53 protein-coding genes and 2 tRNA genes (1 of these 55 running past the window's edge) are annotated in these 54,364 nt (G+C 57.4%); 33 read left to right on the top strand and 22 right to left on the bottom strand.

Annotated elements, in window-relative coordinates; genetic code table 11:
* Nucleotides 1-722: 722 nt before the first annotated feature.
* The 6 genes from IWX87_RS14590 to mltG are packed head-to-tail and all read right to left on the bottom strand — an operon-like array spanning nucleotide 723 to nucleotide 5,475.
* Complete coding sequence (locus IWX87_RS14590; RefSeq protein ID WP_196864252.1) at nucleotides 723-1,394, bottom strand: ankyrin repeat domain-containing protein; 672 nt, start codon at nucleotides 1,392-1,394, stop codon at nucleotides 723-725.
* A complete protein-coding gene (locus IWX87_RS14585) occupies nucleotides 1,391-2,191 on the bottom strand; it encodes a TatD family hydrolase (protein ID WP_196864251.1) in 801 nt (266 codons plus the stop codon). Before IWX87_RS14585 ends, IWX87_RS14590 begins: the two co-directional genes overlap by 4 nt.
* A gap of 19 nt (nucleotides 2,192-2,210) precedes the next feature.
* Nucleotides 2,211-2,588 (bottom strand): PilZ domain-containing protein, encoded by a 378-nt coding sequence (locus IWX87_RS14580; protein ID WP_231374812.1) that lies wholly within the window; start codon nucleotides 2,586-2,588, stop codon nucleotides 2,211-2,213.
* A gap of 47 nt (nucleotides 2,589-2,635) precedes the next feature.
* Nucleotides 2,636-3,766, bottom strand: coding sequence for a DNA polymerase III subunit delta' (locus IWX87_RS14575; RefSeq protein ID WP_196864250.1), 1,131 nt, complete (start codon nucleotides 3,764-3,766; stop codon nucleotides 2,636-2,638).
* A gap of 2 nt (nucleotides 3,767-3,768) precedes the next feature.
* Nucleotides 3,769-4,461 (bottom strand): dTMP kinase, encoded by a 693-nt coding sequence (tmk, locus tag IWX87_RS14570; RefSeq protein ID WP_196864249.1) that lies wholly within the window; start codon nucleotides 4,459-4,461, stop codon nucleotides 3,769-3,771.
* A gap of 6 nt (nucleotides 4,462-4,467) precedes the next feature.
* Entirely contained in the window at nucleotides 4,468-5,475 is a 1,008-nt protein-coding gene (mltG, locus tag IWX87_RS14565; protein WP_196864248.1) for an endolytic transglycosylase MltG, read from the bottom strand.
* Nucleotides 5,476-5,560: 85 nt separating this feature from the next.
* Here mltG and IWX87_RS14560 point away from each other — a divergent pair, with 85 nt between their 5' ends.
* Nucleotides 5,561-6,520, top strand: coding sequence for a folate-binding protein YgfZ (locus tag IWX87_RS14560; protein WP_196864258.1), 960 nt, complete (start codon nucleotides 5,561-5,563; stop codon nucleotides 6,518-6,520).
* 27 nt (nucleotides 6,521-6,547) lie between these two features.
* Nucleotides 6,548-7,393: an NRDE family protein gene (locus tag IWX87_RS14555; protein ID WP_196864247.1), complete on the top strand. Its 846-nt coding sequence runs from the start codon at nucleotides 6,548-6,550 to the stop codon at nucleotides 7,391-7,393.
* Between the two features lie 81 nt (nucleotides 7,394-7,474).
* On the opposite strand, the gene IWX87_RS14550 is transcribed toward IWX87_RS14555, so the two are convergent.
* Both IWX87_RS14550 and IWX87_RS14545 read right to left on the bottom strand, forming a co-directional pair.
* Nucleotides 7,475-8,326, bottom strand: coding sequence for a YbgC/FadM family acyl-CoA thioesterase (locus tag IWX87_RS14550; RefSeq protein ID WP_196864246.1), 852 nt, complete (start codon nucleotides 8,324-8,326; stop codon nucleotides 7,475-7,477).
* Nucleotides 8,316-9,248, bottom strand: coding sequence for an alpha/beta hydrolase (locus IWX87_RS14545; protein WP_231374810.1), 933 nt, complete (start codon nucleotides 9,246-9,248; stop codon nucleotides 8,316-8,318). The genes IWX87_RS14550 and IWX87_RS14545 overlap by 11 nt, the downstream gene beginning before the upstream one ends.
* Nucleotides 9,249-9,456: 208 nt before the next feature.
* Between IWX87_RS14545 and IWX87_RS14540 the strand changes: the two genes are divergently transcribed.
* Nucleotides 9,457-10,593 (top strand): iron-containing alcohol dehydrogenase, encoded by a 1,137-nt coding sequence (locus IWX87_RS14540; protein WP_196864244.1) that lies wholly within the window; start codon nucleotides 9,457-9,459, stop codon nucleotides 10,591-10,593.
* Nucleotides 10,594-10,758: 165 nt separating this feature from the next.
* On the opposite strand, the gene IWX87_RS14535 is transcribed toward IWX87_RS14540, so the two are convergent.
* Complete coding sequence (locus IWX87_RS14535; protein WP_196864243.1) at nucleotides 10,759-13,143, bottom strand: Tex family protein; 2,385 nt, start codon at nucleotides 13,141-13,143, stop codon at nucleotides 10,759-10,761.
* Between the two features lie 158 nt (nucleotides 13,144-13,301).
* On the opposite strand from IWX87_RS14535, the gene IWX87_RS14530 reads away from it, so the two are divergent.
* Complete coding sequence (locus tag IWX87_RS14530; protein ID WP_196864242.1) at nucleotides 13,302-13,817, top strand: hypothetical protein; 516 nt, start codon at nucleotides 13,302-13,304, stop codon at nucleotides 13,815-13,817.
* Nucleotides 13,818-13,849: 32 nt separating this feature from the next.
* Nucleotides 13,850-14,377 (top strand): hypothetical protein, encoded by a 528-nt coding sequence (locus tag IWX87_RS14525; RefSeq protein WP_231374809.1) that lies wholly within the window; start codon nucleotides 13,850-13,852, stop codon nucleotides 14,375-14,377.
* 104 nt (nucleotides 14,378-14,481) lie between these two features.
* Here IWX87_RS14525 and IWX87_RS14520 read toward each other — a convergent pair whose 3' ends face one another.
* Nucleotides 14,482-15,705 carry a PHB depolymerase family esterase gene (locus tag IWX87_RS14520; RefSeq protein WP_196864241.1) on the bottom strand — a complete coding sequence of 408 codons (1,224 nt, stop codon included), beginning with the start codon at nucleotides 15,703-15,705 and terminating at the stop codon, nucleotides 14,482-14,484.
* A 236-nt stretch (nucleotides 15,706-15,941) separates the two neighbouring features.
* Between IWX87_RS14520 and IWX87_RS14515 the strand changes: the two genes are divergently transcribed.
* The gene (locus IWX87_RS14515) at nucleotides 15,942-16,898 is read left to right on the top strand and encodes a rhodanese-related sulfurtransferase (protein WP_196864240.1); all 957 of its coding nucleotides are present in this window, start codon (nucleotides 15,942-15,944) and stop codon (nucleotides 16,896-16,898) included.
* A 1-nt stretch (nucleotide 16,899) separates the two neighbouring features.
* Complete coding sequence (locus IWX87_RS14510) at nucleotides 16,900-17,643, top strand: glutathione S-transferase (RefSeq protein ID WP_196864239.1); 744 nt, start codon at nucleotides 16,900-16,902, stop codon at nucleotides 17,641-17,643.
* Between the two features lie 70 nt (nucleotides 17,644-17,713).
* Here the strand turns inward: IWX87_RS14510 and sbcB are convergent, their stop codons facing one another.
* The 4 genes from sbcB to icd all read right to left on the bottom strand — a co-directional run bounded on the left by sbcB (nucleotide 17,714) and on the right by icd (nucleotide 23,528).
* Nucleotides 17,714-19,156 (bottom strand): exodeoxyribonuclease I, encoded by a 1,443-nt coding sequence (gene sbcB / locus IWX87_RS14505; protein ID WP_196864238.1) that lies wholly within the window; start codon nucleotides 19,154-19,156, stop codon nucleotides 17,714-17,716.
* Between the two features lie 157 nt (nucleotides 19,157-19,313).
* Complete coding sequence (gene clpA, locus IWX87_RS14500) at nucleotides 19,314-21,650, bottom strand: ATP-dependent Clp protease ATP-binding subunit ClpA (protein ID WP_196864237.1); 2,337 nt, start codon at nucleotides 21,648-21,650, stop codon at nucleotides 19,314-19,316.
* Nucleotides 21,651-21,729: 79 nt separating this feature from the next.
* Nucleotides 21,730-22,101, bottom strand: a complete 372-nt coding sequence (gene clpS / locus IWX87_RS14495) for an ATP-dependent Clp protease adapter ClpS (protein WP_196864236.1) — start codon at nucleotides 22,099-22,101, stop codon at nucleotides 21,730-21,732.
* A 173-nt stretch (nucleotides 22,102-22,274) separates the two neighbouring features.
* The gene (gene icd / locus IWX87_RS14490) at nucleotides 22,275-23,528 is read right to left on the bottom strand and encodes an NADP-dependent isocitrate dehydrogenase (RefSeq protein WP_196864235.1); all 1,254 of its coding nucleotides are present in this window, start codon (nucleotides 23,526-23,528) and stop codon (nucleotides 22,275-22,277) included.
* Nucleotides 23,529-23,701: 173 nt separating this feature from the next.
* Here icd and IWX87_RS14485 point away from each other — a divergent pair, with 173 nt between their 5' ends.
* Both IWX87_RS14485 and IWX87_RS14480 read left to right on the top strand, forming a co-directional pair.
* Nucleotides 23,702-24,049, top strand: a complete 348-nt coding sequence (locus IWX87_RS14485; protein WP_280757520.1) for a cell envelope biogenesis protein TolA — start codon at nucleotides 23,702-23,704, stop codon at nucleotides 24,047-24,049.
* A gap of 163 nt (nucleotides 24,050-24,212) precedes the next feature.
* Nucleotides 24,213-24,650, top strand: coding sequence for a DUF192 domain-containing protein (locus IWX87_RS14480; RefSeq protein WP_231374820.1), 438 nt, complete (start codon nucleotides 24,213-24,215; stop codon nucleotides 24,648-24,650).
* A 90-nt stretch (nucleotides 24,651-24,740) separates the two neighbouring features.
* On the opposite strand, the gene IWX87_RS14475 is transcribed toward IWX87_RS14480, so the two are convergent.
* Nucleotides 24,741-25,322 (bottom strand): superoxide dismutase, encoded by a 582-nt coding sequence (locus tag IWX87_RS14475; protein ID WP_196864254.1) that lies wholly within the window; start codon nucleotides 25,320-25,322, stop codon nucleotides 24,741-24,743.
* Between the two features lie 56 nt (nucleotides 25,323-25,378).
* Nucleotides 25,379-26,698 (bottom strand): exodeoxyribonuclease VII large subunit, encoded by a 1,320-nt coding sequence (gene xseA / locus IWX87_RS14470; RefSeq protein ID WP_280757519.1) that lies wholly within the window; start codon nucleotides 26,696-26,698, stop codon nucleotides 25,379-25,381.
* Between the two features lie 340 nt (nucleotides 26,699-27,038).
* Between xseA and IWX87_RS14465 the strand changes: the two genes are divergently transcribed.
* The 6 genes from IWX87_RS14465 (at nucleotide 27,039) to adk (ending at nucleotide 30,931) form a co-directional block, all read left to right on the top strand.
* Entirely contained in the window at nucleotides 27,039-27,671 is a 633-nt protein-coding gene (locus IWX87_RS14465; RefSeq protein WP_196864253.1) for a MotA/TolQ/ExbB proton channel family protein, read from the top strand.
* Nucleotides 27,668-28,096, top strand: coding sequence for a biopolymer transporter ExbD (locus tag IWX87_RS14460; protein WP_196864233.1), 429 nt, complete (start codon nucleotides 27,668-27,670; stop codon nucleotides 28,094-28,096). Before IWX87_RS14465 ends, IWX87_RS14460 begins: the two co-directional genes overlap by 4 nt.
* Before the next feature lie 40 nt (nucleotides 28,097-28,136).
* Entirely contained in the window at nucleotides 28,137-29,204 is a 1,068-nt protein-coding gene (gene lpxK, locus IWX87_RS14455; RefSeq protein WP_196864232.1) for a tetraacyldisaccharide 4'-kinase, read from the top strand.
* A complete protein-coding gene (locus tag IWX87_RS14450; protein WP_196864231.1) occupies nucleotides 29,149-29,331 on the top strand; it encodes a Trm112 family protein in 183 nt (60 codons plus the stop codon). The genes lpxK and IWX87_RS14450 overlap by 56 nt, the downstream gene beginning before the upstream one ends.
* Before the next feature lie 6 nt (nucleotides 29,332-29,337).
* Nucleotides 29,338-30,093: a 3-deoxy-manno-octulosonate cytidylyltransferase gene (gene kdsB / locus IWX87_RS14445; RefSeq protein WP_196864230.1), complete on the top strand. Its 756-nt coding sequence runs from the start codon at nucleotides 29,338-29,340 to the stop codon at nucleotides 30,091-30,093.
* A gap of 181 nt (nucleotides 30,094-30,274) precedes the next feature.
* Nucleotides 30,275-30,931, top strand: a complete 657-nt coding sequence (gene adk / locus IWX87_RS14440) for an adenylate kinase (protein ID WP_196864229.1) — start codon at nucleotides 30,275-30,277, stop codon at nucleotides 30,929-30,931.
* A 44-nt stretch (nucleotides 30,932-30,975) separates the two neighbouring features.
* Here the strand turns inward: adk and IWX87_RS14435 are convergent, their stop codons facing one another.
* The gene (locus IWX87_RS14435) at nucleotides 30,976-31,941 is read right to left on the bottom strand and encodes an asparaginase (protein WP_196864228.1); all 966 of its coding nucleotides are present in this window, start codon (nucleotides 31,939-31,941) and stop codon (nucleotides 30,976-30,978) included.
* Between the two features lie 126 nt (nucleotides 31,942-32,067).
* Here IWX87_RS14435 and lexA point away from each other — a divergent pair, with 126 nt between their 5' ends.
* Nucleotides 32,068-32,772, top strand: coding sequence for a transcriptional repressor LexA (gene lexA / locus IWX87_RS14430; RefSeq protein ID WP_196864227.1), 705 nt, complete (start codon nucleotides 32,068-32,070; stop codon nucleotides 32,770-32,772).
* A gap of 205 nt (nucleotides 32,773-32,977) precedes the next feature.
* Here the strand turns inward: lexA and IWX87_RS14425 are convergent, their stop codons facing one another.
* Nucleotides 32,978-33,358 carry a hypothetical protein gene (locus IWX87_RS14425; RefSeq protein WP_196864226.1) on the bottom strand — a complete coding sequence of 127 codons (381 nt, stop codon included), beginning with the start codon at nucleotides 33,356-33,358 and terminating at the stop codon, nucleotides 32,978-32,980.
* 136 nt (nucleotides 33,359-33,494) lie between these two features.
* Here IWX87_RS14425 and IWX87_RS14420 point away from each other — a divergent pair, with 136 nt between their 5' ends.
* The 9 genes from IWX87_RS14420 to IWX87_RS14380 all read left to right on the top strand — a co-directional run bounded on the left by IWX87_RS14420 (nucleotide 33,495) and on the right by IWX87_RS14380 (nucleotide 42,935).
* Entirely contained in the window at nucleotides 33,495-34,502 is a 1,008-nt protein-coding gene (locus IWX87_RS14420; RefSeq protein ID WP_196864225.1) for a D-2-hydroxyacid dehydrogenase family protein, read from the top strand.
* Between the two features lie 45 nt (nucleotides 34,503-34,547).
* Nucleotides 34,548-36,071 carry a 3-hydroxyacyl-CoA dehydrogenase gene (locus IWX87_RS14415; RefSeq protein WP_196864224.1) on the top strand — a complete coding sequence of 508 codons (1,524 nt, stop codon included), beginning with the start codon at nucleotides 34,548-34,550 and terminating at the stop codon, nucleotides 36,069-36,071.
* A gap of 1 nt (nucleotide 36,072) precedes the next feature.
* Nucleotides 36,073-36,852, top strand: coding sequence for an oxepin-CoA hydrolase, alternative type (locus IWX87_RS14410; RefSeq protein WP_196864223.1), 780 nt, complete (start codon nucleotides 36,073-36,075; stop codon nucleotides 36,850-36,852).
* A gap of 326 nt (nucleotides 36,853-37,178) precedes the next feature.
* Nucleotides 37,179-37,904, top strand: a complete 726-nt coding sequence (locus IWX87_RS14405; RefSeq protein ID WP_196864222.1) for a Crp/Fnr family transcriptional regulator — start codon at nucleotides 37,179-37,181, stop codon at nucleotides 37,902-37,904.
* A gap of 28 nt (nucleotides 37,905-37,932) precedes the next feature.
* Complete coding sequence (locus tag IWX87_RS14400) at nucleotides 37,933-39,024, top strand: phosphotransferase family protein (RefSeq protein ID WP_196864221.1); 1,092 nt, start codon at nucleotides 37,933-37,935, stop codon at nucleotides 39,022-39,024.
* A gap of 93 nt (nucleotides 39,025-39,117) precedes the next feature.
* On the top strand, nucleotides 39,118-40,377 hold the full coding sequence (locus IWX87_RS14395) for an acyl-CoA dehydrogenase family protein (protein WP_196864220.1): 1,260 nt from the start codon (nucleotides 39,118-39,120) through the stop codon (nucleotides 40,375-40,377).
* A 191-nt stretch (nucleotides 40,378-40,568) separates the two neighbouring features.
* Nucleotides 40,569-41,273: a glutathione binding-like protein gene (locus IWX87_RS14390; protein WP_196864219.1), complete on the top strand. Its 705-nt coding sequence runs from the start codon at nucleotides 40,569-40,571 to the stop codon at nucleotides 41,271-41,273.
* A gap of 152 nt (nucleotides 41,274-41,425) precedes the next feature.
* A complete protein-coding gene (locus IWX87_RS14385) occupies nucleotides 41,426-42,043 on the top strand; it encodes a fused MFS/spermidine synthase (protein ID WP_196864218.1) in 618 nt (205 codons plus the stop codon).
* On the top strand, nucleotides 42,027-42,935 hold the full coding sequence (locus IWX87_RS14380) for a spermidine synthase (RefSeq protein WP_196864217.1): 909 nt from the start codon (nucleotides 42,027-42,029) through the stop codon (nucleotides 42,933-42,935). Before IWX87_RS14385 ends, IWX87_RS14380 begins: the two co-directional genes overlap by 17 nt.
* Nucleotides 42,936-43,003: 68 nt before the next feature.
* Here the strand turns inward: IWX87_RS14380 and IWX87_RS14375 are convergent.
* Nucleotides 43,004-43,080: transfer RNA gene (locus IWX87_RS14375), tRNA-Arg, on the bottom strand.
* 41 nt (nucleotides 43,081-43,121) lie between these two features.
* Nucleotides 43,122-43,198: transfer RNA gene (locus IWX87_RS14370), tRNA-Pro, on the bottom strand.
* 166 nt (nucleotides 43,199-43,364) lie between these two features.
* On the opposite strand from IWX87_RS14370, the gene IWX87_RS14365 reads away from it, so the two are divergent.
* From IWX87_RS14365 to IWX87_RS14340, 6 genes are all read left to right on the top strand, one after another.
* Nucleotides 43,365-43,868, top strand: coding sequence for a flavodoxin domain-containing protein (locus tag IWX87_RS14365; protein WP_196864216.1), 504 nt, complete (start codon nucleotides 43,365-43,367; stop codon nucleotides 43,866-43,868).
* A gap of 258 nt (nucleotides 43,869-44,126) precedes the next feature.
* Nucleotides 44,127-45,314, top strand: coding sequence for an ABC transporter substrate-binding protein (locus IWX87_RS14360; RefSeq protein ID WP_196864215.1), 1,188 nt, complete (start codon nucleotides 44,127-44,129; stop codon nucleotides 45,312-45,314).
* Between the two features lie 167 nt (nucleotides 45,315-45,481).
* Nucleotides 45,482-46,345 carry a branched-chain amino acid ABC transporter permease gene (locus IWX87_RS14355; RefSeq protein ID WP_196864214.1) on the top strand — a complete coding sequence of 288 codons (864 nt, stop codon included), beginning with the start codon at nucleotides 45,482-45,484 and terminating at the stop codon, nucleotides 46,343-46,345.
* The gene (locus IWX87_RS14350; RefSeq protein WP_196864213.1) at nucleotides 46,342-47,376 is read left to right on the top strand and encodes a branched-chain amino acid ABC transporter permease; all 1,035 of its coding nucleotides are present in this window, start codon (nucleotides 46,342-46,344) and stop codon (nucleotides 47,374-47,376) included. The genes IWX87_RS14355 and IWX87_RS14350 overlap by 4 nt, the downstream gene beginning before the upstream one ends.
* The gene (locus IWX87_RS14345; RefSeq protein ID WP_196864212.1) at nucleotides 47,373-48,137 is read left to right on the top strand and encodes an ABC transporter ATP-binding protein; all 765 of its coding nucleotides are present in this window, start codon (nucleotides 47,373-47,375) and stop codon (nucleotides 48,135-48,137) included. Before IWX87_RS14350 ends, IWX87_RS14345 begins: the two co-directional genes overlap by 4 nt.
* On the top strand, nucleotides 48,134-48,868 hold the full coding sequence (locus tag IWX87_RS14340) for an ABC transporter ATP-binding protein (RefSeq protein ID WP_196864211.1): 735 nt from the start codon (nucleotides 48,134-48,136) through the stop codon (nucleotides 48,866-48,868). The genes IWX87_RS14345 and IWX87_RS14340 overlap by 4 nt, the downstream gene beginning before the upstream one ends.
* 156 nt (nucleotides 48,869-49,024) lie before the next feature.
* Here the strand turns inward: IWX87_RS14340 and dinG are convergent, their stop codons facing one another.
* A complete protein-coding gene (dinG, locus tag IWX87_RS14335; protein ID WP_196864210.1) occupies nucleotides 49,025-51,211 on the bottom strand; it encodes an ATP-dependent DNA helicase DinG in 2,187 nt (728 codons plus the stop codon).
* On the opposite strand from dinG, the gene IWX87_RS14330 reads away from it, so the two are divergent.
* Together IWX87_RS14330 and IWX87_RS14325 are read left to right on the top strand one after the other, a co-directional pair.
* Nucleotides 51,210-51,551, top strand: coding sequence for a hypothetical protein (locus tag IWX87_RS14330; protein WP_196864209.1), 342 nt, complete (start codon nucleotides 51,210-51,212; stop codon nucleotides 51,549-51,551). The two genes, dinG and IWX87_RS14330, sit on opposite strands and share 2 nt — an antisense overlap.
* Nucleotides 51,548-52,426, top strand: a complete 879-nt coding sequence (locus IWX87_RS14325) for a CoA transferase (protein WP_196864208.1) — start codon at nucleotides 51,548-51,550, stop codon at nucleotides 52,424-52,426. Before IWX87_RS14330 ends, IWX87_RS14325 begins: the two co-directional genes overlap by 4 nt.
* An 80-nt stretch (nucleotides 52,427-52,506) precedes the next feature.
* Here IWX87_RS14325 and IWX87_RS14320 read toward each other — a convergent pair whose 3' ends face one another.
* On the bottom strand, nucleotides 52,507-54,364 hold the 3' portion of the coding sequence (locus IWX87_RS14320) for an ATP-binding protein (RefSeq protein ID WP_196864207.1). It continues 383 nt past the right edge of the window; 1,858 of the gene's 2,241 nt are visible here — the last part of the coding sequence; the start codon falls outside the window, past its right edge; its stop codon occupies nucleotides 52,507-52,509.

Genomic DNA, 54,364 nt, shown 5'->3' with positions numbered 1-54,364 from the left:
GCGAGCAAAAATTTCATAATGCGAGTGCGCTGAGTGAAAAATCAACCCACCCGGGCAGGGTGTTGCGTTTACCCGCAGAGTATTTCAGCAGCCTGTTAACCCCACCGTCGCGGTCGTCAAAACGCATATCGGCACAGCGGAGGACTGCGCATTAGCTGATGCGCGCTACTGCAGTCAAGCGGTAATTACTGAATTTTTTGCAACTCAGCCGGAAACCGAGCTGGTGATCGCGCCGAGTGACGTAGGCAACGTATTGGCAGAGCGAGAGAATGCCATGGGTTACCAGCACGCGGTAGCCATGGTCGCTAAGTTTCAACCGGAACACCGGAAACTAGATTACCGCAAACGCAAGTGGACTGCCGATCCGCCCAAAGGCTGGATTAAAAACATTCTAAGTTTTGACAGTTCAGCGTGCAGGTCCTGGAATAGGCAAAAGCCGAGTTAGGGCTCAATCTCTTGGCGGTCTGTCTTCACCGAATGGGGCCGATGCAGACGCTGTGAGTGGCAAAAGGTGCCGAGATGGAACAGGTCTTGGCAGGCAGCGCTCAGGATCCTGTCGAACATGTTCTCCATGCGCCTGAGCGGTCCGTGAACCTCGTCGCGCCGCTTTATATCATTCTGCTACTAGATTCATGAAGCAAACATGGTCTCTAAAGTATCAACCTAACATTCAAAAACTTTAAAAGTTAACATAATATACATCGTGGAATATCAAAAATATTTCACCATTTACCTTTTGGACGTTCATTTCTGATTGATGCAGCGATCGCTTCTATAGAGTCAGGCCTTTTTCCACGCTGGGCAAAATCCAGTGCCGTAAGACCTTGCTGATTTTTGAGTCTTGGATCTGCGCCCTCTTTAAGTAATAGTTTCACTGAGGCTTCCGAGCCATACATCGCAGCCATCATCAACGGGGTTGAACTGTTTGGCGACTCTGCATCGATGTAGGCATTATTTTCAAGAAGTAGACCGATCAGTGCAGTATGTCCGCCGCTAGCTGCGTAATGCAGCGGTGTCCAGTCGGTTTTATTTACATCGGCTCCTTTTTTTATGAGCTTGCTGGCCAATTGCAGCTCTCCTTTGATGGAAGCTAGCATCAAAATGCTTTCACCTTGTGCATTGAGTATGTTGAGATTGGTTTTTGGCCAATCAATCAACACCTGGGTAACTTTTGGCGACGGCTCGCGCAGGGCAAGATACAGGCCGGTTTGGCCCTTTGGATCAATCGTATTTGCATCAAACCCTCTGACAAGAAGCTCATTGACCTTACTTGAATTGTCTTGCCGGATGGCATTGAAAAAATCTTCAAACGAACCTGCACAAGCTACCCCGGTCCCTGCAAAAACAAACGCAACACATAATTTTTTTGCAAACGCAGCAAAAATTTTTGTCATGTGCTGACCTCCGTAAAAAGTTGTTCAAAATTACGACTGGTTGCAAGGGCAATAGTGTCGAGAGATTCGAGTCTTATTTCGGCAAGCTGTTTTGCTACAAAGGGAACATATGAAGGATTGTTTGTTTTCCCTCGATAAGGCATCGGTGATAAATAAGGACTGTCAGTCTCAATTAAAAGTCGGTCAAGTGGAATAAAACGGGCGACTTCTCGAATATCTGCTGCATTTTTAAACGTAATTACGCCTGAAAAAGAAATGTAAAAACCAAGATCTAAAGCGGCTCTTGCTACTTCTTGAGTTTCTGTAAAACAATGAAATACACCACGTACATTTTTTCCCTTTGTCGCGGCAACTGCAATTTCTTCCTTCAAGATAGAAATCGTGTCATTCGAAGCATTTCTGGTATGAATAACAAGAGGCTTTCCAGTCAAGCCAGCCGCTCTGATGTGTACCCGAAAACGCTCGCGCTGCCATTCCATTTCCTTAAGTGTTCTCTCACCTAGTCGGTAGTAATCAAGGCCTGTTTCTCCTATTCCCACCACCCTTTCAAGTTTGGCCCGTCTAACAAGATCGTCAATATCCGGTTCCTGTACTTTTTCATTGTCAGGGTGTACTCCAACCGTGCACCAGAAATTGTCATAGGTTAATGCCAGTTGGTGAACGTCCTGAAATTCTTCAAGGGTGGTACAAATGCATAAAGCTCTTTCCACTTTCGCATCTTTCATAGCCTTACGGATTTCTGATATATTTTCTTTTAAGCTTGGATAACTTAAATGGCAGTGTGAATCTGTAAACATAAATTTATGTAGATGATATTCAAATCGTATCAGTAGCTCGACTGGCGCCCACATTAGGGCCTAAAAGCTCTTCAATTTTTGCTTTAAGTGTGCGTGATTTCTCTTCTACCGGAAACCGAACGCCAATTCCTTGCGTCTGGTTGCCAGCAGCATGGGGAGGTGTAATCCATGCCACTTTTCCGGTGATTGGATGACGTTGCGTTTCATCGGGAAGAGTTAACAAAACATAGACGTCATCGCCAAGTTTGTAATCGCGGGTGGTGGCAATGAATATTCCCCCTTCTTTAAACAACGGAATATAGGCAGTATATAGATCACTCTTTTCTTTGATTGACAACTGAATAATGCTGGGTCGGGATGCTGTGGTGGCAGGGCCTGAGATGGATTTTGTGCTCATGATGCTGATTTGGAAGTTGAATCTATTTTGATTAGCTGAATGCCAAGCTATACGGCAGTGAGTGCTGTCTTGGCACGACTTACCAAGGATTCAATCAGCAATCCCGGGTTATAAGGATGATCTACAGTGCGCGCAATAGCGTTGAGGTCCCTTGACCAATTTGCAAGGGCATACAACCCTGTTTCATCCAACTCTTGAGAAAAACGAACTGTTTTGCCGGCTGCTCTTACGGGAACTGCAGACAAGTCTTGAACACTGAAAAATCTGGGAACACCTCCCACCCGGATTGACCACAAATCATGGCAAAGCTTTTGCAGGGCAACAACCGCTAGGGCTGGTGGAAAATCCGCCAAGGCACTGACATCGCCATTAAGCATCGCTTTTGGGAAATCCTGCCATCGCTGTGCAGTCTCTTTAGCCGGGGTGGCTTGCGTCCAGTTCAGCACATCAGACGGTCTTCCGCCTGCTCTGAGCAAAAGTGTCTTCATGTCAGCCGAGTCTGATGGCTGGACTGCTTTTTGTGGTTTTTTATCTGTGCTACCCAGTCGAGCCGTTTCAGTTCCAAGCCAGCGTAAAGCCAGTTCAAAATCAGGCCACAGCATGGTGTGGCCAATGCATCGACTGCGAATGGTTGGCAGCAGTTGGTGCGCCGCTTCTGTTGCCAGAATGAACTTAACTGCCCCGGGTGGCTCTTCAAGAGTCTTCAGCAATGTGTTTGCTGTCACATGATTCATACGCTCGGCAGGAAATACCACAACCACCTTGGTCGTTCCACGTGAACGGGTGAACTGGGTAAATGAAACGGCTTCGCGCGCCGCATCCACCTTGATTTCCTTGCTGGGCTTGCGCTTTTTTCCGTCCAGCTCATCCTGCGTTTTTTCGTCTAGCGGCCAGCCCAGCGAAAGTGACAGTGTTTCAGGCATCAGCATGCACAGGTCTGCATGGGTATGAACCTCTACTGCGTGGCAACTTCCGCAGTGGCCGCAGGCACCGCGTGAAGTAGGCTGCTCGCACAACCAGGCAGTGGCCAACGCCAGCGCCAGTTCAAACTGCCCAAGACCTGACGGCCCCCCCAGCAGCCACGCGTGACCGCGTTGCGTCAGCAAACTTTCCAGTTGTGTCTGCAGCCATGGGGCCAGGTGTCGGCCTTGAAGAGTGAGTGTATTTGGGGTATTCATGGTCAGGCCACGGACTTTAGCCATCCCTTTTCAATAACCACCTGCATGACGCACTGCCAGACCGCATCCCGCGCCTGGGAAGCATCAATTCGCGCGAAGCGTTCGAAATGATCGCGCTGACGTTCCGCGTAGCCTTGCGCAACACGGCGAAAAAATTCTACCGGCTGCGATTCGAACCTGTCGGGAACACGGGCGTCAGCTAGGCGCAAGGCAGCATCTTCTGGAAGCAGGTCAAACCAGATCGTAAGGTCTGGCTCGATCACCGTTTCAACTTCAGGTTTCATCGGTTGATTGCCTGCCGGGTCGCCCAAAAGACCCTCATCAGTCTGCACCCAGCTTTCAAGTGTGGCCAGCACGCGTAGATTAAAACCGCGCCCCGCTCCTTGGTAGGCGAATGTGGCGTCGGTGAAGCGATCGCACAAGACCACCTCGCCACGCAGCAGCGCCGGTGCAATCACGCGCACCACGTGGTCACGGCGAGCTGCAAAAATCAGCAGCGACTCGGTCAGTGGATCCATGGCTTCTTCGAGGACCAGATTACGCAACTTTTCGGCGAGCAAAGTCCCGCCTGGTTCGCGCGTGAGCGTCACTGTGCGTCCTTCTGACGTGAAGGCGTTGGCCAGGGCTTCGATGTGCGTTGATTTTCCTGCGCCGTCGATGCCTTCAAAACTGATAAATAGGCCGTGATGGGTCATGATGATTTATCGGCCTCGAATGTATTTGTTGACAGCGCGGTTGTGGCCATCAAGGTTTTCGCTGAACTCGCTGGTGCCATCACCCCGAGAGACAAAATAAAGCGCTTTGGTCGATGCCGGCTGCACTGCCGCGAGCAATGCGGCTTTGCCCGGCATGGCAATCGGCGTTGGCGGCAAACCTGTCCGGGTGTAGGTGTTGTAAGGCGTATCCATCTGAAGATCGCGTTTGCGCAAGTTGCCGTCAAACCGGGCGCCCATTCCGTAGATCACAGTCGGGTCTGTTTGCAACGGCATGCCAATGCGAAGCCGGTTGGTAAAAACACCGCTGACCTGTTCGCGATCCGACGGCTTGCCGGTTTCTTTTTCCACAATGCTGGCCAGGATGAGCGCTTCGTCAGCTGACTTGAGTGGTGTTTCAAGGCTGCGCAAACTCCAGGCGGCGTCAAGTCGCCGGTCCATGGCCCGAGCCGCGCGCTTGAGAACGGCCAGATCGCTGGAGCCTTTGGCATAGGTATAGGTATCCGGGAAAAACCGGCCTTCCGGGTACACGCCTGGCTTTCCCATCTTTTCCATGATCATTTCAGGGCTTAGCGCAAGCGTGTCGGGCGTGAGCTGCTCTGCTTTTTGTAGTGCCTGCAAAACCTGGCTAAAGGTCCAGCCTTCCACCAGCGTGACGTTTTTAAGCGTTTCCTCACCGCGAACCAGCATGCTCAGCAATTTTCGGGGCGAGGTGCCGGGAACGATTTCATAACTTCCCGCCTTGATTAGACGGGCCTGTCGCGAGAAACGAAACCACGCCTGCAACAGTTGCACCGGTACTTCCGCACCGCTAGCCACCACAATATCTGCCACGCCATTGGCCGTGGTGCCCCGCTCGATTTCAAGGTCCACGACCTGAATTCCCGGTGGCAGCCGAAGCGGCATGGGAGCGTTGAGCCACCACATTGCCGCACCTAGCAGCAGCAGTGGTGCGGTAAACAGAAAAATCAATAAACTTTTAAAAACACGACGCACGACCCTACTACCTTTTCAACATCAATGCCAACGAACACCGGGCAATGATAATTCAGGCCAACTTCACTTCTATAGCGAATTTCTCATGACCATGACCAGCTCAATTCCTCAAATTTCGGGCGTCGTCAAGCTGACGCATCTCGGAATCATCCGCGCCGTTGGCGAAGACGCCGTCAAGTTCCTGCAGGGACAGCTCACACAGGACGTGGCGCAGTTGGGAACGACGCAAGCGCGCCTCGCGGCTTTTTGCAATGCCAAGGGGCGAATGCAGGCTAGTTTCATCGTTTTCAAGCGCAGTCCGGAAGAAGTTCTGCTGGTGTGCAGCCGCGATATTCTGGCCGCCACACTTAAGCGGCTTTCGATGTTTGTAATGCGTGCAAAGGCAAAACTCACCGACGCCACCGACAATTTTCTGCTGTATGGCTTGACGGGGTCTGCGATTGACCCCGTGGCAGTCAGTGCTCAGCCTGCGTGGACCAAGGTCGATGTTGATGAGGCAAACCTGATTGTTCTGTACCCAGGCGCCAGCCAACCAAGGACCCTGTGGTGCGCACCTGTCCATTGCGCAGTTCCTGATGGCAATCCCATTGACCTGGAAATGTGGAACTGGCTCGAAGTGCAATCGGGAATTGCCATGATCTGCCAGCCGGTATTTGAGTCTTTTGTGCCGCAAATGCTCAACTATGAATCGGTGGGTGGCGTGAATTTCAAGAAAGGTTGCTATCCCGGGCAGGAAATCGTTGCACGCAGCCAGTTTCGCGGCACGCTCAAGCGCCGTGCGTATGTTGTTCATACCGACAGCGATACGTCGCCTGTGCCAGGGCAAGAAGTTTTTCATGGTCAAGACCCTGACCAGCCTTGCGGTCTGGTCGCTGCATCCGCTGCGCACCCTGAGGGTGGTTTTGATGCGATCGTGTCGATTCAAACGGCGGCAGCGGCCGATGCCACAACACATTCGGGCGAAAAACGCCTGAGTTTGGGCAATCCGACAGGTCCGGCCCTGGCCCTGCTGCCACTGCCCTACCCTTTGCTTGAAGACATTTGAAGCCATGCGTCGCAAGGAAATGCAGGCATGTGCCTGATCGCCTTTGCCATCGGAGCTTCAGAGCGCTGCCCTTTGGTGATTGCCTCCAACCGTGATGAGTTTTTGGACCGCCCGACGCTGCCGCTTGGTCGCTGGAAAATGGATGGTGGACAGGAAATCATTTCTGGACGCGACCTGCGAGCAGGCGGAACCTGGCTGGGAACCTCTCCCCAAGGCCGGGTGGCATTTATTACCAACGTTCGCGAAGCCGAACCAAAAGTTGCCGCATTTTCTCGCGGCAAACTGGTGACACGCTGGTTGGAAAGCGACACAGATGCCGCATCATTTGCAGCCCTGCTTGAAAAAGACAGTCCCAACTACGGAGGATTCAACTTGGTCCTGGGTGATGTGATGCGCAATGAATGGACGTGGATGACCAACAGACCGTCCGTTTCTTTGTCTGGACTTCATTGCCAAACGCTGGAACGGGGCATTTACGGGCTGTCGAATGCAGCACTTGATACGCCATGGCTCAAGACACTTGCCCTGAAAACCGCGTTAAAGGTGTCGTTGCAGCAGGAAGCCAAGTCCGACTTGCAGGATGATTCGTGGCAAGACCCGCTTTGGACATCGCTCGCCAATCGCGTGCGATCCTCAATTGACAATTTGCCGATGACCCAATCCCGGCAAGCCATGGAAGCCGCCTTGTCCAGTGCATTTGTGGCGTTCCCGGAACATGGCTACGGCACGCGCACCAGCACGCTTTTGGTGGCCAGAAGCTTGTCAAAACCAATTCCAGGCAAATTCCTGCGAATTGACATGGCAGAACATACGTATCTGCATGACCGCATTGATGAAGTTCCTTCTGTGTCTTTCATATCCTTCAACATTTGATTATTTTCGTATCAAATTTCGAAAATAACCTGTAGATTACATTGAAATCAATTGCATTTGATTTCAACACAGCGTGCGGCCTCAAAGGGATTTGAACATTTCACTGCGCATGCTGTCCGCTTTAAAAAAAGGTTCTGCGCGCGTCATGAATCCTTCGCGCTGATAAAACGCTTGGTCTGCGCAGCGTGTGAGAAGCATTACTTCGTGATCACCGCGTTGCCGGGCCACACCGATAAGGGCCTCCAAAACGGCTTGACCCATGCCTGCACCCCGTAACGCGCGATGCACCACCAAGTGTTCTATCTTGCTCGAACCATTGCATTGCCCGAGCAGCCTGCCTGTCGCTATACGCTGCCCCAGCGCATTAAATCCCACTGCATAAATGGCTGAACTGTCATCTTCCTTCCATTCATTTTCAGGGGCACTTGTTTCCACAATTACAGACGCCTGGATGCTTGCGGCAACCAGCCCCAGTTCTGCCCAGTTGCCAAGCTTGATCTCCAGAATCGATTCACCCGCTTCAAACCTCTCGATCAGGCTGCGCAGACCGGGTGGTACAGGACGTGAGGTTTGCGACACAGGGTCGGCAAATACATACACAAGTTCACAGGTTATGAGCAGTTCATCATCCCTGAAAATCGCGCCGGTGAAAAGCATCGATGAATTACCGATTCGTTCGCACTTCAGCCCCACGACAAGCCGGTCGTCAAAGTGTGCCGAGCCGTGATATTCCACGCTGGCTTTCTTGACATACAGCTCCCCGCCCAGTAGAACCATAGCCTCTTCATAAGGAAGGGCCAAGGCGCGCCAGTAGTCGGTGATGGCGGTGTCAAAGTACATCAGGTAGTGCGCGTTAAAGACGATTTTTTGCATGTCCACTTCGGCCCAGCGAACGCGCAGGCGATGAATCAGCCGGAAATTATCAATCTTCATGGTGGGGTTTCAGGTGAAAGGCATGGCGCAACGCCCGGGCGGCGTCTGCATGGGCAAGGCGCGCCTCCGGAAGGAGGCGGCCCATCTTGATGAATTCATGGGTCACGCCCCGGTAGATTTCCAGGTCCACCGGCACGCTGGCGGCGCGCAGCCTGTCGGCATACAGCAGCCCTTCTTCGACCAGTGGATCGCATTCAGCCAGCCCAAACCAGGCCGGGGCCACATCGTCCATATGGCTGGCGTTGAGCGGCGCGAAACGCCAGTCTTCACGGTCTGCCGGGCTCCGCAAATAATGGTTGAAAAACCAGTTGATGTCCGCTTCGTCGAGCACAAATCCCTTGGCAAACCTGCGGTGCGAAGCCGTTTCCTGGTGGGATGCACAACCAGGATAAAACAGCAGTTGCAATTCCAGTGGCAGGCCGGTGTCCCGGGCCAGCAATGCGCACATCGCGGCCAGCGTGCCGCCCGCACTGTCGCCGCCAACGGCAAGCTGATGCCCATCAAGCCCCAGCTCAGCAGCGTGACCGACCAGCCATTCAAGCGTGTCCCAGGCGTCATGCGCTGCCACGGGAAACTTGTGCTCAGGCGCAAGCCGGTAATCCACCGACATCACAGCACAACCCGCCAGGTGGCTGAGTTGGCGGCACAGCCCGTCATGGGTGTTGATGCTGCCGATGGTGAAACCGCCGCCGTGAAAGTAAAGCAGCACTGGCAGTTTTTGCATCGATGGCGCATACAGCCGCGCGGCCACCACATGGCCGTCTCGCACCGGGATGCCGAAATCAACAACCCGAGGCAACGCCTGCTTGGGAAGCTCCAGAACATTTGATCCAGCTTCGTAAGCTGCGCGAGCCTGGACGGGCGTCAGCGTGTGAAACGGCGGACGATTGGCGCGAGCCATGCGGCTGAGAACATCGCGCATGGCTGGCGTCAACAGACTTTCTGGGCTACGGAAATGCATTTAGCTAAACAGCGTGAATAAAAATGAGGGGCTGGCCGATGCCAACAAACGTTCTATCGCCAAAGTGACCGTCTTCAGGGTTTGCATGTCGTTCAAGGGATGCTCCCGCCTTTAAGGTAAGGTTCACGTCAACAGCATCGCATCGTACAACGCAGAAAGACACACGACCATGGCCTTCATCTATTACGTCACCCAGGTTCAGTTTGAGTTTGGCGCCATCAAACTGCTCAAGCAGGAATGTGAACGTGTCGGCATTACCCGTCCAATGGTCGTGACCGATCCGGGCGTCAAGGCGGCGGGCATTTTGCAAAAAGCGCTGGACGCCCTGCCTGGCTTGAAAGTCACGGTGTTTGACCAGACGCCTTCGAATCCGACGGAAGCCGCTGTACTGGCGGCAGCCGAACTCTACAAGACCAGTGGATGTGACGGCCTGATCGCCGTCGGTGGCGGCTCGGCGATTGACTGCGCCAAGGGCGTGGCGATTGCGGCCACGCACGAAGGCCTACTCACCAGTTACGCCACCATCGAAGGCGGCTCGTCCAAAATCACCGACCGCGTTGCACCGCTGATTGCCGTGCCCACTACCAGCGGCACTGGCAGCGAGGTGGCGCGCGGCGCCATTATCATCGTCAACGACCACCGCAAGCTTGGCTTTCACTCTTGGCACTTGGTGCCGAAAACCGCGATTTGCGACCCTGAACTGACGTTCGGTCTGCCCCCTGGCCTGACCGCTGCCACGGGCATGGACGCGATTGCGCACTGCATGGAAACCTTCATGTCAGCCGCCTTCAACCCGCCGGCCGACGGCATTGCACTGGACGGCCTGACTCGCGGCTGGGCGAACATCGAGCGCGCGACGCGCGATGGCAGTGACCGCGAGGCACGTTTGCACATGATGAGCGCGTCGATGCAGGGCGCCATGGCGTTCCAAAAAGGATTGGGCTGTGTGCATTCCCTGAGCCATAGCCTGGGCGGCGTGGACCCGCGACTGCACCATGGTTCGCTCAATGCGCTGTTTCTTCCGGCAGTGGTCCGCTTCAACGCCGAAGCGGCGTCAGTGCAGAAGGAGCACCGGCTTGACCGCATGGCCCGGGCGATGGGACTGGCCACGGGCAGCGACATTCCCGATGCCATCCGGGCCATGAATGCCCGGCTCGGCCTGCCATCGGGCCTTGCCGCAGTGGGCGTGACCGAGAGCCAGTTCAAAGCCGTGATCGATGGCGCCATGGTCGATCACTGCCATATGACCAATCCGCGCATTGCCACGCGCGATGATTACCAGCGCATGCTGCTCGAATCGATGTGAGACGGCTTCAAGCAGCCATGCGGGAAGCTGGATCAGCTCAATCAATGGCAAGCCAGCGCCAGCGCGGCCATGGTAGCAGTCACATTCCGCGTCTTGAAGTGAAAGTACCCCTGCGCAAACAGCACTGAAACGCGGGGGTGGCGATGCTTGCCAGCTCGCTGACAACTATTTTTTCAATCCGCCCAGCTTGCTGAAAGCCGACGCCATGGCAGAAGGCGAAACGGGCTGCAAAACGCCGGATCGCCCGTCGCCCCGGTTTTGCGCACCGCGCTGGTCACGGTTGGCGCCCTCAAAGCGGTTGTCGCGCGGGCCGTCACGGCGCGCTGGCGCAGCGTCCAGCTTCATGGTCAGGGCGATACGCTTGCGCGCCACGTCGACCTCGGTGACGCGCACCTTGACGATGTCGCCAGTCTTGACGACTTCGCGCGCGTCGGTCACGAACTTGTTGGACAGCTGGCTGACATGCACCAGACCGTCCTGGTGCACACCAATGTCGATGAATGCGCCGAAAGCTGCCACGTTGCTGACTGTGCCTTCCAGCAGCATGCCGGGCTGAAGGTCCTTGATATCCTCCACGCCGTCGTTAAAGCGCGCCACCTTGAAGTCCGGGCGCGGGTCGCGAGCCGGCTTTTCAAGCTCGGCCAATATGTCTTTAACGGTGATGACGCCGAATTTTTCATTCGCAAACAACTCGGGTTTCAGCGTCTTGAGCATCTCGGCGCGGCCCATCAGTTCGGTTACCGGCTTGCCGGTGTGCGCCATGATTGTTTCGACCACCGAATAGGTTTCAGGGTGCACGCCGGTCATGTCCAGCGGATTCGTACCGCCACGCAAGCGCAAAAATCCCGCGCTTTGCTCAAAGGTCTTGGCGCCCAGCCCCGTCACCTTGAGCAGGTCGGCACGGCTGGCAAACGCGCCGTTCGCATCGCGCCAGCGCACCACCGACTTGGCCACCGTCTGACTCAGCCCCGACACACGCGCCAGCAGCGGCACGCTGGCGGTGTTCAGGTCCACGCCGACGCTGTTCACGCAGTCCTCGACCACCGCGCTCAGGCTGCGCGCCAGGTCGCTCTGGTTCACGTCGTGCTGGTACTGGCCGACGCCAATCGATTTTGGGTCGATCTTCACCAGTTCGGCCAGCGGGTCCTGCAGGCGCCGCGCAATACTGGCCGCGCCACGCAGACTCACATCGACATCGGGCATTTCCTGGCTGGCAAACTCGCTGGCTGAATAGACCGATGCACCTGCTTCGCTGACCACTACTTTTTCGATAGCTGCTGGCGCTTGCCCAGCGTGCGCTGACGCCTGTTTTTCCATAATTTTCATCAAATCACCAGCCAGCTTGTCGGTTTCACGGCTGGCCGTGCCGTTGCCAATGGCAATCACGTTAACGCCGTGCTTTTCGCACAGCTTCGCCAGCGTATGCAGCGAGCCGTCCCAGTCCTTGCGCGGCTCATGCGGAAACACCGTGGCGGTTTCGACCAGCTTGCCGGTCATGTCGACCACCGCCACCTTCACACCAGTGCGAATGCCCGGGTCCAGCCCCATCACGACGCGCGGTCCGGCGGGTGCGGCCAGCAGCAAATCGCGCAGGTTGTCGGCAAACACCTTGATGGCGACCTTCTCGGCGTCTTCACGCAGGCGGGTGAACAGGTCGCGCTCCAGCGACAAACTGAGCTTGACGCGCCAAGTCCAGGCAACGCACTTGCGCAGCAGGTCATCGGCCGGCCGCGCCTTGTGGCTCCAGCCCAGGTGCAGGGCAATCTTGCCTTCGGCAATGCTCGGCTTGCCGGCTTCGGGTGGCACCGGCAGCACCAGCTTGGCATCCAGGATTTCCAGCCCCCGGCCGCGAAACACGGCCAGCGCACGGTGCGAGGGCACGCGGCCGATCGGCTCGTCGTAGTCAAAGTAATCGCGAAACTTGGCCGTGTCGGCCTGGTGTTCATCCTTGCCGCTGACCAGCTTGGACGACAACAGGCCTTCGCTCCAGAGCCACTGGCGCAGCGATTGGACCAGCAGCGCGTCTTCTGCCCAGCGCTCGCTCAAAATGTCGCGCACACCGTCGAGCACCGCTTGCACGGTGGTGAAGTCGTCGCCACTTTCATTTTTTTCTGCCTTGACGAAAGCCTGCGCTTCTTCCAGGGGATGGAGCGACGGATTGGAGAACAGCCCGTCAGCCAGCGGTTCAATCCCGGCTTCACGCGCCATCTGGCCCTTCGTGCGGCGCTTGGTCTTGTAGGGCAGGTAGAGGTCTTCCAGATCCTGCTTGGCGGCTGCCGCCTCGACCAGCATGCGCAACGCGGGTGTCAGTTTGCCCTGCTCGTCAATATTTCTCAATACCGTTTCACGCCGGTCTTCGAGTTCACGCAAATAGGACAGCCGTTGTTCGAGTTCGCGCAGCTGAATGTCGTCCAGCCCCCCGGTGGCTTCCTTGCGGTAGCGCGCAATAAAGGGCACCGTGGCGCCGCCGTCGAGCAGTTCCACGGCGGTCTTGATCTGGTGTTCATGGACCCTGATTTCGGCTGCAATCTGGCGAATGATTTTCTGCATGTGGTCTCTTGTTGAGATTTTTCGGGCTGCCGCCAGCAGCCGTTCCTGTGCCTACTGACGCCAAAGGGCGGAATTGTCCCACAGTCAAAAACAGGTTGTGCGCCGATAATTCCGCTTTGCGCCTGCGCCATCCATACCAATTAAAAAGGGAGTTATCCATGCGTTTTCGCACCATTCTTTTGATCGTTGCCATCCTGATGCTGGCCGGCTTCGTGGCCTTGAACATCGATGTCTTTACCCAGCCCAACCCCTTGAGCCTGGGCTTTACGACCATCAATGTGCCACTCGGACTGGTGATGCTGGGTCTGTTGCTCGCGACCCTTATCATTTTCCTGGGCAGCACCATCTACATGCAAAGCCGGCATGTGCTTGAAGGACGCACGCATACCCGAGAACTCAATGCCCAGCGCGAACTTGCCGACAAGGCCGAAGCCTCCCGCTTCACGGAATTGCGCTCCTATCTTGAAGCGCAGGCGCTGACAGAGCAACATCGCGAAACGGCTTTGGGAACCGTCATGGCCGACCGTTTTGCCCAGCAGCAACAAGTCTTGCTGGCCCGCATGGAACAGATGGACAACACCTTGGCCGCCTACATGGGCGAACTGGAACAACGCCTGGGGCAGCGCGCTTCAACCATCAATCTGCCGCACGACAACAGCACCACCTTCAGATAAGCTTCGGCCATGCAAGACATGGCTGAAGTAACTTGATCGCCCTCCTCCAACGGATTTTCAAAGGCATCCTGTTTGCACCCTTGGCGGTGTTCCTGCTGTTCGAGGAATGGGGCTGGGAACCGCTGGCGGCAGGCTTCGCGGCGCTGGGCCGGCTGCCAGTGTGGCGGCAGATCGAGCGGCTGATCATTCGTTTGCCGCCCTGGGCAGCCCTGTTGGCGTTTTGCGTTCCGGTGCTGCTGCTCATTCCCGTCAAGCTGCTGGCGCTGTTCCTGTTGGGCAAGGGTCACATTGGCGTGGGCCTCGGCCTGGTGGTATCGGCAAAAGTCGCAGGCACCGCATTGGCTGCGCGCCTGTTCCAGTTGACTGAGCCGGCCCTCATGCAAATGGGCTGGTTCTCGCGTGTGTACCCACCGTGGAAGGCATGGAAAGACCGGATGCTGCGGCAGGTCCGCGTTTCGTGGCCCTGGCGTTTGGGAAGGCGCATGAGGCATATGACAAAAGGCGCGCTGGTTCGTCTCTGGAATGCCGTCAGGCAAAGAATACCCGAGGAACATAAATAGCCCTGTGTGTCTCAATAGACAAAAATAATAGCAATAAATGTCCGTCTATATTGCGCAAGAGCCATTTTCGGCTTGAAAAAGGCAATGTCGTCAGGCCGGCACGCTCACATCACCACAGGCACTGATTGCTGGCGTTGCTGGCCCGAGAAAAACGTCCACAGCAGCAAGGTGGCGTCCGGTCCTTCAGGCGCGCTGTAGTCCAGGCTGCCTTCGCCGCCGCTCCATGCGTGGCCCAGCCCGTCAATCTCGCACTTGACCAGCATCGGCTTTCGGCCAGCGTAATAGGTTGTCGTCTTGTACGCATGGCGCGGACTTCGGCCGCTGCTGCGCCCGGCGTAGCTGCGCACCACGGGCTGGGCGCTGGTGATCCAGGGCGCGTCAACGATTGAAAATTGCGCGCTCAAGTTGTCCACATTGACGCGGCGCACCACCGAATCGCTTTTGCCCTGGATCAGCATGACCGGCATGCCAGGAAAATGCAGCTTGCTGTCACTGAACTCGCTCACCGCATCCCGGTGGTGCACGCCAGCGCCCTGCTGCATCGCCTGGAAGCCGCTTATCGGCGAGTCACTGGTGCCATAGACCGGCGCCGAATGCAGGCCAGCCGCGGCAATCAATTGCGGATGGCGCAAGGCCAAAATGGTCGCCAGGCCAGCCCCGGCAGACAGGCCCGCCGCATAGGTTCGCTTGGTGTCGAGTTGATGCCGGGCGCGTACCTGCTTGATCATTTCAGCAATCAGCGCGACATCGCCATGGCCTTGCTGGGTGGCGCGCCGGTACCAGTGCCAGCAACGGTTCGCGTCAGCGGCCGCCGACTGCTGCGGATACAGCACTGCGAAGCCCTTGCGCTCGGCCAGCTGGTTCATGCGGGTGGAAGCGGCGAAATCGGTCGCGGTTTGCTTGCATCCGTGCAACATCACGACCAGTGGAAGCGGCGCATTGGCAACGCCTGACGGCAGGTAAAGCCAGTACATCATCCTGCGCGCTGGCGCCAGCCCTGTACCCGGCAAGCTGAAAAATGCTTTCTTCCAGCTTCCGGGCAGTGCCGGCAGGAGCGCGACTGCGGGCTGGGCTGGCACAGCAGCCGCCCTACGGCGTGGCTTTGCAGTTTTTACCACCGGGGGTTTTACCGGCTTCAGCGCCTTGACGATTTTCAGGGTGGCGGGTCGAACAGCCTTGGCCACATTGGCAGGTTTTGTCATTTTGACCTGCGGTGCCCGGGCCGCTGTCGTCAACAGGCTTTTGAAGAGTTGACGACCCTGTGCCTGCTGGGCCTTGCCAACACGGCGCAGATTCTTGAGCCAGAGGCTGGTCAGACTTTTTGTCATGGAAATTTTGGCTTTGTGAACTGTCAAAAGGTCTGAAATGGGGTCGATCTCGTTAACGCCATGCGCCGGCTCCTGATTGCTCAACCGCTGGCTGTATTTTGCTGCAATGCAGCATAATTTTTTGTAAGCACTTTTCCCCAGATACAAGGCACGGCGATAAAAAAACCGGGTGGCGGGATAATTAGCCCATCGCAGCACGACAGCGCTCAACTCTTTTTTCTGCCTGGATTTTTTCTATGACCTCGCCCGACTTCCTGACCGCCGCACTGTATAAATTTGTTGAAATGCCCGATTTTGCTGCGCTGCAGGCACCGTTGCTGGACTGCTGCGAGTCGCACGGCGTCAAGGGCACATTCCTGCTGGCATCCGAAGGCATCAACGGCACGATTGCCGGAACGCCTGAAGGCGTGCAAGCGGTGCTGGGCTTTCTGCGCAGCGACCCGCGCCTGGCCAAGCTGGAGCACAAAGAAGCGCATGCCGCGCAGATGCCGTTCTATCGCATGAAAGTACGGCTGAAAAAGGAGATCGTCACGTTGGGTGTCCCCGACGTGAATCCGGCGTTGATGGCCGGCCAGTACGTCAAGCCGCAGGACTGGGACAAGTTGCTGGCCGACCCGGCGCTGGTGCTGGTCGATACCCGTAATGACTATGAGGTGGCCATCGGTACCTTCCAGAATGCGATCAATCCGGCTACCCACAGCTTTTCCGAGTTGCCCGCGTGGGTCGAAAAGCAAATGGCCGAAGGCGGCGCGCTGGCGCCGGTGGATGGCAAGAAGCCACGCGTCGCGATGTTCTGCACCGGAGGCATCCGCTGCGAAAAATCCACCGCCTTCATGCGGGCACAGGGTTTCGAAGAGGTCTACCACCTTGAAGGCGGCATTCTCAAATACCTTGAAACCATGCCCGAGGCAAACAGCCGCTGGCAGGGCGAATGCTTTGTGTTTGACGAGCGGGTCTCGGTCGGCCATGGACTTCAGCCGGGCGACTTCACGCTGTGCCGGTCCTGCCGCGACCCGTTGAGCGCCACAGACCGTCAATCACCGTTGTATGAACTCGGCGTGAGCTGCGCACACTGCCACGACAGCACCACCGACGTGCAAAAACATGGCTACCGTGAACGCCAGCGCCAGGTCGGTCTGGCGGCCAAGCGCCATCAAGCGCACATAGGTGTGCGGCAACCGGGCAGCGACTGACATGACCCCAATTTCGGCCCTGGCGGCTTTTGCCGAACGTACTCAGCCCCTGCCTGTGCTTTATTCCTTTCGCCGATGCCCGTATGCAATGCGGGCGCGGCTGGCCATCGCAACCAGTGGTGTGCGCTGCGAATTGCGTGAGGTCGTGTTGCGCAACAAACCCGCCGACCTGCTGGCAGCGTCTCCCAAGGCCACGGTTCCCGTGCTGGTGCTGCCCGGCGGCCAGGTGATCGAGCAGAGCCTGGACATCATGCACTGGGCGCTGACACAACATGACCCGCACAACTGGCTCGCGTCAGATGGCGATACGCTGAACGCCATGCGCGCGCTGATCGCTGACAACGACGGAGAGTTCAAGCAACACCTGGACCGCTACAAGTACCCGAACCGTTACAGGCACGAGCATGCTGGTGACGAGCAATTCTTTGCCCAGTCGAACCGACTGAACGCAGAGCGTTGGCTCATGACGCTACAAAGCCGTTTAAGCGTTTTTGGCTGCCACGCCTGGTTGTTTGGCGAAGCACCAAGCCTGGCCGACATGGCCATCCTGCCCTTTGTCCGACAGTTTGCGCACACCGACCCAGCCTGGTTTGATGCCCGGCCTTGGCCGCACCTGAAGGCATGGCTGCTTGACTGGCAGACCGGACCGCTGTTCCAGCAGGTCATGGAAAAGTATCCGCCATGGCAGCCAGGCGAAACGGGCATTGCGTTCGGCTTAGTGGCTGAACAGAAGCTTTATTCTTAAGCCTTTCAGGTCAATTGCGCTTATCCCACGGGCATATCCAGCTATTTATTCAATAGCAAATATGAGTTTTCTAAAGCTCTGGCGCAATGGACTCTGCGTACTCACACAAGGCACCCAGAATGGCCTCGCCCCGCTCGTCCGCGGTTTCTGTCAAGGTGTCAATGGCTTCAAACAGCGCATCGACATTGCGCGCTCCACCCTCGCCTTCGAGCAGCCATGCGGCCCGATGCGCGTCCCAACGGGCTGCATCTTGCGGATTGAGGCTTTGCGGAAAATTGCGGGCGCGGTAGCGAAACACCAGTTCGGGCAAACGCTCGTCGTCAAACCCCATGCGGCTGTGCGCCAATTCATCAGCCGACATCGCGCGCAGTTGGTTCAGCCTGCGGCGGTCATCGTTGCCAATGAAGCCGCCATACAGGTCTTCATCCACGTCCGGCATGTCTTGCGCCGAACGCTGGAAAACCTCTGACCACAGCGCGCTCATATCGGGCAGACCAGCGGCAATTTCGGCATGGCGCAGCGCCAGATCCTTGTCAATGCCCCAACGCGCGGCCATCGCTGGGGTTAATGTCTGTAGATTACGTACGACCATGGGCGACTTGTTCAGGTGCACTGACTTGATCGGCAGGCGCGCCACGCCCTCGGGCAATTCAGCCGATTTACTGAACAGCCGCAAGCGTAAAGTGGCCACGTCGAGCAACATCAATTCGCTCGGGTCATGCGCCAGGTCCCAGGCCAGCACTTCATTTTTATTCGCCAGATGGGCAGCCAGCGGAAACATGATCGCCAGACAACCGCGCTCAGGCGAAAACATGCCCGAGACATGCAAAAAAGGCTTGGACAGCTGTGACGTTGCCGGCAGACCCAGTTCAGAAAGCACGCGGGTCTTCTTGTGCAGCCCCAGGCAAAAGTCGAACAGCTTGGGTTGCGCCGAGCGGATCAACCGGGCCAGTGCAATCGTGGCGCGCACATCCGACAGCGCATCGTGCGCAGTTTCATGCATCAAGCCATTGGCGCGCGCCAGATCTCCGAGCTTAAAGCTGGGCTTGCCATCTTCTTTCAGCGGCCATTTAATTCCGTCAGGCCGAAGCGCATAGGCCATGCGCACCACATCGAGCAGGTCCCAGCGGCCACAGTCGTTTTGCCATTCACGGCCGTAGGGCTCGATCAGGTTTCGCCAGAACATGAACCGCGTCACCTCATCGTCAAAGCGAATGGTGTTGTAGCCCACGCCGATCGTGCCGGGCAGCGCCAGCACTTGCTCAATCTGCGCTGCGAACGCATGCTCCGGCACACCCTGCACCAGACAATGCTGTGGTGTGATGCCGGTCAGCATGCACGACGTCGGGTCAGGCAGGTAGTCGTTGGCCGGCTGGCAGTAAATCATCAACGGCTCGCCGATCTCGTTGAGTTCGGCATCGGTGCGAATACCGGCAAACTGTGCTGGCCGATCGCGCCGGGGATTCAGGCCGAAAGTTTCGTAGTCATGCCAGAAAAATGTGTGGGAATCCATGGGCCGGTTTTTCCAGTTTTTTTAATAAAAAGAGCTTTTTTCGCATACGGCACATACGCATACAGCTATTATTTTAATAGCAAAAAGAAAAAGGCCGATAGCTTGATGCTACCGGCCTTTTTTAGCCTGCCAGCCTGTCAAGGCAGGCATCGAACGATCAGCTCGCTTCTGCGGCTTCCGGCTCTGGCTTGGCGCGGCCTTCGCGCTTCGGCAGCGGCTGGATGTCCAACTCGACTTCGCCGTTTTCCACGCCTTTTTCGTCGGTCGTGACCTTCATGTCCACCGTCAGTCGACCGCCTTCGGTCAGGCGGCCAAACAGCAGCTCGTCGGCCAGCGCACGGCGGATGGTGTCCTGAATCAGCCGCTGCATCGGACGCGCGCCCATGAGCGGATCAAAACCCTTCTTGCCCAAATACTTGCGCAGCGTATCGGTGAAGGTCACCTCGACCTTTTTCTCGGCCAGTTGGGTTTCAAGCTGCAGCAGGAACTTGTCCACCACGCGCAAGATGACAACAGCGTCGAGCGCCTTGAAGCTCACCACCGCATCCAGGCGGTTGCGGAACTCTGGCGTGAACAGGCGTTTGATGTCGGCAATCTCGTCGCCGGCTTCGCGCGGATTAGTGAAGCCGATGGTCGCCTTGTTCATGGTCTCGGCGCCCGCATTGGTCGTCATGACGATGATCACGTTACGGAAATCGGCCTTGCGCCCGTTGTTATCTGTCAGCGTGCCATGGTCCATGACCTGCAACAGCACGTTGAAGATGTCCGGATGCGCTTTTTCGATTTCGTCGAGCAGCAGCACACAATGCGGCTTCTTGGTGACCGCTTCGGTCAGCAGCCCGCCCTGGTCAAACCCGACATATCCCGGAGGCGCGCCAATCAGGCGGCTCACGGCGTGGCGCTCCATGTATTCGGACATGTCGAAGCGGATCAGCTCGATGCCCATGATGTAGGCAAGTTGCTTGGCCGCTTCGGTCTTGCCGACGCCCGTGGGGCCAGAAAACAGGAAAGAGCCAATCGGCTTGTCTTCCTTGCCCAGACCGGAACGCGCCATCTTGACGGCTGAGGCCAACACGTCGAGTGCCTTGTCCTGGCCGAACACCACGCTTTTCAGGTCGCGTTCCAGCGTTTTGAGCTTGCCGCGGTCATCATTCGAGACATTGGCAGGCGGAATGCGCGCGATCTTGGCGACGATTTCCTCCACCTCGGTCTTGGTGATGGTTTTCTTGCGCTTGTTAGCCGGCAAAATGCGCTGGGCAGCGCCCGCCTCGTCAATCACGTCAATCGCCTTGTCAGGCAAATGGCGGTCATTGATGTACTTGGCGCTGAGTTCAGCGGCTGCTTGCAGGGCGGCCACGGCATATTTGACACCATGGTGCTCTTCAAAGCGCGACTTCAGCCCCTTGAGGATGTCGACGGTTTCCTGCACTGTCGGCTCGACGACATCGACCTTCTGAAAGCGCCGCGACAAGGCCGCGTCTTTTTCGAAGATGCCGCGGTACTCAGTGAAGGTGGTCGCACCAATGCACTTGAGCTGGCCCGAGCTGAGGGCTGGTTTCAGCAAATTGGACGCATCCAGCGTGCCGCCAGAAGCCGCACCAGCGCCGATCAGCGTGTGGATTTCGTCGATAAACAAGATGCCGTTCGGCTTGTCCTTCAAGGACTTGAGCACACCCTTGAGGCGTTGCTCAAAGTCGCCACGGTACTTGGTGCCGGCCAGCAACGCGCCCATGTCGAGCGAATAGACCTGTGCCTCGGCCAGGATCTCGGGCACGTCTTTTTGCGTGATGCGCCAGGCCAGGCCCTCGGCAATTGCGGTCTTGCCCACGCCGGCTTCACCCACCAGAAGAGGGTTGTTTTTGCGTCGGCGGCACAGGATCTGGATCACACGCTCAACCTCATAGTGCCGGCCAATCAGCGGGTCGATCTTGCCTTCCTTGGCAAGCTGGTTGAGGTTCACGGTGTACTGCTCAAGCGGCGACGCTTTTTCATTCTTCTCGCCACCTTCTTCGTTTTCAGCAGCGCTCTCGCCGGTTTTGGTCGGCTCGGGCGGATCGCTTTTCTTGATGCCGTGGGCAATGAAATTCACCACATCAAGGCGTGTGACACCCTGCTGGTGCAGGTAATACACCGCATGCGAGTCCTTTTCGCCAAAAATGGCAACCAGCACGTTGGCGCCGGTCACTTCCTTTTTTCCACTGCCAGTGGACTGCACATGCATGATGGCACGCTGGATCACACGCTGGAAACCCAAGGTGGGCTGCGTGTCAACATCGTCGCTGCCAGCCACCTGTGGCGTGTTGTCTTTAATGAAATTGGCAAGCGATTTGCGCAAATCATCCACATTGGCTGAGCAGGCGCGCAGCACTTCAGCGGCACTTGGGTTGTCCAGCAAGGCCAGCAGCAAGTGCTCGACGGTGATGAACTCGTGGCGTTGCTGGCGTGCCTCGACAAACGCCATGTGCAAGCTGACTTCTAATTCCTGGGCGATCATAGATTTTCCTTTCGGCTTGCTTGGGTAACTACTTAACTTGTCTGTTCGGGACTTGAAAGAATATTGGCCGATTTTGCCGTTATTCAATGGGCTCGCTGACACATTGCAACGGATGACCGTTTTTTCTCGCGGCTTCGGTCACCTGGTCTACCTTGGTAGCAGCAACATCCCTGGAGAAAACTCCGCAGATTCCTTTTCCGTCAAGGTGAATCTTGAGCATGATCTGGGTCGCGGTCTCACGGTCCTTGCTGAAAAATTCCTGAATGACCACCACCACAAACTCCATGGGCGTGTAGTCGTCATTGAGAAGCACCACTTGGTACATCTGCGGCGGTTTGGTTTTTTGCGGGCGGCGTTCTAGCACCACCGAGTCCGCGCCATTGACATCAGCGGGCCTGACGACAGCGGGACTTGGCGGCTGAGCCGGCGATTTGGGGGGTTTTGTTGCCATGGAATTCATTCTAGCCATCGGTACCGTTCATTGCATCAGACAAATCAATTGGTGGTGTGCAGGCAAAGTTCAAGCCTTGAGTTGCAGGTTCATACTGCGGACATGTCCGGCATAAAAAAACCGCCTCGGGATCGCTCCCGGGCGGTCTGCATGGTTTTTAAAGGGCAATCCGCTTACATATGGTCAACCATGACCTGGCCAAATCCAGAGCAGCTTACCTGCGTTGCGCCGTCCATGAGGCGGGCAAAATCATAGGTGACCTTCTTGGAGTCAATCGAGTGCTCCATTGAACTGATAATCAAATCGGCTGCCTCAATCCATCCCATGTGACGCAGCATCATTTCAGCAGACAGGATCAGTGAACCGGGATTGACGTAATCCTTTCCAGCGTATTTTGGTGCCGTGCCATGGGTGGCTTCAAACATGGCGATGGTGTCACTGAGATTGGCCCCCGGCGCAATGCCGATGCCGCCTACCTGAGCCGCCAATGCGTCGGAAATATAGTCGCCGTTCAGGTTGAGCGTGGCAATCACGCTGTACTCGGCCGGGCGCAGCAGGATTTGTTGCAGGAAAGCATCGGCGATCACGTCCTTGATAACGATATCCTTGCCGGTTTTGGGGTTCTTGAGCTGGCACCATGGTCCGCCATCGATCAGTTCGGCGCCAAACTCCTTTTGCGCCAAGGCATACGCCCAGTCGCGAAAGCCGCCTTCGGTGAACTTCATGATGTTGCCTTTGTGCACGATGGTCACGCTGGGCTTGTCGTTGTCGATGGCGTACTGGATCGCTTTGCGCATGAGGCGTTCAGTGCCTTCACTGGACACCGGCTTGATGCCAATACCCGAAGTTTCTGGAAAGCGAATCTTCTTGACACCCATTTCGTCCTGTAGGAACTTGATGAGCTTTTTGGCCTTGTCGCTGCCTGATTCAAATTCAATACCGGCGTAAATGTCTTCAGAATTTTCGCGAAAGATCACCATATTCGTTTTTTGCGGCTCCTTGACCGGCGACGGCACACCGGCAAAGTACTGTATGGGGCGCAGGCAGACATACAGGTCCAGTTCCTGGCGCAGCGCCACGTTCAGGCTGCGAATACCACCACCCACGGGCGTCGTCAGCGGGCCCTTGATTGACAACACATAGTCCTTCACGGCATGCAGCGTTTCTTCGGGCAGCCACACGTCGGGTCCATAGACCTTGGTGGCTTTTTCACCGGCAAACACTTCCATCCACTGAATTTTCTTCTTGCCGCCATACGCCTTGGCAACCGCAGCATCAACCACTTTGAGCATTACAGGGGAAATATCGACACCCGTGCCATCGCCCTCTATGAACGGAATGATGGGCTCGTCAGGCACATTCAGTGAGTTGTCTGGATTGACAGTGATTTTCTCGCCTTGGGCGGGCACCTTGATGTGCTGGTACATGTGCTGAAGTCTCCGGTAAGCCTGGATGACGCACCTGGCAGGCGCGTTGCTTCAGGGAATTAAGGTGAAAGCCGCATAAATTTTAGTCCCAAAATATTTAGCGAAGATATTTGCGGCGGCTGTCAACGCAATGAAAACTGCCTCGTTATGGAAAGGACTCCGAAAGGTTCGGGGTGTTTTCAAACGATAACTTGCCTTACCAATTTCTCAAGGAATTCCAAATGAACAAGATCCTCGCTGCCCTCGTTGCTACCCTTTTTGCTGTCGGCGCTTACGCACAAACGCCTTCTGCCGCACCAGCGAAGCCCGCAATGCCAGCAGTTACAGCAATGCCAGCCGCCACTGCCACCCCAGCAATGCCAGCGGCCTCAGCACCCATGGCAAAAGCCAAGCCAGCAGCCATGACCAAGGAAGAAAAAGCCGCCGCCAAAGCTGCCAAAAAGGAAAAAACCAATGCTGCGAAGAAAGCAAAGGCAGACGCCGCCATGGCCAAGAAAGAAGCAGCAGCCAAGAAAAGCTGAAAACCAGCAACACAGCCTCCCGCTTCAGTCAAAATGCCCGCCTAGTGCGGGTTTTTTTTGGCCGGTTTTAATGACGGCGATCAAACTTTAAGGGTAGATACGTATGGGGTTCAAGAACTGCTTTTCCAATATACCGGCCAAGGTCTGCCGCTTTGTAGGTGCCATGGTGGCAGTGACCACATTCTTGCTGCCAGGATTAACCGCTGCGCAAGAGGCGCCCCAATTAACGCTTCAGCGTGTCAAGCTCAACGCCGGCATGTATGTGATTGACGCCCAACTGGCAGTAACACCCCAGCAGCGCCAGATTGGCTTGATGCAGCGCAAGGACATGCCTCAGCATGAAGGCATGCTCTTTGTGTTTGAACAAGCCACCGAACAATGCTTCTGGATGAAAAACACGCTGCTGCCCCTGACCGCTGCCTTTGTGGCCGATGACGGCACGATCGTGAACACGGCGGATATGAAACCTGAAACCACTGATTCGCACTGTTCAGCCAAGCCGGTTCGCTATGTCCTGGAAATGAACAAGGGATGGTTCGCCAAAAAAGGCATCAAGCCGGGCAGCAAGTTGTCAGGGACGATGTTTGAGGGTCAGCGCTGAACCACGCACATTGAGAGCCAGCGCAGCAAAAAGCCGACGTTGCGTCGGCTTTTTGCTGGCTAACCAAGGTCAGTCTTTAAGCATCGAATATCAGGAAAAGTTGCTTTCGGCAAATTCCCAGTTCACAAGGCTGGAGAGGTAAGTTTCAACAAACTTGGGGCGCTGGTTGCGGTAATCAATGTAATACGCATGTTCCCATACGTCGACCGTCATAAGGGCCTTATCGCCTGTGGTCAGCGGGGTACCTGCGGCGCCAGTGTTAACAATGTCCACGGTGCCGTCAGCTTTTTTCACCAGCCAAGTCCAGCCTGAGCCGAAATTGCCGACAGCGGACTTGACAAAGGCCTCTTTGAACGCTGCGTAGGAACCGAATTTTGCATTGATGGCTTCAGCCAGCGCACCACCTGGCTCGCCGCCGCCTGCAGGCTTCATGCAACTCCAGAAAAATGTGTGGTTCCATATCTGGGCGGCATTGTTGTAAACGCCACCACTGGATTTCTTGACGATCTCTTCGAGCGTCATCGACTCGAACTCGGTGCCTTTTTGCAGGTTGTTGAGGTTCGTGACGTAGGCGTTATGGTGCTTTCCATAATGGTACTCAAGGGTTTCCTGGCTGTATTGCGGAGCCAGTGCGTCCATGGCATACGGCAGCGGGGGGAGCGTGTGTTCCATATTTTCCTCGTGGGGTTGATGAGATGTCCATTGACATTCAAAGGACATTGTAAAAACTAAATCAGCCGCCGTGCAGCGACCGTCAAATCGACCTGCCCATCGGCAAGGATAGCGCGCACCGGCTGGCCGGGATGAATGGCTTTCACGCTGGTGATGGCATGCCCTTCAAGGTCGGCAATCCAGGCATATCCACGCTGCAGTACCAGATGCGGATCCAGCATGTCAAGCCGCAGTTGGGCGCGTTCCAGACGATGCTGGCAGTGTGTCAAACGGGTCGAAACCAGCTTTGGAAAATCATTGCCGAGGTTTTCCAACCGATACTTTTCCTTGCCCAGTGCCAATTCCATGGCGTGGCTGAGGCTTTGGGCGACAGTACCCAGTCTGCCGTGCTGACGCGTGATCAGATGCGAAGGCTGGCTGGCGCGTGCCGTTGCCCGGTCTATCCGCTGATTGGCCGCCTGTATTTGCCGGTCTACACCGTTTTGCAGGCGAGAAAAAGATTGTTCGAGTGCAGCCAGCCACGAAGTCTGCGGCTGTGCACACAGTTCGGCTGCCGCCGTGGGTGTTGGCGCGCGCACATCGGCACAAAAGTCCGCTATGGTGAAATCCGTTTCGTGCCCGACACCGCAAATCACCGGCATGGGCGAGACGATGATGGTCCGTGCCAGCAATTCATCGTTGAAAGCCCAAAGGTCTTCCATGGCGCCGCCGCCACGAACCAGCAGCAGCACATCGACCTGATCTGTTGCTTGCCGATTGGCCGCCTGGAGCAATGCGCTGCGCAGTTCTCCAGCAGCTTGCGCGCCCTGCACGCGGGCCGGATAGATCACCACGGGGATGTGCGGCACCCGGCGCTGCAAAGCCGTCACCACGTCATGCAGCGCAGCGGCGCCCAGCGACGTCACCACACCAATGGCACGCGGCATGACCGGCAACGGACGCTTTCGGGCGCTGGCGAACAACCCTTCTGATTCAAGCCGTGCCTTGAGTTGCAGAAATTGTTCGAATAAATTGCCTTGACCTGCCTGCTGCATGGATTCAACCACCAGTTGCAGTTCGCCCCGTGGCTCATAGACGCCCAGCCGGCCGCGCAATTCGACCAATTGACCATCACGCGGAGAAAAATCAAGTAGCCCCGCCGCTCGCCGAAACATGGCGCAGCGAATCTGCCCCTGCTCATCTTTGAGCGAAAAATAGCAATGCCCGCTGGAGGCGCGTGAAAAGCCGGACAGCTCGCCCTGTACCGCGACAGGATTAAACCGGCCTTCCAGGCTTTCGGCAATGGCACGCAGCAACGAGCCGACTGGCCAGATGCGCACGCCCACTGCAGACGAAGGGGCCTGCAGGTTTTCGCGCAAAGGGTAAGCATCAGCCACAGCAATCTCCAGAAATGTCTAAAAAATCAGTAGTCCACAGGTGGAGAAAAGTAACTCGGTGCTTATAAGGCACCCGTGGAGAAGTCCAATTAATGGTGCAACCCATTGATTTAAAAAGAAAAAATGCTGCCTAAATTTTCATCGTTTTATCGAAATGACGGGCTGGCGCGGCTTTGGACAAGATCAGCACAGACTTACTCACAAAGTTATCCACAGATTTTGTGCGTTAAATGATTCGCGTATTAAGCCTGGCTACAATCGATTACAGGATGCCACAAATGATTTTCTGACACTGGCGCTGCGCCATAATCCAGCACCCTTATCTGTCTGGAGATCCGCATTGTTTTCGATCATACAAGCAGCTGGCTGGCCCATCTGGCCTCTGCTGGCATGCTCCATCGTTGCGCTGGCACTGGTCATTGAGCGTTTCTCCAGCCTGAAAACCATGAAGATTGCGCCGCCCAAATTGCTCGTTGAAGCCATGGTGGTTTCGAGAACCAACCTTCCACCACCGGAAGTAGTGCTGAAACTGGAACAGAATTCGCTGCTTGGCGAGGTGCTGGCCAGCGGTTTGCGTGCACTTGGCGCCAATCCCCGCATCAGCGAAGCCGATCTTCGTTCTACTCTGGAAGGCGCGGGCCGGCAGGCGGCGCACAAACTTGAGCGTTACCTCGCCGCTCTGGCCACCATTGCGTCAGCAGCTCCCTTGCTCGGCCTCTTGGGCACCGTCATTGGCATGATTGAGATTTTTGGTGCCCAGTCTGGCAATGCAAGCAGCGCTGGCGGTGGCAACCCGGCGCAACTCGCGCAGGGAATATCGATCGCGCTGTACAACACTGCATTCGGCCTGATAGTTGCTATTCCAGCGCTGATCTTTTGGCGTTATTTTCGTGCCCGTGTGGATGGCTATCTGTTGTCGATGGAACTGGCAGCCGAACAGTTCGTACGCCATCTGAACCGATTGCGCAAATGAACTTTCGTCCCCGCGCGCGTCCCGAGCCAGAAATCAACCTGATTCCTTTCATCGATGTGCTGCTGGTGGTGCTCATCTTTTTGATGCTATCGACCAGCTACAGCAAATTCACCGAGCTTCAGGTCAGACTGCCAGCTGCCGACGCTGAACAAATGCGAGACCACCCGAAAGAAGTCATTGTGGCCGTCAGCAGCGACGGGCGTTACATGGTGAACCAGGCGCTGGTCGATGGCCGAGGAATCGAGTTGCTGGGTGCCGCCCTGACACAGGCGGCCAAGGCTGGAAAGGACAGCGTTATTGTTATCAGCGCGGATGCGAGTGCCACGCATCAGGCCGTTATCACCGTGATGGAAGCTGCGCGGCGCCAGGGACTAACGCAGATCACCTTCGCCACACAGGGAACGTCACCGTCAGGTGCCAGATAGGCTTGCAGACCTTGGCCTTCAGACACAACATGGCAGCGGCGTGAAAGATATTCTTTTGCGCGCTTGGCGCACGCGTGGCTGGCTGGCCTGTCTGCTCTGGCCGGTGGCGCAAGTTCACCGCCTTATGGTCAGATTGCGCTGGATCCTGTACCGGCAGGGCATTTTTAAATCCGTGCGCTTTGACATACCAATCATCGTGGTGGGCAACGTTGTCGTGGGAGGTGGGGGGAAAACTCCTCTGGTTATGGCGTTGGTTCGGCATCTTCAGGAACAGGGGCTACAGGTCGGCGTGGTTTCGCGCGGCTACGGGCGCGCCGGCCGGGACAGCCTGGAAGTTACGCCGAATACTGCAGTCGAGGCATCAGGGGACGAGCCTGCGCTTATCCAGCGTGCAACAGGCGCTCCTGTTTTTGTAGCAAATAAGCGAACCGTCGCCTTGCATAATTTGCTGGCGGCTTATCCTCAAACGGAAGCTGTTGTGTGCGACGACGGCCTGCAGCACTACGCCTTGCAGCGCGACATTGAAATTGCAGTGTTCGATGACAAGGGCGCAGGAAACGGCTGGTTACTCCCCGCCGGTCCGCTGCGCGAGGCGTGGCCCGGGCGTCTTGGCCAGGGCATTGATTTGGTTCTGCACACCGGCCAGAAAGCTGCGTTTGACGGCTACACCTCAAGGCGCCGACTGGCCAACCATGCGCTGGATGCCAATGGCACTCGTCTGGCAATCACGTCGTTGACGCACCAGCCGTTGGTTGCACTTGCAGGTATTGCCAATCCTGAAGGGTTCTTTGACATGCTCAGGGGACGCGGGCTTACGCTAGAAAAAACTTTTGCATTTCCCGACCACCATGACTTCAAAAAGGCCGATCTGGAGCCACTGGCAGACCGAATTGTCCTCTGCACGGAAAAGGATGCCGTCAAGCTGTTCGCCCTTTCAATGCCCTCGGGGCTGCAGGTGCTGGCAGTTCCGCTTGAATTCTCGCCCGAGCCCGCGTTCCTCGATGCGCTGGATGTGCTGCTGAGACCCCTGCTTTCTCAATTACCATCAAGCCATGGACACCAAACTCATTGCATTGCTGGTCTGCCCCGTGACCAAGGGTCATCTTGAATACAACCGCGAAAACCGTGAACTTGTTTCGCGCAGCGCACGCCTTGCCTATCCGGTACATGATGGAATTCCGGTCATGCTGGAAAGCGAGGCACGGCCGTTGACAGATGAAGAGCTTGGCCTCTAATCAGGCATGAGCTTTACCGTCCTCATCCCGGCGCGCCTGGCATCCACGCGCCTGCCCAACAAACCGCTGGCAGATATCAACGGTTTGCCGATGGTGGTCCGCGTGGCGCAGCGCGCGCTGCAAAGCAGTGCGCTGAATACCGTCGTTGCTGCTGACAGCGCAGAAATCATTGCGCAATGCGAAGCCTTTGGCATCCAGGCTGTGCTCACCCGCGTTGATCACCCAAGCGGCAGCGATCGGCTTGCAGAAGCCTGCGACTTGCTGGGCTTGGCCGACGACGATATCGTGGTCAACGTTCAGGGTGACGAGCCGCTGATAGACCCGGCCCTAGTCGACGCGGTGGCTGGTCTGCTGCAAAGCCGTCCCGACTGTGCCATGGGAACTGCGGCGCACTTCATCGATGATCTGGCCGATTTTCTCAACCCCAATGTTGTCAAGGTCGTACTGGACATGCAACAGACAGCCATGTATTTCAGCCGCTTACCCATTCCTGCTGCGCGCGACCTGGCCGGCCAGACGTGGTGGGAACAAGGCCGGTTTCCCCGGCCGTTGCGTCATGTCGGAGTCTATGCCTACCGGGTCGGGTTTTTGCGCCTTTTTCCCCAGTTGAGCCAAGCGCCCATGGAGCAGCTGGAGTCGCTGGAACAATTGCGTGCCTTGTGGCATGGCTACCGGATAGCTGTTCACATCACCGAGCAGGCACCAGGCGCTGGCGTGGATACTCCAGAGGATCTGGAACGTGTTAGGCGCCTGACGGCTTAAAAGCCGTATCCAGCGTCATTTGTGTAAGCTTTTGGCAGGGATGCGCATGATATCCTAGGCCGCAAAATTGTCAGGCCAAAAAAATACGGTCAGCACGGCAATAAGCAAAACGACAAAGGGCCAATCGGCCCGTCAAATCTTCGGTTTGGCTTGCAGAATTCACAATAATCAGAGGACTTTCATGAGACTTATTTTGTTGGGCGCTCCAGGTGCGGGCAAAGGCACCCAGGCCACGTTCATTTGCCAGAAATACGGCATTCCACAAATTTCCACAGGTGACATGCTTCGGGCTGCGGTCAAGGCAGGGTCCCCGTTGGGTGTCGAGGCCAAAAAGGTCATGGATGAAGGCGGTCTTGTCAGCGATGACCTGATCATCAACCTGGTCAAGGAACGCATTACCCAGCCTGACTGTGCCCAGGGTTTTCTGTTCGACGGTTTCCCGCGCACCATTCCCCAGGCCGATGCCATGAAGGCAGCCGGTGTAAAAATCGATTACGTGCTCGAAATCGACGTGCCGTTTGAAGCCATCATTGAGCGCATGGGCGGCCGCCGATCACACAGTGCTTCAGGCCGCACCTACCATGTCAAGTACAACCCTCCAAAGGTCGAAGGCCAGGACGACGTGAGCGGTGAGCCGTTAATCCAGCGCGAAGACGACAAGGAAGAAACCGTCGCCAAGCGGCTTGAGGTGTATAGCGCCCAGACACGCCCGCTGGTGGCCTACTACTCCGGCTGGGCAGAAGCTGCATCCGAAGAAGCACCAAAATACCGCGTTATCAGCGGCACGGGCAGTGTTGAAGAGATAACGGAAAGGGCCTTCAAGGCGCTCTCGGACTGAACAGGTTTATACGCCGGACAAGCCATCCCCCAGGATGGCTTTTTTTATGCACTCTTGGAAGTTGAATATCTTGCTTCTTCATTGATCAGAGCGAGCATCAATGCGATCCTGGCCTTGACTGGACTGAGCCCCTGAGAATCTTCAATCGCGTTGGCTGAAAGAGGCAAAATGGGGCCATCAAGGCAACGCGTAGCGCGCACAACCCGAACCCCGGCCCTCTGCGCATCTATCAAACCGGCTTGCAGGTCCTCATGCACCGTGCCGTTGCCGGTTCCCGCCACTACCAGTCCCCGCAAGCCCTGACTGACCAATGCCTGAACCATGAGCGCGTTCGCGCCTGCATAGCTCATGACAATCTCGACACGCGGCCAGCTTGATATTTTTTCAATAGCAAAATAGTCAGCACCTGTCTGCCGAACTGGCCAATTTCTTAGCAATCTGAGTTGGCCTTCCTCAACATAGCCGATGGGACCAGCGTCACCTGAACTGAAAGCGTCGAGCTTGTAGGGATGCACTTTTTGCACATCAAGCGCACTGTGCACAGTTCCGGCACAGACAGCCAGTACGCCACAAGCGCCTGGATGCCTGGCAACGGCCACGGCATCCATCACGTTTTGAGGACCGTCAGGCGTCAGCGCGGTGGCCGGGCGCATGGCGCAGGTAATCACTACAGGCTTGGTTGGCTGGCATGTCAATTGCAAGAAATAAGCCGTTTCCTCAAGCGTGTCCGTTCCATGTGTGATGACGATGCCCTGCACATCATCATCCGCAAGAAAATGGCGTACACGCGCCGCGAGTCTCGCCCAGACTTCAAAGCTCATATCCTTGCTGTCAATCTGGCTCACCTGCTCGCTGATGATCAAGCCGCTTGCAGAAAGCGCGGGAATGGCTTCGAGCAGTTGCTCGATACCTACCTGCGCAGCGGTATAGCCGATGTTGTCGGTGGCGTTATCCGCCTTCCCGGCAATGGTTCCGCCAGTTCCCAAAATGACCAGTTTTCGATGTTTCATAAGATTTAGTTGCTTTTTTATAAAGGCTGTATGAAAATACAGTTACTGGCGATTCATACAGCCATCATGGATTTTTCGAAATTTTGATCTGAGCCAAGTCCCGCTTTAACCCAAGGCCCACAGCTTATGCGCACTTTCAATGATTTTTCCGCTCTGCCGGCTGACAAACCCAAATTGACAGCCCGGCAGACCCAAATTCTGGAATTGATTCAGACCGCCATTGCCCAGACAGGCGCGCCTCCTACCAGGGCGGAAATTGCTGCCCAACTCGGCTTTCGTTCACCCAATGCTGCCGAAGAGCACTTGAAGGCTCTAGCAAAAAAGGGGGTCATCGAACTCGTCAGCGGCACCTCGCGAGGCATCCGACTTCGGACCGATGCATTGCGGGCCTTGAACGAATCGCGGAGAGAACCCTTTTTAAGGGCTCCTGATCGGATTGCCCAGTGGGCCCTGCCGCTTGTAGGCCGGGTGGCTGCAGGAAGCCCGATCCTGGCGCAGGAACACATCGAACAGACCTACTTTTTTGAAAGCTCCCTGTTTGATCAGAAACCAGACTATCTGCTCAAGGTGCGCGGCATGAGCATGCGCGATGTGGGCATCATGGAGGGCGACTTGCTGGCCGTGAAACAGGCTCGGGAAGCCCAAAACGGACAGATCGTAGTCGCACGGCTCGGTGACGAGGTCACCGTCAAACGCTTTCACCGCAATCAGCATCTGATCGAACTGCTGTCAGAAAATCCCGACTTCAAACCCATTGTGGTCCATCCTGGCGAACCTTTCGAGCTTGAAGGGCTGGCTGTCGGCTTGATCCGCGGCAAGTTTTCGATGTAGTACAGCTTGTCTTTCTGGGCAGTGTTCCGACAAAGCCCGCTGTCAACGGTAATGACAGCAAAACTGCCGCCTTTTATTGAAAATATCCGCCTTTCCATTTGGCAGACCCCTGCTCGCTTGTATCCAACCTTTATCAACTGGAGCTCTTCATGCGAATCATCAGCTTTTCACCTGCCCCCATGCAAGCCTTCTGGACGGCACCAGTTCAGACGCTGGTGCCATGGATCACCCGGCTCAGGGATTCGTTCGCACACAGCACCGTTAGATCCAGGGCATTGGGGTCGGCAGGTGCAACACAGTCTTCTTTTAGGCCTCGAACGGCGTCGGCAAGCAATGACGCATGTTTCAAAATACGTCCTGATATTGCCGAATCAACGTGCATTCCCATGCCACATGTATCGCCGCGCAGCGTGTTGCGGATCATTCGTGAATCAGATGCAAACATTCGGCCTGATTGCGCGGGACGAATGGTCATCTCAGGGCGAATGGCCGATGTCTGCGCTGAACTTGACCGCATGGCATTGCAAGCGGCGCACTCTGTGGCGGATTGATGGTTTTTCCAGTGTTGGTCCAAATCGATCAGCATTCTCACAACGAAATAGAACCAGTCTGCCAGCCACGTGCGTAGTACCCTGGCATTAACACGAAACCAGCAAACAGCCTATTCCAAGGGAGAGCGGGTAATCTTCAAAAAACAGGGTTCTTGAAGGCACAATATCTGCATGAATATTGTGATTCTTGATGATTACCAGGACGCAGTGCGAAAACTCGCCTGCGCGGCCAAGCTCGAAGCCTATCCTGCCAAGGTGTACACCAACACTGTCAAAGGCGCTGGCCAGCTGTCGGTCCGACTGAGGGACGCCGACGTGATCGTTCTGATCCGCGAGCGCACCCACCTGACCCGCCAGGTGATTGACAAGCTGCCCAAGCTCAAGCTGATTGTCCAGACGGGCCGGATCGGCACCCATGTCGATGTAGCGGCCTGCACGGAGCGCGGCATTGCGGTGGCAGAGGGCACGGGCTCTCCAACTGCGCCAGCAGAGCTGACCTGGGCGCTGGTCATGGCAGCCATGCGCCGCATTCCGCAGTATGTGTCGCACCTTAAGCATGGTGCGTGGCAACAATCAGGGCTGAAATCAGCGTCCATGCCGCCTAATTTTGGCCTCGGAAGCTTGCTAAAAGGCAAGACACTGGGGATCTGGAGCTACGGCAGGACCGGCCAGCTGGTGGCCGGCTACGGGCGGGCATTCGGCATGCGGGTAATCATCTGGGGTAGCCCGGCCTCGCGAGAACGCGCCCAAGCCGACGGATTTGAAATTGCACCCAGCAAGATCGAGCTTTTCAAGCAATGCGATGTACTGAGTTTGCATCTGAGGCTTGGAGAAGAAACGACCGGCATTGTCACACTGGAAGACATGTCGCGCATGAAGCCGACCGCCTTGCTCGTCAACACGTCACGCGCTGAGCTGATCGAACCCGAAGCATTGATTGCCGCGCTCAACCGGGGACGTCCCGGCATGGCGGCAATCGACGTGTTTGAATCGGAGCCTATCCTGCAGGGGCATGCCCTTTTGCGGCTGGAGAATTGCATCTGCACGCCACACATTGGTTATGTAGAGCAGGACAGCTACGAGATGTATTTTGGCGCTGCCTTTGACAACATCATCAATTTCATCAAGGGTACGCCGACGAATATCGTCAATCCGGGCGCACTGCAAGTCAGGCGCTAGCCCCTGTCATTGCTCCGTTCAATCTTTCTATCCAGTCAATCAACCATGCAAACACCTTTTTACCAAACAGTCGGCATCGTGGGCACGGGCGCCATGGGACGGGGCATTGCCCAGATTGCCGCACAGGCCGGCAGCACTGTCAAACTGATGGATGCTCAAGCGGGCGCTGCGCAGAAAGCGCGCGAGGCGCTGTGTACCCAGTGGGACCGGATGCATGAAAAAGGACGCATCGGCGCCGACATTGCGCAGGCTCACAAAGCCCGGGTTCACATCGCGGACAGGCTCGCCGACCTGTCCGACTGCGACCTGGTCATCGAAGCCATTGTTGAGCGACTGGACAGCAAAAAAGCGCTGTTCGATGAGCTCGAAGCCATCGTTCGGGTACAAACCGTGCTGGCAAGCAATACATCGTCGCTCTCTGTCACGGCGATTGCAGCCGGCCTCAAGCACCCAAACCGCTTTGCCGGCTACCACTTTTTCAATCCGGTGCCGCTAATGAAGGTGGTGGAGGTCATAGCTGGCCTGAAGACCGATGCCGAGACCTGCCATGGACTGAGCGAATATGCGCGCCAGATCGGCCACACGCCGGTGCAGGCGCAGGACACACCGGGCTTTATCGTCAACCACGCCGGCCGCGGCTACGGCACCGAGGCATTGCGCATTGTCAGCGAAGGCATTGCCGATTTCGCCACCATCGACCGCATCCTTCGGGACCAGGCTGGCTTCAGGCTCGGTCCATTCGAGCTGATGGACCTGACCGCGCTGGATGTGTCGCATCCGGTGATGGAATCCATTTATCACCAGTATTATCAGGAAGACCGATACCGGCCCAGCGTCATCACCGCGCAGCGCCTGGCGGGTGGCCTGCTGGGACGCAAGACTGGCGAAGGCTTTTACCGCTACGAAGGTGGTACGGCCCAAGTCCCTGCCGAAATGCCTGTTCCTGAAGTGACTGAAATGCCACCCGTCTGGGTCTCACCCAAGGCAGCACGGCGATCGGAACTTCTGCAGTTGCTGAAAAACCTTGGGGCCCATATCGAGACTGGACTCTCGCCTTCTCCACAGGCACTGACGCTGGTAGCACCTCTCGGATTCGACATCACCACGGTTGCTGTCGTCGAGCGCCTGGACCCGGCGCGCACCGTAGGCATCGACATGCTGATCGATGATGCCGCCACCAAGCGCCGCGTGCTGGCCACGAACCCGGCCACGCGCATCGATATGCGCGATGCGGCGCATGCGCTGTTTGCGCGCGACGGCAAGGCGGTCAGTGTGATCCGCGACAGTGGTGGCTTTGTGACGCAGCGCGTGGTGGCCACCATCGTCAATATTGCCAGTGACATTTGCCAGCAGGGCATCTGCACCCCGAAAGACCTGGAAACCGCCGTTACGCTGGGGCTGGGTTACCCCATGGGCCCACTTGCCATGGGTGACCGTTATGGACCGACCAATATTCTGGAAGTGCTGTTCAACCTGCAAACTGTGTACGGTGACCAGCGCTACCGGCCCTCGCCCTGGCTGCGTCGCCGGGGAGCCATTGGCCTAAGCCTGATGCACGAGGAAAGCTGACATGTCCGGCGCATTGAAAAGTACCTGTGAAAGTGGCACGCTGATCCTGACGCTGAGCGATCCGGAGCACAAGAACGCGCTTGGCCCAGACATGTACGCCGCAGGCATCGAGGCGCTGAACGCCGCTGAGAACAACCCGGAAATCCGCAGCGTGGTGATCACTGGCGAAGGCAACATGTTTTGTGCTGGCGGTAATTTGCTTCGATTACAAGCCAACCGGCGCCTGCCATCCGAAGTGCAAGCTCAAAGCATTGAAGCGCTGCACAACTGGATTGAAGCCATTCGCACCTATCCCAAGCCGGTCGTTGCGGCGGTCGAAGGGGCGGCCGCTGGTGCGGGCTTTTCCCTGGCACTGGCTTGCGATTTCATAGTCGCCGCCGACAACGCCGTGTTCGTCATGGCCTACAGCACCGTGGCCTTGTCGCCTGATGGCGGCGGCAGCTGGAGCCTGGCGCGCGCTCTGCCACGCGCCCTGGCCAGTGAACTGCTCATGGGGGCCGAGCGCATCAGCGCCGATCGACTGCATCAGCTGGGCCTGGTCAACCGCGTCACAGCAGCCGGCGGTGCGATCGGTGAAGCGCTGGTATTGGCCGCACGGCTCAATGCCCGCGCGCCCAATGTGCTGGCCAGCATCAAGGACCTGATCAATGACGCAGCGGCCAACACCCTGAGCCAGCAACTGGACAGCGAACGCAACCATTTCGTGCGCAACCTGCACCATGCCAATGGCGGTGAAGGGATTGAGGCGTTTTTAAAAAAACGCCTGCCGCACTACCGCTGACATATCTCCTGATTTGATGACTCCTGATTCGATAGCTGCTGAAGCATAACCAGCATGCGCTAAATGCTTATTGTGCTTAAATAAGAATTTTCTAATTAGCCACCAGCGTGATGACCAGTATTCCAACTTTGCTGGATTTTGGGCATGCCTTATCGTGCATTCGGCAAAAACTTTCCTGATGTAGCCTGCATGATTCCCGCTTGAAACCGACTGTTGCCTTACCGGCAATGAGATATCGATTCGACACCGTAGCAATTGCAATCAACTTCGCCGCAGGTCGCTAAAGCGACAATGCCAATTTTTGTTAGTCACCCAAAAGACAGACCATGGACGATCCTATTCTTACGATAGACGAAAGAGCGGCCATCAACAGCGGCCGTTGGTTCTCATCCCTCTCACCCTCCCTGAGGCACGACATTCTCCGATGCGCATATGTCAAACGATTCAAAGACGGCGACCTGATTGCGGCGCGCGGCGATCCGCCGGAAGAATGGATTGCATGCGCCTTGGGCGCGGTGCGCGTCAGTTCAACCTCGATTTCCGGCAAGCAGGTGACGCTGACGTATGTCGAGCCGGGAATCTGGTTTGGCGACGTGGCGATTTTCGACGGCGAACGCCGGACCCACGATGCCTATGCGCATGGCGTTACCACGATCTTGTGCGTGGCGCGCGCCGATCTGCGAAAAATATTGACGCAGCACGTCGAACTCTACGAAGCATTGCTGCGCCTGCACGCTCGGCGCATCCGCCAGTTGTTTGGCTTGGTCGAGGACCTCAACACCCTGCCTTTGCGGGCAAGGCTGGCCAAGCAGTTACTGCACCTGGTGCGCAGCTACGGCGTTCCCAGTCTGGCCAATGGAAGCGATACCCGCATCAGCCTGCAGTTGGCGCAGGAAGAACTGGCACAGCTGCTGGGCGCCTCACGCCAGCGCGTAAACCAGGAACTCAAGGCCATGGAACGCGAGGAAGCCATCCGCATCGAGCCGGGTGGCCTGGTGGTGCGCAACCGCCAGACACTGCTGCGTATTTCAGAAGCGGATGCCGACAAATAACCAGAACTGCCCCAAGGAATCCAGCCCCATGAGTAATTTTGACCATTTCATCGGCACCCGTGCCGTCACCGCCGGACAAGCTTTTGACACTGAAGCGCTGGGTACTTACTTGAATACGCATCTGAACGGTTTTAAAGGCCCGCTGAATGTCGAAATTTTTAAAGGCGGTCAGTCCAATCCAACCTACAAACTGATCACACCGCATGCCAGTTACGTGATGCGCGCCAAGCCCGGCCCGGTCGCCAAGCTGCTGCCATCGGCACATGCGGTCGAGCGCGAATTCAAGGTCATGCAGGGTTTGCAAGGCACGGCGGTTCCAGTGCCACGAATGTTCTGCCTGTGCGAAGACGAATCGGTCATTGGCCGGGCTTTTTACGTCATGCAGTTTGTCGAAGGGCGTGTACTGTGGGACCAGTCCCTGCCCGGCATGACGCCCCTGCAGCGCGGCGAAATCTATGACGAGATGAACCGCGTCATCGCGGCCTTGCACAAGGTCGATTTTGCCGAACGCGGTCTGGCCAGCTACGGCAAGCCCGGCAACTACTTCGAGCGCCAGATTGGCCGCTGGAGCAAGCAGTACCAGGCATCCGTCACCCAGCCCATTCCAGAAATGGACAGCCTGATGCAGTGGCTGCCTGCAAACATTCCTGCCAGCGCTCGTGATGAAGGCATGGTGTCCATCGTGCATGGCGACTTCAGGCTTGACAACCTGCTGTTTGACCCTACCCAGCCCCAGGTACTGGCGGTGCTGGATTGGGAACTGTCCACCCTGGGTCATCCGCTGGCCGACTTCAGCTACCACTGTATGGCTTGGCACATTCCGCCTGGCACCTTTCGCGGCATTGGCGGGCTGGATGTTGCGAGCCTGGGCATTCCGACCGAAGCTCAATACATCGCCAAGTATTGCGAGCGCACCGGCCTGACCACACCCGAGGCGCTCAAGGCAGACTGGAACTTTTACCTTGCCTACAACCTGTTTCGCCTGGCCGCCATCCTGCAGGGCATTGCCAAGCGCGTTGAAGCCGGCACTGCATCCAGCGCACAGGCAGTCAGTTCTGCCGCCGGCGCGCCAGTGCTAGCCAGGATGGCCTGGGATTTTGCGCTAAAGGCTCAAGCCTGACTGCGCACGGCCCAACACATCCACTGACCGACAAACCACCGTTTTTTTCCGCCAGCCTTTCTTTATAACAAGCAGCCCTTTCAGGAGATATTCATGGACTTCGACTACACCCCCAAAGTAAAAGAACTTCAGGCGCGCCTGTTGAAGTTCATGGATGAGCATATTTATCCGAACGAAGCACGGTTTTTCCGTGAAATCGCTGAAAACCGGGCCAACGGCAATGCCTGGATTCCCACCACGCTGATCGAGGAACTCAAGCCCAAGGCGCGCGCCGCCGGGTTGTGGAACCTGTTCCTGCCGCAGTCGCCGCGTGCGCCCGAAGGCCTTTCCAATCTTGAATACGCACCGCTGTGCGAAATCATGGGCCGGGTGCCGTTTGCTGCTGAAGTCTTCAATTGCTCGGCGCCTGACACCGGCAACATGGAAACCATTGCCCGCTATGGCTCGGAAGCCAACAAGGACGAATGGCTGGACCCGCTGCTCAAGGGCGAAATCCGCTCGGCCTTCCTGATGACCGAGCCTGAAGTTGCCTCTTCCGACGCCACCAACGTGCAGTGCCGTATCGAGCGTGACGGTGACGACTATGTGATCAACGGCCTGAAGTGGTGGTCGTCCGGTGCGGGCGATCCGCGCTGCGCGGTGTACATCGTGATGGGCAAGACCGACCCCGAAGCCGGCCGCCATGAGCAGCAATCGATGATTCTGGTGCCGGCCAATTCGCCCGGCGTCACCGTGATCCGGCCCTTGACTGTTTTCGGCTACGACGACGCTCCGCATGGCCACATGGAAGTGCGCCTGACCAATGTCCGCGTGCCCGCCAGCAACCTGCTGCTGGGCGAAGGACGCGGCTTCGAGATTGCCCAGGGTCGCCTGGGCCCCGGACGCATCCACCACTGCATGCGCAGCATCGGCATTGCCGAGCGCGCGCTGGAGTTGATGTGCAAGCGGCTCAACAGCCGCATCGCTTTCGGCAAGCCGATTGCCCGCCAGTCGGTGTGGAGCGAACGCATTGCCGATGCGCGATGCATGATCGAACAAGCCAGATTGCTCACCCTGAATGCCGCCTACATGATGGACACCGTGGGCAACAAGGTGGCCAAGGCGCAAATTGCCATGATCAAAGTGGTCGCCCCCACCATGGCGTGCCAGATCATCGACTGGGCCATCCAGGCCCACGGCGGCGGCGGCGTGTCGGACGATTTCCCCCTGGCCTATGCCTACGCCAGCCAGCGCACACTGCGTCTTGCCGACGGACCGGATGAAGTTCACCGTGCATCGCTGGCCAAACTGGAACTGGCCAAGCACATGCTTCTTCCCGGTGAGGTCGAGATGCCGGTGACACGCGGCAGCTGATAACCCGAAGAATCTTTAACGGGCACATATTGCTATTTTTTATATAGCAATATGTGCCCGTTCTGCATGCGCAAAAGGCATGAATCTTCACGTTTTTTTATTTCCAGCCCTCAAGTTGTGCGGTTTGCCGTGACCAATGATTTTTTCACTTCACGTAAAGTCGCTTGACGTCAATACACAAGGAAACTCCTGTGATCAATGTCTATTCCTGGCCCACGCCCAATGGCCACAAGGTTCATATCATGCTGGAGGAATGCGGCCTTCGGCTGGGGCGCGACTGGCAGGTGTTTCCGGTCAATATCGGCGCAGGCGACCAGTTCAAGCCCGAGTTCCTTGCCATCAGCCCTAACAACAAGATACCGGCGCTCATCGATCCGGACGGCCCCGATGGCAAGCCGATGTCACTGTTTGAATCAGGCGCCATCCTGCTTTACATGGCGTCGAAAACCGGGAAATTTTTGCCTAAAAGTGACCGGCTCAAGTTCCAGGTGCTGCAATGGCTGATGTTCCAGATGGGCAGCGTCGGGCCCATGCTCGGGCAAACCCATCATTTCCGAAAATACGCGCCCGAAAAGATCGACTACGCCGTCAACCGCTACACCAACGAAACCAGGCGCCTGTACGGCGTCATGGACAAGCAACTGTCCAAAAGCAAATTCATGGCCTGCAACCAGTACACGGTCGCCGACATCGCCATCTTTCCATGGGTGCGCAGCTGGGAAGACCAGGGCATCGACTGGACCGACTTTCCGCACCTCAAAGCCTGGTTCGACCTGGTCAGCGCCAGGCCGGCCGTCAAACGCGGTGTCGAGGTGCTTGCCGAATTGCGCAAACCGTTCCGGGATGACAAACAGCGCGAAGTCCTGTTTGGCAGCACGCAATACCAGAAGCGCTGAGGTGCTGCGATTGCGTTTTTTTTAATGCCATGCCGGCTTTCCAAACGACCCTTTTTCAGTACGGCCATCTGGATCATGGACGGGCGAGATAACCCTTTTGCACCGAGTCCTGCATGGCGACCCCGGTCCAATCAATTGGAAAATACAGTCGGATGACAGCGTATAAATTTTTTGTCTATCTTCTGGCCGGCTGGTCCGGTTTTTTTGTCATGGCGCTGGAACTGCTCGGAGGACGGGCGCTGGGGCCGTTCTTCGGGACCGGCATTTACGTATGGGGCGCCATCATCACGCTGTTCATGCTGTCGCTGTCCATTGGCTATCTGATTGGCGGATCGTTGTCCGCCCGTCGGCCGAGCGTGGAAAAGTTGAGCGCGATTTTGCTGCTGGCCATGCTGGCAGCGCTTCCGTGCGTGATGGCATCAACCCCCATTCTGGAGTTCATTTTTGACCATGTGGCTGATCCCCGCTATGGTGCGCTGTGCGCATCGGTCGCACTTTTCTTTCTGCCGATCACGGTGTCCGGCGCGGTGTCCCCTTATGCGGTCCGGTTACTGGTGGACGGCCTGGGAACCAGCGGACAGGTGGCGGGCAAAGTCTTTTTCGTATCGACCTTCGGCAGCATGCTGGGCACCCTGCTGACATCTTTTTACCTGGTGCTGTTGTTCGAGCTGGACCAGATTTTGTGGGGAATGATGAGCATTTCCTTTTTGATCGGCATGGCAGGGCTGGTGTTTCACCGGGGAAGGATCAAACATGCCTCGACTGCATGAATGGCTGATGGGCGCAGCCTTGGGATTGACGGCTGCTGCGGCGAGTGCGCAGGACATCTATCAGGAAAAATCCCTCTACCGCAATATTCTGGTGTATGAGGAGCAAGGCCTTCGCTGCATGAAGTTTGGTCGCCAGGGGACGGGTCGGCAAACCTGTATTTCACTGAAGAATCCTGACACGCTGGTACTGAACTACACCAGAATGCTGCTGGGCGCGCTTTACATCAAGCCCCAGCCGAAAAACATCCTGATCATCGGCCTGGGTGGAGGCAGCCTGCCCTCAACACTGAAAAAAATCGTTCCCCAGGCAAGCATTGAAACCGTCGAACTTGACCCGGCCGTGGCAAAGGTTGCAGAGCGCTTTTTTGATTTCAACCCTACCGAATCCAACCGTGTCGCCATTGAGGATGGACGGGTCTTTGTCAAGCGTGCGCAAAAGCTAGAAAAAAAGTACGACATTGTCATTCTTGATGCCTTTGACCATGTCTATGTCCCTGAGCACATGCTGACCCGGGAATACCTGCTGGAAGTCAAGTCATTGTTGGAAAAGGACGGCGTGCTGGCGGCCAACACGTTTTCATCGTCCAGGCTCTATGACGCCGAGTCCGCCACCTATGCCAGTGTGTTTGGCGGCTTTTACAACCTGAAGATTGAAAACCGTGTGATCCTGGCCACAAATGGCAACTTGCCGCCCATGGCGCAAATCCAGGCCAATGCAGGCCGGCTGGAGGCAAAGCTCAATCTTTTTGGAACAGGCAAGGAATGGCTGCTGCCCCTGTTTTCAACAAAAGTCGACTGGCCAGAGGACACCAGAATCCTGACCGACCAATATTCACCCGCCAATTTGCTGAACAAAAGTGAAAATTCAAATCCATGGTGGAAATTATGGTGATTCGGCCATTCGTTTTAACAAGATACGGCCATTTTGCGTAGGCATTGATAAATGCATACATAGTGATCTGGTCTGCCCGGAGGGGATCGAACCCACGACCCTCAGCTTAGAAGGCTGATGCTCTATCCAACTGAGCTACGGACAGATATAAAAAAAGCCCACAACGTGAGCTTTTTTATTGATTGATGGTCGGAGTACAAGGATTCGAACCTTGGACCCCCTGGTCCCAAACCAGGTGCGCTACCAGACTGCGCCACACTCCGACAAGTTGATTATTATAGTCCGTAAAAATGCGCTGCTTTAAGAGACGACTAAAGATTTTTAATGCATCGCCTGACTTTTTCTGTCTTGGACAGGACAAGGAACTCAGTTCCAGCAGCCTTCATTACAAGGTGCGCCATGCACTTCCACTACACCGGACACATCAAAATGAAACTGAAAATCCTCGTCGGCAGCATGACTCACACGGCGGAGCATGTTGCGCAGGCCATTCAGATGGAAAGCGCGGACTTGGTAAGCGCTGTCGAGCTTGAACGGATGGACGGTCTGGACATTCAGGTCTTCGACGCTGAACAAGCTCCAGATACGCTCTTTCTGGTGTGCATTTCCACATATGGCGCGGGTGATGTTCCGGACAATGCACAACTGCTTTTCCAGTCACTGGACGCGCAAGCCCGCTATCTGGGCCATGTCCGTTATGGCGTGATTGCCTTGGTCGACAGCATGTCGCATTCGGAAACCTATGGCTTTGGCGGGATCCGCTTTGACGAACGATTGCAGGACCTGGGCGCCCAACGCCTTGGCGACATCTTATTTCTGGATTCAAGCGATGGCACACCGCCCGAGGCCAAGGCTGCCCAATGGTGCCGCGAGTGGCTGAAAGCCGCCACGCCGGGAGTCAGTGCGCCAGACAACACAGGCGATGGCGACTGAAAATACAGGCATCTGCGTCGTTGCATTGCCGCAGGTTATGCAAGACATGACGCATCCAAAGAGACTCACTTCAACTCCGCAAAGGCCCTGTTCTACGTGAATGTGCCCGCATGAAAAGCAAGTTTCACATAGAAAAAACCTGTATGAAAATACTTCACGACTAAACAATTTAATCTTGAAGCTCGGGTTTTACACTAGGCCGCATTGCCGCCAGTCGCTTTATATTCGATTCATACCTGTCACCCATCAAGGAATTGCATGTCTACTCGTCGTTTGGTCCTCACCCGCAGCGCTGCCCTGGTGGGCGCTGCCTCCACCGCACTGCTGATTCCCGGAATCGTACGGGCTCAGTCTGCCAAAGTGCGCGTGGGCTTCATGCTGCCTTACACAGGAACGTTCAGCCAGCTTGGCGTGGCGATTGAAAACGGCTTTCGCATGGCCATCAATGAGCAAGGCGGCAAGCTGGGCGGGCGCGAGATTGAATATTTCAAGGTCGATGACGAATCCGAGCCGTCAAAGGGAATCGAAAACGCCAGCAAGCTGGTTCAGCGCGACAAGGTCGATGTGCTGGTCGGCACTGTGCATTCGGGCGTGCAGATGGGCATCCAGAAGGTGGCCCGGGACAGCGGTGTGCTGTGCCTGATTCCGAATGCCGGCGTGCATGCCGCCACCCGCGCTCTGTGCGCGCCCAATGTGTTTCGCACATCCTTCAGCAATTCCCAGCCGACCCGGGCGCTGGGCAAGGTCATGATGGACAGGGGCCATAAAAGAGCTGTCTGGATCACCTGGAAGTACGCCGCCGGCGACGAAGCCTTTGAAGGCTTCAAGGAAAGCTACACGGCGGCTGGCGGCACCATCATCAAGGAACTCGGCGTGCCCTTCCCCAATGTTGAATTTCAGGCGCTGCTGACTGAAATCGCCGCACTCAAGCCTGACGCCGTGGCCTGCTTCTTTGCCGGCGGCGGTGCGGCCAAATTCATTCGCGACTATGCTGCGGCAGGTCTGAAGGACAAAATTCCGCTGTACGGCTCAGGGTTCCTGACCGAAGGTGTGCTCGACGCTGCTGGCCCGGCGGCCGAAGGAATTGTCACCACCATGCACTACAGCGATTCGCTCGACACCCCGCGCAACAAGAAATTCCGGCTGGACTACGTGAAAGCTTTTCGCAGCCAGCCCGATGTGTACGCGATGCAGGGCTACGACACGGGCCTGCTGCTCATCCAGGGCGCCAACGCCGTCAAGGGCGACCTGAGCGCCAAGCCCGCCCTGTACAAGGCACTCGAAAGCGCCACCATCGACAGCCCCCGTGGAAAATGGTCCATGAGCAAGGCGCACAACCCGGTGCAGGACATCTACCTGCGCGTTGTTGAAAACAATGAAAACAAGGTGATTGGCATTGCCGCCAAAGCCTTGGCCGACTCGGGCGCGGGCTGCAAGATGGCCTAGAAATGGCCCCCACGGTCGTTCACTGCGTGTAACTCCCTGCCCCCCGAGAGGGCCGCTGCGCCTGCGGTCTGGCAAAGCCAGTCCCGTGGCCCCTGCTTGCAGGGAAACGCCTTTTATCAAACGCTGCTCTGGACTTCTGTCATCCACATTTCACAATAAGCCTGCCGATGGATCTCGCCAATTTTTTCATCCAGCTGCTGAACAGCGTGCAGTACGGACTGCTGCTGTTCATGCTGGCGGCCGGCCTGACGCTGATCTTCGGCATCATGGGCGTGGTCAACCTGGCGCACGGGAGCTTTTACATGCTGGGCGCCTACCTGGCCTGGTCGCTGAGTGCGCAGTTTGGCAGCCTGAGCCTGGCGATTGTGGTCGGCGCAGCGCTGTCGGTGCTGTTTGGCCTGGCGCTGGAATGGCTGCTTTTTCGCCATTTCTATAACCGCGACCACCTGGACCAGGTGCTGCTGACCTTTGGACTGATCTATATTTTTGAAGAGATGCGCTCCATCCTATGGGGCGACGACGTGCATGGCGTGCCAATTCCCGAACTGCTGCAAGCCTCGATTCCGCTGACCGACAACCTGTCCTACCCGGTGTATCGCCTGTTCATGTCAGGCATTTGCCTGGCCCTGGCCGCTGGCCTTTATTTCCTGATTTCAAAGACCCGCCTGGGCATGAAGATTCGCGCCGGCGCCTTCAACCGCGACATGGCCGAATCGCTGGGCGTGAACATCAAGCTGATCCATGCGGTGGTGTTTGCGCTGGGTGTCGGACTGGCGGCAGTGGCGGGAATGATTGCCGCGCCAATCGCCAGCGTCTATCCCAATATGGGCTCGCAGGTGCTGATCATGTGCTTTGTGGTGGTGGTGATCGGCGGCATCGGCTCGGTGCGCGGCGCCCTGATCGCCGCGCTGCTGGTCGGCCTGGTCGATACCTTTGGCAAGGTGCTGCTGCCCCAGGTATCGGGCATGCTGGTCTATGTCCTGATGGCGGTCGTGCTGCTGTACAAACCTGAAGGCCTGTTCAAGCAATGATTCGCTCCAATCTTGAGATTTTGCCGCGCGGCGTGCAGGTCGCGCTGGCGCTGAGCCTGCTGGCACTGTTTGCGTTTCCTTTCACCAGCACCGACTACTACACCGAAATGGTCACGCGCATGATGATCATGGCGATTTTTGCCATGAGCCTGGACTTGCTGCAGGGCGTGACCGGCCTGGTGTCGCTGGGCCATGCCGCCTACTTCGGACTGGCCGGCTATGCACTGGCTTTCCTGACGCCCCCCGGCGAGCCGGTCAGCCTGTGGTGGACCTTGCCGGTGGCCGTGCTGGCGTCGGGGTTGGCCGCGCTGGTCATCGGCTTTTTCGTGGTGCGTACACATGGTATCTACTTCATCATGGTCACCATGGCGTTTGCGCAAATGGTGTTTTTCCTGTTCTTCGACAACAAGGCGCTGGGCGGCTCGGACGGGCTTTACATCAATTTCAGGCCCGACGCGGCGCTGTTCGGCTGGGTGCCGTTCGAACTGGACAGCAAGCGCACGCTTTACTACTTCACCCTGGCCGCCATGCTGGTGGTTTATGTGTTCTTGCGGCGACTGCTCTGGAGCCCGTTCGGCCGGGCGCTGGCGGGCATCCGCGTTAACGAGCACCGGATGCGGGCCATGGGTTTTCGCACCTTCCGCTACAAGCTCATGGCCTTCACGCTGGCGGGCAGCCTGGCCGGACTGGCGGGCTACCTCTGGGGAACGCAGACCGGCTATATCAACCCCGAACTGATGGGGTTTCAGATGAGCGCGCACACCATCATGATGGTCGTGCTCGGCGGCATGGGCAATATTGCCGGCGCCATCGTGGGCGCTTTTGCCTTTGAGTATTTGCTGCATGTCTTCAAGGACCTGCCGCAGGTCGGCAGCGTCAACCTGGGCAAGCACTGGCAGTTGTGGATGGGCCTGTTCATCGTGCTGCTGGTGACGTTCGCGCCGCGCGGTTTGCTGGGGCTTGCCGAGCGGCTGGGCAATGCAGGAAAGCGCAAGCCCGTCGTTCCTGATGATCAAAAGGAAGCGGCATGAGCGAAGTGCTTCTCAGCGCCAAAAACCTGACCAAGCGCTTTGGCGGGCTGGCAGCGGTTAACGACGTGTCCATCGACCTGATGCGCGGCCGCATTCATGCGGTCATCGGTCCCAACGGCGCCGGCAAATCCACGCTGACCAACCTGCTCTCGGGTGACCTGCCGCCGACCTCGGGCTCCGTCTTGCTGGGTGGGCAGGACATCACCGGCTGGAGCCCCGAAAAGATTTCGGCTAGGGGACTCGGGCGCAGCTACCAGAAAACCAATATTTTCCTGCCCTTCACGGTCTGGGAAAACGTACGACTGGCATCCCAGTCGCGCCAGCCAAACGCCTTCAAATGGTTTCATCGTGCTACTGATTTTTCAGCTATCAATGCACGCGCAGCAAGCGCCATCGAGCTTTCAGGCTTGAAAGACCGGGTGCACAGCGTTGCCGCCACGATCAGCCACGGCGAGCAGCGCCAGCTGGAAATCGCCATGACGCTGGCCACCCAACCGCAGGTGCTGATGCTCGACGAGCCACTGGCCGGCATGGGCGCGCAGGAGGCCGAACGCATGATCGAGCTGCTGCACCTGCTGAAAAAAGACCACGCCATGCTGCTGGTGGAACACGACATGGATGCGGTGTTCAGCCTGGCCGACCAGCTGACCGTGATGGTCAACGGCCAGGTCATCGCCAGCGGAACGCCCGCGCAAATCCGGCTGGACGCCGGCGTGCAGGCCGCCTATCTGGGCGAAGACATCGGGGAAGAAAACGCATGACATCGCCGCGCCTCAACCCACAGGAACTGCTGGTCAACGCCCGGCAGATCAACACCTATTACGGCGCCAGCCACATCCTGCGCGACGTGAGCTTCAGCGTGGCGCGCGGCGAGACCATTGGCCTGATGGGCCGCAACGGCATGGGCAAGAGCACCCTGCTCAAAAGCATCATGGGGCTGGTCAAGCCGCGCACCGGCTCGGTCGAGATTGCCGGACAAATGATGACCGGGCGTTCACCGTATGAAATTGCCCGCCTCGGCATGGCCTATGTTCCTGAAGGCCGGGGCATCTTCGGCAACCTGAGCGTGATGGAAAACCTGAAGATGGCTGCACGCGCCGGCACCCGGGGCCAGCGCGACTGGACCTATGAGCGGGTGCTGGACACCTTTCCCCGGCTGAAGGAACGGCTGGGCCACGGCGGTCAGCAGCTCAGCGGCGGCGAGCAGCAGATGCTGACCATCGGCCGCGCACTGATGACGAACCCGGACGTGCTGATCCTGGACGAGGCCACCGAAGGCCTGGCGCCGCTGATCGCCCGCGAAATCTGGCGCATTTGCCAACTGGTGCGGGACACCGGCATCAGCAGCGTTATCGTCGACAAGAACTGGAAACACGTCAGCCAGATCACCGACCGCAACGTGATTTTGGTCAAGGGCGAAGTGGTGTTTCAGGGCAGCTCCCAGGAACTGCATGACCAGCCCGAGTTGCTGCAGCAGTATCTGGGCGTCTAGCGGGCATTCCCCAGAATTGCAAAAACACGCGCCCTGCTTATGAGAGGGTTGACAGGTTTAAGCTACCAAATTTATAGCGACTTACGCATACAGGACATGCGCAAAAGACCTTTTTAATACTTAAAACGGTTCGTCTTTCAGCCTCAACCAGCCCATTCAGCCAGGCGTAACCGTTCCCGCCGCGCTGCGGCGCTGCTGCAGGAATGCCGGCAGCCCCTCCAGCAGGCGCCGTCCATAAGTCGTGTTCACCAGCCGGCGGTCGTAGCAATAGACAAAAGCCCGGTCGGTTTCCAGTCGAATGGCGCGCCCGGCCCACTGCGCCAGCCGGATTGCCGTGGCCGGCACCACCAGTTCGCTGAACGGGTCACGGCCCACCGAGCGCAGCCACTCGGCGCGCGCCTCACCCACCGGATCGTCCGGCGGCGCAAACGGCAGCTTGGCGATGAACACTGACTCGCACAATTGCCCCGGCAAATCCAGGCCTTCGCCAAAAGACTGCATGCCGAAAATGACCGATGCCGCGCCGGCCTCGACGCGCGCACGATGGCGGCTGAGCAGCAGCGCGCGCGGCAGTTCGCCCTGCACCAGCACCGTGTCCTTGAGCACGCCCGACAGCGCTGCTACGGCAACGCGCATCTGCTCGCGCGAGGTGAACAGGCACAGCGCGCCGTGCGAAACCAGCGCCAGATCGCCCAGCAGCGACTGGACCATTTCAGCGGTGAAGGCTTCGGCCTGCCGGGGGTCGGCCACGGTTTCGACCGTGACGAAACGCCCCTGGCTGGCGTAATCGAATGGGCTGGCAACTTCCAGCACACTGGCCGCAGGGTCCTGGTCCAGACCGGATTCGCGCAGGTAAAAGTCGAATTTTCCGCAACTGGTCAGCGTGGCCGAGGTGACCACCGCCGCACGCACCCGCGACCAGAAATGCTGGCGCAGCGTGCTGCCCGGCAGGATCGGGCTGGCATGCGCCTTGATAACCACCAGGCCGCTGTCAAGCCCGCCCTGGCCGGTTTCGAAGGTGAACCATTTGGCCACCGGCACGCTGTCTTGATCGTTCACGGCCGCTTTTAGCAGCAACTCAGTTGTCGCCTGGACTTTTTCCAGCCGGGGCGAGAGCATGCCCAGCTGCGCATACAGGATGGACAGCCGACGCGCTTCGTCGGGCTGGTCGCGCATTGCCGTGCGCAAGGCCTTGGCAATGGTGCTCAGGATGGCCAAAAAGCTTTCGGCCAACACATGGAGCAGCCGCAGCGGCTCGTCCAGCGCTTCGGGCAACACGCCGCGCGGCAGGCGAAAGCGCACCGGCCCCTGCTGGTTTCGCGCTTCCTTGAAAGCCTGGCCATGCAGGTCCATCAGCAGGCGGCTCAGGTCAACCATGCCTTGGCGCAGTTGGGCAGCAAGGCGCGGCACGTCGGCGGATTCAGACACCGTCATCAGCCCGCCGATACGGCGCGCGCGGTTGGCCAGCGTTTCAATCCACAAGGTGCGGCTCAGGTCCATGGAAGCGGCGAAGTGGTCCAGCGCCACGGCCGGCAGGTGATGCCCTTCGTCGAGCACCAGCAGGCAGTTGTCCAGTTCCGGCAGCATGCGCGAACCGAGCGAGGACATCAGCAGGTCGTGGTTCACCACGATCACCTGGGCGCCGACCAGTTCCTTGCGCTTTTCGTAATAGGTGCACTGGTTGAAGACCGGGCAATGCTTGCCGGTGCATGAACTGGCCTCGGCCGCCACCGGCGACCACAACTCGGATTCGGGCGGCTGCTGCAGGTTGTCGCGGTCGCCGTCCCAGGCGCCGCTGCCCAGATCGCGCACCAGTGCGGAATAGAACACCGCGCGCGCTTGCATCACATGCAGCGGTGCGGCGGCGGCCAGTTCGTCGGCAAACAGGTCGTCATCCGCTTCTGCCGCGCTGTCTGCATCGCCTGCATGGCGCGAGAGCTTGAGCTTGCAGACGTAGCGCCCGCGCCCCTTGGCCAGGCCGAAGCGAAAGTCCTGCGGCAAGATGGCCGCCAGCGCCGGCAAGTCCTTGTTGACCAGCTGCTCCTGCAAGGCCACGGTGGCGGTTGAAATCATCACCCGGGTGTTGCGCGCCAGGGCGGCGGCAATGGCCGGCGCGCAATAGGCCAGTGACTTGCCCACGCCGGTGCCTGCCTGGACCACGGCAATTGCGCGAATGGGTTCGTCACCATCGTCATCGGTTTTGCCCAGGGTAGCCATGCTGAAAGTCTGGGCGACTTTTTCGGCCATCAGCCGCTGGCCGGGGCGGTCGCGAAAGGCGCCAGAGGCGTCCACGGCGTGGTCAAAGGCAGCAAGCGCCAGCCGGGCAATGTCGTCAGGGGGCATGGAAAAAGAGGTTGAAAGCAGCGAAAACTGCTTGAGGGACGAGTTTACCCCGCCTGTTTTTTCAGCCCGCCTCGGGGCTGCTGGCTTGGTTCAAAGCAGCGGCACGGCCTGCGCCGGATCGGTGACCGTGCTGAAGGTCAGCCCGGCCAGTGCTGCCGTTTTCGAAACCGGTTGTGAGCCAGGCGCTGACCTCGCTTTCAGCCTTGGCAACCAACTGTTCGCGGCTGAGAATGTCGTCCCTTTTTTCGGGTCCATGCGTTTTTGCGGTAAATTGAGCATTGTTTCAGCCCTTGGCGCTTATCGTTCATGCATAAGCAGCTACTATTTTTATAGCATATGACATCTATATCCACTGCCGCTTTCCAGCCCCTTCACGGTGTCCGCATCCTGAGCCTGGCGCTCAACCTGCCCGGCCCAGCCGCGCTGATGCGCCTGCGCCAGATGGGCGCCACCTGCCTCAAGTTTGAGCCGCCCGGCGGCGACCCGATGCGCCACTACAACCAGGCGGCCTACGAGGAGCTGCATGAGGGCATCGCAGTGCGCAAGGCGGATTTGAAAACTGCCGAAGGCCAGGAATGTCTGCACCGCGAACTGGTTCATAGCGATGTGCTGCTGACCTCATTTCGCCCTTCGGCTTTCAATAAGTTGGGTATTGCCTGGGAAACGCTGCATGCGCGCTATCCGGCACTGTCGCAAATCGCCATCGTCGGCAGCCCCGGTGAACGCGCTGAAGAACCCGGCCACGACCTGACCTATCTGGCCGAAAACGGACTGGTGCCCGGCCTGGAACTGCCCGCCACGCTGTATGCAGACATGGGCGGTTCACTGATGGCCAGCGAAGCGGTATTGCAAGCCCTGATGCACCAGCGTCATCAGGGCGAAGGCGTTTACCTCGAAATCGCCTTGTCCGGCGCGGCCGGCTACCTCGCCCTGCCCCGCGCCTGGGGCTTGAGCCAGCCGGGGGCGACCATTGGTGGCGGCCATGCCGGTTACCGCATTTATCCGTGCCGGGACGGGCGTGTGGCACTGGCTGCGCTGGAGCCGCACTTCGCCCTGAGGCTTTGCGCGGCGGCAGGGATTGCAGCGGCCAGCCAGCAGGCAATGTTCGAGCCGGCCACGCACAAGGCGGTCGCCGCTTTTTTGCTGATGCGAACGCGCGGGGAACTGGATGCACTGGCTGCGGAAAAAGACATTCCGCTGCACACCATGGCTTGAGCCCCGCCATTGATCAGGCGGCAGGTCGTAACTACCTGCATCAGCAGTGCATGGCGCTTGGGCCATGCAAAAACCAGCCTTCAGCTTTTGAAAACTTTATTGCTAACGATCACTTCCTCAACGGTTTTGGCAATGGCGGCCGAGCTGGCCGGCTTGGCAAGGTGGGCGTTGAAGCCTGCCAGTGTGGCGGCCTGCATGTCGCGAAGCTGCCCGAAACCCGTCAGCGCAATCAGCGGAATTGACAGCGTCAAGGGATCAGCCCGCAGCCGCCGGGCAACTTCATAGCCATCCATGTCGGGCAAGCCAATGTCGATGATCACCGCATCAGGCTGCATGGCCAGCACGGCAGGCAGCGCACTGGCGCCATCCTCCACTTCAGTCACCTCGTAATCGAGCAGGCGCAGCAGTTCGGCCATCATGGTTCTGGCATCGGCATTGTCTTCGACATAAACCAGCTTGCGCTGCCGGGGCGCGTTTGCAGCCAGGCAACTGGTTTCTGGAATCTGCGCGGCTGCAGTGGCGACTGCGGCAATGGCGGGAACCCAGAATGAAAAAGTGCTGCCTTTGCCGGTTCCCTCGCTGGCCGCTTCAATGTCGCCGCCGTGCAGGCGCACCAATTGCCTGACCAGCGCCAGGCCAATGCCAAGCCCGCTCTGCAGTCGGTTGGCAGGGGCTGGCCCCTGAACGAAAGGTTCAAACACGCGAGCAAGCAATTCGTGCGCCATGCCGGCCCCCGCATCCTGAACCGTCACGACCGTCCTGTCGGCAACCTCGCTAACCGTGACCCTGACTTCACTGCCAGGCTCGGAAAACTTCAGCGCATTGGTCAGCAAATTGTTCAGTATCTGGTCCATTCGCACGGCGTCACCGCGGAACCATGCACAACTGGCATGTACGGTAATTGAATACCCCTTTGCCAGTTCAGTGGGGCGAAGTGCTTCGACGCATTGGTTCACGCAATCGGCCATGTCCAGCGGCTCTTTTCCCAGCGCAATTTTTCCAGCCATCAACCGGCTGACGTCCAGCAGGTCGTTAACGATATGGTGAAGGTGTTGATTCTGGCGGTTGATGATCGCGATGCAGCGCTCAGCGCCAGGCGTGTCCAGACCGGTTCGCGCCAGCAAGGCCGTCGCGCCAGCGATGGCAGCCAGAGGATTTCGGAGCTCATGCCCCAGCATGGCCAGAAATGCGTCCTTGGTTTCGTTCTGTGCCTGGGCAGCTTCCCGCGCCATGGTTTCATTGCGCAAAAGGCGCTCCCTGTCGGCTTCAGCAGTCCGGCGGAACTTGCGTTCGGCCTCCAGCAAAGCGCCTGCACCGACCAGTTCGTGGTTCAAGGCATCGATTTCTTCGATACCCGTTCGTTCAACGTCAGGCTGCTGGCCGCGCCCGAGCGCCATGGCTGTTCGGCTGGCGCCTTTAATTGCCCTGATAAAACGACGGCCAAACACCGCGACGGCCAGGGCAGCCACGGCAAAGGCCGCCAGCATCCCGGCCACCGCCAGCCAGACGGCGCGATTGGCAGTTCCGTTAATAGAGTTGACTGGTGCAGAAACACCAATAGTCCACCCCGTCAGCTCAGAATGGGTATAGGCTTTGTAGGAGTCAACGCCTTCCATGGACGAGTAACGCACAATGCCCTCTTTGGAAGCCTGGCTAACGGCAACGATGCCAGGGATGCCCGGTTTGCCAACCAACTCGTCTGCTCTGAAGCTGCGAGCAATGAACAGTCCATTGCAGTCTACTACGCCCGTAATCCAATCGGAATTCAGGTTGGCCTGCAAAGCCTGTTTTTTCCAGTAATCAACGGAAAACACTTGGGCAACGACGAACGACCTGCCGCCCGCTGCGGCGGCGGGAAAGTTGACGGCGGTGATCATCTTGCCGGTAACAGTGCCGAGTTCCACATCGGTAGTCAATGGTTTTTGGCTTGAAAGAACG

Source organism: Polaromonas sp. CG_9.7, assembly GCF_015752205.1.
GTDB lineage: Bacteria > Pseudomonadota > Gammaproteobacteria > Burkholderiales > Burkholderiaceae_C > Polaromonas.
The sequence above is the reverse complement of the archived record's forward strand: the minus strand, read 5'-3'. Positions and strand labels throughout refer to the sequence as shown.

Coding starts and splice junctions, on each gene's coding strand:
- IWX87_RS14590 (WP_196864252.1), bottom strand. CDS start 1,394: ATGACAAAAATTTTTGCTGCGTTTGCAAAAAAATTATGTGTTGCGTTT.
- IWX87_RS14585 (WP_196864251.1), bottom strand. CDS start 2,191: ATGTTTACAGATTCACACTGCCATTTAAGTTATCCAAGCTTAAAAGAA.
- IWX87_RS14580 (WP_231374812.1), bottom strand. CDS start 2,588: ATGAGCACAAAATCCATCTCAGGCCCTGCCACCACAGCATCCCGACCC.
- IWX87_RS14575 (WP_196864250.1), bottom strand. CDS start 3,766: ATGAATACCCCAAATACACTCACTCTTCAAGGCCGACACCTGGCCCCA.
- tmk (WP_196864249.1), bottom strand. CDS start 4,461: ATGACCCATCACGGCCTATTTATCAGTTTTGAAGGCATCGACGGCGCA.
- IWX87_RS14560 (WP_196864258.1), top strand. CDS start 5,561: ATGACCATGACCAGCTCAATTCCTCAAATTTCGGGCGTCGTCAAGCTG.
- IWX87_RS14555 (WP_196864247.1), top strand. CDS start 6,548: ATGTGCCTGATCGCCTTTGCCATCGGAGCTTCAGAGCGCTGCCCTTTG.
- IWX87_RS14550 (WP_196864246.1), bottom strand. CDS start 8,326: ATGAAGATTGATAATTTCCGGCTGATTCATCGCCTGCGCGTTCGCTGG.
- IWX87_RS14545 (WP_231374810.1), bottom strand. CDS start 9,248: ATGCGCGATGTTCTCAGCCGCATGGCTCGCGCCAATCGTCCGCCGTTT.
- IWX87_RS14540 (WP_196864244.1), top strand. CDS start 9,457: ATGGCCTTCATCTATTACGTCACCCAGGTTCAGTTTGAGTTTGGCGCC.
- IWX87_RS14535 (WP_196864243.1), bottom strand. CDS start 13,143: ATGCAGAAAATCATTCGCCAGATTGCAGCCGAAATCAGGGTCCATGAA.
- IWX87_RS14530 (WP_196864242.1), top strand. CDS start 13,302: ATGCGTTTTCGCACCATTCTTTTGATCGTTGCCATCCTGATGCTGGCC.
- IWX87_RS14520 (WP_196864241.1), bottom strand. CDS start 15,705: ATGACAAAAAGTCTGACCAGCCTCTGGCTCAAGAATCTGCGCCGTGTT.
- IWX87_RS14515 (WP_196864240.1), top strand. CDS start 15,942: ATGACCTCGCCCGACTTCCTGACCGCCGCACTGTATAAATTTGTTGAA.
- IWX87_RS14510 (WP_196864239.1), top strand. CDS start 16,900: ATGACCCCAATTTCGGCCCTGGCGGCTTTTGCCGAACGTACTCAGCCC.
- sbcB (WP_196864238.1), bottom strand. CDS start 19,156: ATGGATTCCCACACATTTTTCTGGCATGACTACGAAACTTTCGGCCTG.
- clpA (WP_196864237.1), bottom strand. CDS start 21,650: ATGATCGCCCAGGAATTAGAAGTCAGCTTGCACATGGCGTTTGTCGAG.
- clpS (WP_196864236.1), bottom strand. CDS start 22,101: ATGGCAACAAAACCCCCCAAATCGCCGGCTCAGCCGCCAAGTCCCGCT.
- icd (WP_196864235.1), bottom strand. CDS start 23,528: ATGTACCAGCACATCAAGGTGCCCGCCCAAGGCGAGAAAATCACTGTC.
- IWX87_RS14480 (WP_231374820.1), top strand. CDS start 24,213: ATGGTGGCAGTGACCACATTCTTGCTGCCAGGATTAACCGCTGCGCAA.
- IWX87_RS14475 (WP_196864254.1), bottom strand. CDS start 25,322: ATGGAACACACGCTCCCCCCGCTGCCGTATGCCATGGACGCACTGGCT.
- IWX87_RS14460 (WP_196864233.1), top strand. CDS start 27,668: ATGAACTTTCGTCCCCGCGCGCGTCCCGAGCCAGAAATCAACCTGATT.
- IWX87_RS14450 (WP_196864231.1), top strand. CDS start 29,149: ATGGACACCAAACTCATTGCATTGCTGGTCTGCCCCGTGACCAAGGGT.
- kdsB (WP_196864230.1), top strand. CDS start 29,338: ATGAGCTTTACCGTCCTCATCCCGGCGCGCCTGGCATCCACGCGCCTG.
- adk (WP_196864229.1), top strand. CDS start 30,275: ATGAGACTTATTTTGTTGGGCGCTCCAGGTGCGGGCAAAGGCACCCAG.
- IWX87_RS14435 (WP_196864228.1), bottom strand. CDS start 31,941: ATGAAACATCGAAAACTGGTCATTTTGGGAACTGGCGGAACCATTGCC.
- lexA (WP_196864227.1), top strand. CDS start 32,068: ATGCGCACTTTCAATGATTTTTCCGCTCTGCCGGCTGACAAACCCAAA.
- IWX87_RS14425 (WP_196864226.1), bottom strand. CDS start 33,358: ATGCTGATCGATTTGGACCAACACTGGAAAAACCATCAATCCGCCACA.
- IWX87_RS14420 (WP_196864225.1), top strand. CDS start 33,495: ATGAATATTGTGATTCTTGATGATTACCAGGACGCAGTGCGAAAACTC.
- IWX87_RS14415 (WP_196864224.1), top strand. CDS start 34,548: ATGCAAACACCTTTTTACCAAACAGTCGGCATCGTGGGCACGGGCGCC.
- IWX87_RS14410 (WP_196864223.1), top strand. CDS start 36,073: ATGTCCGGCGCATTGAAAAGTACCTGTGAAAGTGGCACGCTGATCCTG.
- IWX87_RS14405 (WP_196864222.1), top strand. CDS start 37,179: ATGGACGATCCTATTCTTACGATAGACGAAAGAGCGGCCATCAACAGC.
- IWX87_RS14400 (WP_196864221.1), top strand. CDS start 37,933: ATGAGTAATTTTGACCATTTCATCGGCACCCGTGCCGTCACCGCCGGA.
- IWX87_RS14395 (WP_196864220.1), top strand. CDS start 39,118: ATGGACTTCGACTACACCCCCAAAGTAAAAGAACTTCAGGCGCGCCTG.
- IWX87_RS14385 (WP_196864218.1), top strand. CDS start 41,426: ATGACAGCGTATAAATTTTTTGTCTATCTTCTGGCCGGCTGGTCCGGT.
- IWX87_RS14380 (WP_196864217.1), top strand. CDS start 42,027: ATGCCTCGACTGCATGAATGGCTGATGGGCGCAGCCTTGGGATTGACG.
- IWX87_RS14365 (WP_196864216.1), top strand. CDS start 43,365: ATGAAACTGAAAATCCTCGTCGGCAGCATGACTCACACGGCGGAGCAT.
- IWX87_RS14360 (WP_196864215.1), top strand. CDS start 44,127: ATGTCTACTCGTCGTTTGGTCCTCACCCGCAGCGCTGCCCTGGTGGGC.
- IWX87_RS14355 (WP_196864214.1), top strand. CDS start 45,482: ATGGATCTCGCCAATTTTTTCATCCAGCTGCTGAACAGCGTGCAGTAC.
- IWX87_RS14350 (WP_196864213.1), top strand. CDS start 46,342: ATGATTCGCTCCAATCTTGAGATTTTGCCGCGCGGCGTGCAGGTCGCG.
- IWX87_RS14345 (WP_196864212.1), top strand. CDS start 47,373: ATGAGCGAAGTGCTTCTCAGCGCCAAAAACCTGACCAAGCGCTTTGGC.
- IWX87_RS14340 (WP_196864211.1), top strand. CDS start 48,134: ATGACATCGCCGCGCCTCAACCCACAGGAACTGCTGGTCAACGCCCGG.
- IWX87_RS14330 (WP_196864209.1), top strand. CDS start 51,210: ATGGAAAAAGAGGTTGAAAGCAGCGAAAACTGCTTGAGGGACGAGTTT.
- dinG (WP_196864210.1), bottom strand. CDS start 51,211: ATGCCCCCTGACGACATTGCCCGGCTGGCGCTTGCTGCCTTTGACCAC.
- IWX87_RS14325 (WP_196864208.1), top strand. CDS start 51,548: ATGACATCTATATCCACTGCCGCTTTCCAGCCCCTTCACGGTGTCCGC.